The organism is Streptomyces sp. NPDC040589, assembly GCF_055594445.1.
In genome coordinates this window covers 552,338-610,008 of record NZ_JBVIWP010000003.1, presented here as the reverse complement: position 1 = coordinate 610,008, position 57,671 = coordinate 552,338, and the positions used below count along the sequence as shown (strand labels likewise).

At 70.9% G+C, this 57,671-nt stretch carries 46 protein-coding genes and 2 tRNA genes (2 of these 48 running past the window's edge); 10 read left to right on the top strand and 38 right to left on the bottom strand.

The window, feature by feature from the left end; genetic code table 11:
• The 3 genes from ACZ58V_RS15225 to hrcA all read right to left on the bottom strand — a co-directional run.
• Positions 1–194: the start of a nitronate monooxygenase gene (locus ACZ58V_RS15225; protein ID WP_468189610.1), read on the bottom strand. Its footprint begins 883 nt before the window's first position; 194 of the gene's 1,077 nt are visible here — the first part of the coding sequence; it begins with the start codon at positions 192–194; its stop codon lies beyond the left edge, outside the window.
• A 201-nt stretch (positions 195–395) separates the two neighbouring features.
• Positions 396–1,532, bottom strand: coding sequence for a molecular chaperone DnaJ (gene dnaJ / locus ACZ58V_RS15220; RefSeq protein WP_432960140.1), 1,137 nt, complete (start codon positions 1,530–1,532; stop codon positions 396–398).
• Positions 1,532–2,548 (bottom strand): heat-inducible transcriptional repressor HrcA, encoded by a 1,017-nt coding sequence (gene hrcA / locus ACZ58V_RS15215; protein WP_189723489.1) that lies wholly within the window; start codon positions 2,546–2,548, stop codon positions 1,532–1,534. Before hrcA ends, dnaJ begins: the two co-directional genes overlap by 1 nt.
• A 171-nt stretch (positions 2,549–2,719) precedes the next feature.
• On the opposite strand from hrcA, the gene ACZ58V_RS15210 reads away from it, so the two are divergent.
• A complete protein-coding gene (locus tag ACZ58V_RS15210) occupies positions 2,720–3,451 on the top strand; it encodes an MBL fold metallo-hydrolase (RefSeq protein ID WP_471290317.1) in 732 nt (243 codons plus the stop codon).
• Positions 3,452–3,482: 31 nt separating this feature from the next.
• The gene (locus ACZ58V_RS15205) at positions 3,483–4,286 is read left to right on the top strand and encodes a DUF3097 domain-containing protein (RefSeq protein WP_471290316.1); all 804 of its coding nucleotides are present in this window, start codon (positions 3,483–3,485) and stop codon (positions 4,284–4,286) included.
• Positions 4,287–4,488: 202 nt separating this feature from the next.
• Here ACZ58V_RS15205 and hemW read toward each other — a convergent pair whose 3' ends face one another.
• Both hemW and ACZ58V_RS15195 read right to left on the bottom strand, forming a co-directional pair.
• Positions 4,489–5,721, bottom strand: a complete 1,233-nt coding sequence (gene hemW / locus ACZ58V_RS15200; protein WP_471290315.1) for a radical SAM family heme chaperone HemW — start codon at positions 5,719–5,721, stop codon at positions 4,489–4,491.
• A gap of 40 nt (positions 5,722–5,761) precedes the next feature.
• On the bottom strand, positions 5,762–8,167 hold the full coding sequence (locus ACZ58V_RS15195; protein WP_471290314.1) for a SpoIIE family protein phosphatase: 2,406 nt from the start codon (positions 8,165–8,167) through the stop codon (positions 5,762–5,764).
• A 192-nt stretch (positions 8,168–8,359) separates the two neighbouring features.
• On the opposite strand from ACZ58V_RS15195, the gene ACZ58V_RS15190 reads away from it, so the two are divergent.
• Both ACZ58V_RS15190 and ACZ58V_RS15185 read left to right on the top strand, forming a co-directional pair.
• A complete protein-coding gene (locus ACZ58V_RS15190) occupies positions 8,360–12,388 on the top strand; it encodes a HAMP domain-containing protein (protein WP_468189621.1) in 4,029 nt (1,342 codons plus the stop codon).
• Entirely contained in the window at positions 12,385–12,840 is a 456-nt protein-coding gene (locus ACZ58V_RS15185) for a response regulator (RefSeq protein WP_471290312.1), read from the top strand. Before ACZ58V_RS15190 ends, ACZ58V_RS15185 begins: the two co-directional genes overlap by 4 nt.
• Positions 12,841–12,905: 65 nt before the next feature.
• On the opposite strand, the gene ACZ58V_RS15180 is transcribed toward ACZ58V_RS15185, so the two are convergent.
• Both ACZ58V_RS15180 and lepA read right to left on the bottom strand, forming a co-directional pair.
• Positions 12,906–14,789 (bottom strand): AMP-dependent synthetase/ligase, encoded by a 1,884-nt coding sequence (locus tag ACZ58V_RS15180; protein ID WP_468189625.1) that lies wholly within the window; start codon positions 14,787–14,789, stop codon positions 12,906–12,908.
• Positions 14,790–15,038: 249 nt separating this feature from the next.
• Entirely contained in the window at positions 15,039–16,907 is a 1,869-nt protein-coding gene (gene lepA, locus ACZ58V_RS15175) for a translation elongation factor 4 (RefSeq protein WP_261680988.1), read from the bottom strand.
• 230 nt (positions 16,908–17,137) lie between these two features.
• Between lepA and rpsT the strand changes: the two genes are divergently transcribed.
• Positions 17,138–17,404, top strand: coding sequence for a 30S ribosomal protein S20 (rpsT, locus tag ACZ58V_RS15170; RefSeq protein ID WP_468189628.1), 267 nt, complete (start codon positions 17,138–17,140; stop codon positions 17,402–17,404).
• 177 nt (positions 17,405–17,581) lie between these two features.
• On the opposite strand, the gene ACZ58V_RS15165 is transcribed toward rpsT, so the two are convergent.
• Positions 17,582–17,977, bottom strand: a complete 396-nt coding sequence (locus tag ACZ58V_RS15165; RefSeq protein WP_189723505.1) for a nuclear transport factor 2 family protein — start codon at positions 17,975–17,977, stop codon at positions 17,582–17,584.
• 87 nt (positions 17,978–18,064) lie between these two features.
• Between ACZ58V_RS15165 and ACZ58V_RS15160 the strand changes: the two genes are divergently transcribed.
• Positions 18,065–18,490 carry a VOC family protein gene (locus ACZ58V_RS15160; RefSeq protein WP_468189630.1) on the top strand — a complete coding sequence of 142 codons (426 nt, stop codon included), beginning with the start codon at positions 18,065–18,067 and terminating at the stop codon, positions 18,488–18,490.
• 10 nt (positions 18,491–18,500) lie between these two features.
• On the opposite strand, the gene holA is transcribed toward ACZ58V_RS15160, so the two are convergent.
• The 9 genes from holA to leuS form a co-directional block, all read right to left on the bottom strand.
• On the bottom strand, positions 18,501–19,490 hold the full coding sequence (holA, locus tag ACZ58V_RS15155) for a DNA polymerase III subunit delta (RefSeq protein WP_468189632.1): 990 nt from the start codon (positions 19,488–19,490) through the stop codon (positions 18,501–18,503).
• A 134-nt stretch (positions 19,491–19,624) separates the two neighbouring features.
• Positions 19,625–19,870 carry a hypothetical protein gene (locus ACZ58V_RS15150; RefSeq protein ID WP_391097477.1) on the bottom strand — a complete coding sequence of 82 codons (246 nt, stop codon included), beginning with the start codon at positions 19,868–19,870 and terminating at the stop codon, positions 19,625–19,627.
• A 52-nt stretch (positions 19,871–19,922) separates the two neighbouring features.
• Positions 19,923–20,804 carry a YceI family protein gene (locus ACZ58V_RS15145; RefSeq protein ID WP_468189635.1) on the bottom strand — a complete coding sequence of 294 codons (882 nt, stop codon included), beginning with the start codon at positions 20,802–20,804 and terminating at the stop codon, positions 19,923–19,925.
• A 195-nt stretch (positions 20,805–20,999) separates the two neighbouring features.
• Positions 21,000–21,839 carry an arylamine N-acetyltransferase family protein gene (locus ACZ58V_RS15140; protein ID WP_471290310.1) on the bottom strand — a complete coding sequence of 280 codons (840 nt, stop codon included), beginning with the start codon at positions 21,837–21,839 and terminating at the stop codon, positions 21,000–21,002.
• A 4-nt stretch (positions 21,840–21,843) separates the two neighbouring features.
• Entirely contained in the window at positions 21,844–24,483 is a 2,640-nt protein-coding gene (locus ACZ58V_RS15135; RefSeq protein ID WP_471290309.1) for a ComEC/Rec2 family competence protein, read from the bottom strand.
• Positions 24,480–25,655 carry a ComEA family DNA-binding protein gene (locus ACZ58V_RS15130; RefSeq protein ID WP_471290308.1) on the bottom strand — a complete coding sequence of 392 codons (1,176 nt, stop codon included), beginning with the start codon at positions 25,653–25,655 and terminating at the stop codon, positions 24,480–24,482. Before ACZ58V_RS15130 ends, ACZ58V_RS15135 begins: the two co-directional genes overlap by 4 nt.
• Positions 25,656–25,787: 132 nt before the next feature.
• Positions 25,788–26,633, bottom strand: a complete 846-nt coding sequence (locus ACZ58V_RS15125; protein WP_468189655.1) for a DegV family protein — start codon at positions 26,631–26,633, stop codon at positions 25,788–25,790.
• Positions 26,634–26,705: 72 nt separating this feature from the next.
• On the bottom strand, positions 26,706–27,440 hold the full coding sequence (locus ACZ58V_RS15120; protein ID WP_468189657.1) for a hypothetical protein: 735 nt from the start codon (positions 27,438–27,440) through the stop codon (positions 26,706–26,708).
• Between the two features lie 158 nt (positions 27,441–27,598).
• Positions 27,599–30,478 carry a leucine--tRNA ligase gene (gene leuS / locus ACZ58V_RS15115; protein ID WP_468189659.1) on the bottom strand — a complete coding sequence of 960 codons (2,880 nt, stop codon included), beginning with the start codon at positions 30,476–30,478 and terminating at the stop codon, positions 27,599–27,601.
• A gap of 465 nt (positions 30,479–30,943) precedes the next feature.
• Between leuS and ACZ58V_RS15110 the strand changes: the two genes are divergently transcribed.
• A complete protein-coding gene (locus ACZ58V_RS15110) occupies positions 30,944–32,209 on the top strand; it encodes a cytochrome b/b6 domain-containing protein (protein WP_468189661.1) in 1,266 nt (421 codons plus the stop codon).
• Complete coding sequence (locus ACZ58V_RS15105) at positions 32,206–33,822, top strand: NADH-ubiquinone oxidoreductase-F iron-sulfur binding region domain-containing protein (RefSeq protein WP_468189663.1); 1,617 nt, start codon at positions 32,206–32,208, stop codon at positions 33,820–33,822. Before ACZ58V_RS15110 ends, ACZ58V_RS15105 begins: the two co-directional genes overlap by 4 nt.
• Positions 33,823–33,919: 97 nt before the next feature.
• On the opposite strand, the gene ACZ58V_RS15100 is transcribed toward ACZ58V_RS15105, so the two are convergent.
• The 10 genes from ACZ58V_RS15100 to ACZ58V_RS15055 all read right to left on the bottom strand — a co-directional run bounded on the left by ACZ58V_RS15100 (position 33,920) and on the right by ACZ58V_RS15055 (position 39,093).
• Positions 33,920–33,992, bottom strand: a tRNA-Ala gene (locus ACZ58V_RS15100).
• A gap of 103 nt (positions 33,993–34,095) precedes the next feature.
• Positions 34,096–34,329 carry a hypothetical protein gene (locus ACZ58V_RS15095; RefSeq protein ID WP_006136074.1) on the bottom strand — a complete coding sequence of 78 codons (234 nt, stop codon included), beginning with the start codon at positions 34,327–34,329 and terminating at the stop codon, positions 34,096–34,098.
• Positions 34,330–34,332: 3 nt separating this feature from the next.
• Positions 34,333–34,506, bottom strand: a complete 174-nt coding sequence (locus ACZ58V_RS15090) for a hypothetical protein (RefSeq protein WP_468189666.1) — start codon at positions 34,504–34,506, stop codon at positions 34,333–34,335.
• A 200-nt stretch (positions 34,507–34,706) separates the two neighbouring features.
• Positions 34,707–34,779 (bottom strand) — tRNA-Ala (locus tag ACZ58V_RS15085).
• A 75-nt stretch (positions 34,780–34,854) separates the two neighbouring features.
• Entirely contained in the window at positions 34,855–35,526 is a 672-nt protein-coding gene (locus tag ACZ58V_RS15080; protein ID WP_468190487.1) for a histidine phosphatase family protein, read from the bottom strand.
• Positions 35,517–35,963 (bottom strand): ribosome silencing factor, encoded by a 447-nt coding sequence (gene rsfS / locus ACZ58V_RS15075; RefSeq protein WP_382826907.1) that lies wholly within the window; start codon positions 35,961–35,963, stop codon positions 35,517–35,519. Before rsfS ends, ACZ58V_RS15080 begins: the two co-directional genes overlap by 10 nt.
• 112 nt (positions 35,964–36,075) lie before the next feature.
• Positions 36,076–37,785, bottom strand: a complete 1,710-nt coding sequence (locus ACZ58V_RS15070) for a LytR C-terminal domain-containing protein (protein ID WP_468189668.1) — start codon at positions 37,783–37,785, stop codon at positions 36,076–36,078.
• A gap of 16 nt (positions 37,786–37,801) precedes the next feature.
• On the bottom strand, positions 37,802–38,566 hold the full coding sequence (gene nadD, locus ACZ58V_RS15065; RefSeq protein ID WP_468189670.1) for a nicotinate-nucleotide adenylyltransferase: 765 nt from the start codon (positions 38,564–38,566) through the stop codon (positions 37,802–37,804).
• An 85-nt stretch (positions 38,567–38,651) separates the two neighbouring features.
• On the bottom strand, positions 38,652–38,816 hold the full coding sequence (locus ACZ58V_RS15060; protein ID WP_094057638.1) for a hypothetical protein: 165 nt from the start codon (positions 38,814–38,816) through the stop codon (positions 38,652–38,654).
• Positions 38,817–38,934: 118 nt separating this feature from the next.
• The gene (locus ACZ58V_RS15055) at positions 38,935–39,093 is read right to left on the bottom strand and encodes a hypothetical protein (protein ID WP_468189672.1); all 159 of its coding nucleotides are present in this window, start codon (positions 39,091–39,093) and stop codon (positions 38,935–38,937) included.
• Between the two features lie 123 nt (positions 39,094–39,216).
• On the opposite strand from ACZ58V_RS15055, the gene ACZ58V_RS15050 reads away from it, so the two are divergent.
• Positions 39,217–40,356: a M48 family metallopeptidase gene (locus ACZ58V_RS15050; RefSeq protein WP_468190489.1), complete on the top strand. Its 1,140-nt coding sequence runs from the start codon at positions 39,217–39,219 to the stop codon at positions 40,354–40,356.
• A gap of 16 nt (positions 40,357–40,372) precedes the next feature.
• Here the strand turns inward: ACZ58V_RS15050 and ACZ58V_RS15045 are convergent, their stop codons facing one another.
• The 5 genes from ACZ58V_RS15045 to proB form a co-directional block, all read right to left on the bottom strand.
• The gene (locus ACZ58V_RS15045) at positions 40,373–41,443 is read right to left on the bottom strand and encodes an SCO2583 family membrane protein (RefSeq protein ID WP_468189674.1); all 1,071 of its coding nucleotides are present in this window, start codon (positions 41,441–41,443) and stop codon (positions 40,373–40,375) included.
• An 88-nt stretch (positions 41,444–41,531) separates the two neighbouring features.
• Complete coding sequence (locus tag ACZ58V_RS15040) at positions 41,532–42,107, bottom strand: SCO2584 family spore wall biosynthesis protein (RefSeq protein ID WP_468189676.1); 576 nt, start codon at positions 42,105–42,107, stop codon at positions 41,532–41,534.
• A gap of 158 nt (positions 42,108–42,265) precedes the next feature.
• Positions 42,266–43,552 carry a glutamate-5-semialdehyde dehydrogenase gene (locus tag ACZ58V_RS15035; protein ID WP_468189678.1) on the bottom strand — a complete coding sequence of 429 codons (1,287 nt, stop codon included), beginning with the start codon at positions 43,550–43,552 and terminating at the stop codon, positions 42,266–42,268.
• A 93-nt stretch (positions 43,553–43,645) separates the two neighbouring features.
• Positions 43,646–44,104 carry a hypothetical protein gene (locus tag ACZ58V_RS15030; RefSeq protein ID WP_468190491.1) on the bottom strand — a complete coding sequence of 153 codons (459 nt, stop codon included), beginning with the start codon at positions 44,102–44,104 and terminating at the stop codon, positions 43,646–43,648.
• Between the two features lie 134 nt (positions 44,105–44,238).
• Positions 44,239–45,345, bottom strand: coding sequence for a glutamate 5-kinase (gene proB, locus ACZ58V_RS15025; RefSeq protein ID WP_328418128.1), 1,107 nt, complete (start codon positions 45,343–45,345; stop codon positions 44,239–44,241).
• A gap of 316 nt (positions 45,346–45,661) precedes the next feature.
• On the opposite strand from proB, the gene ACZ58V_RS15020 reads away from it, so the two are divergent.
• On the top strand, positions 45,662–47,698 hold the full coding sequence (locus ACZ58V_RS15020; RefSeq protein WP_468190493.1) for a hypothetical protein: 2,037 nt from the start codon (positions 45,662–45,664) through the stop codon (positions 47,696–47,698).
• Between the two features lie 78 nt (positions 47,699–47,776).
• Here ACZ58V_RS15020 and ACZ58V_RS15015 read toward each other — a convergent pair whose 3' ends face one another.
• The 6 genes from ACZ58V_RS15015 to ACZ58V_RS14990 all read right to left on the bottom strand — a co-directional run.
• On the bottom strand, positions 47,777–48,985 hold the full coding sequence (locus ACZ58V_RS15015) for a glycosyltransferase family 2 protein (RefSeq protein ID WP_471290304.1): 1,209 nt from the start codon (positions 48,983–48,985) through the stop codon (positions 47,777–47,779).
• 206 nt (positions 48,986–49,191) lie between these two features.
• Positions 49,192–51,288, bottom strand: a complete 2,097-nt coding sequence (locus ACZ58V_RS15010; RefSeq protein WP_471290688.1) for a hypothetical protein — start codon at positions 51,286–51,288, stop codon at positions 49,192–49,194.
• 202 nt (positions 51,289–51,490) lie between these two features.
• Positions 51,491–52,987 (bottom strand): bifunctional cytidylyltransferase/SDR family oxidoreductase, encoded by a 1,497-nt coding sequence (locus ACZ58V_RS15005; protein WP_189723548.1) that lies wholly within the window; start codon positions 52,985–52,987, stop codon positions 51,491–51,493.
• Positions 52,988–53,555: 568 nt separating this feature from the next.
• On the bottom strand, positions 53,556–55,103 hold the full coding sequence (locus tag ACZ58V_RS15000; protein WP_471290302.1) for an alkaline phosphatase D family protein: 1,548 nt from the start codon (positions 55,101–55,103) through the stop codon (positions 53,556–53,558).
• A gap of 168 nt (positions 55,104–55,271) precedes the next feature.
• Positions 55,272–56,762, bottom strand: a complete 1,491-nt coding sequence (locus ACZ58V_RS14995) for a VCBS repeat-containing protein (RefSeq protein WP_468189684.1) — start codon at positions 56,760–56,762, stop codon at positions 55,272–55,274.
• On the bottom strand, positions 56,759–57,671 hold the 3' portion of the coding sequence (locus ACZ58V_RS14990; protein WP_468190497.1) for a VCBS repeat-containing protein. The gene runs 587 nt beyond the window's last position; only the last 913 of its 1,500 coding nucleotides appear in the window; its start codon lies off the right edge, out of view; its stop codon occupies positions 56,759–56,761. Before ACZ58V_RS14990 ends, ACZ58V_RS14995 begins: the two co-directional genes overlap by 4 nt.

Below are 57,671 nucleotides of genomic sequence, written 5' to 3'. Positions count from 1 at the left end.
AAGGGCCTGCTCGTGAGGCTCCGGAGCTGCTTGATCTCCTGGTACACCCCGTCGGCGGTTTTGTACCCGGCGGCGAGGAATCCGAGCCCGCCCGCCTCGCACACGGCGGCGGCGAGCTGCGGTACGGAGACGCCACCCGCCATGGGGGCCTGCACGATCGGGTGCGGGAAGAGATCGGTCAGCGCGGAGGACATGACCGCATGTTGTCACGTCCTCCGAACAACTCCGAAACCGGCCTGCCGTGTGGCATAGACCAGAGGAAAAGGCGCCCAGAGAGCCGGTCAGCGCCCGTTGAACGCGTCCTTCAACCGCGAGAGCAACCCCTGCTGCCCCGGCTGACTGCGCCTGCCGGGGGGCCGGCCCCCGGACCCCCGGCAGCGGCCGGACCGCCGGCGTCAGCGCCCGTTGAAGGCGTCCTTCAACCGCGAGAACAACCCTTGCTGCCCCGGCTGGAACTGCCCCGTGGGCCGCTCCTCGCCCCGCAGCTTGGCCAGCTCGCGCAGCAGTCGCTCCTGCTCGGGGTCGAGCTTCGTCGGGGTCTGGACCTCGACGTGGACGATGAGGTCGCCGCGTCCGCCGCCCCGCAGGTGCGTGATGCCCCGGCCGTGCAGCGGGATCGACTGGCCGGACTGGGTGCCCGGGCGGATGTCGACCTCCTCCATGCCGTCCAGCGTCTCCAGCGGCACCTTCGTACCGAGGCACGCGGCCGTCATGGGGATCGTCACCGTGCAGTGCAGGTCGTCGCCGCGCCGCTGGAAGGTGGAGTGCGGGAGTTCGTGGATCTCGACGTAGAGGTCACCGGCGGGACCGCCGCCGGGCCCGACCTCGCCCTCGCCGGCGAGCTGGATGCGCGTGCCGTTGTCGACACCGGCGGGGATCTTCACGGTCAGGGTCCGCCGGGAGCGGACGCGGCCGTCACCGGCGCACTCCGGGCACGGCGTCGGCACCACGGTCCCGAAGCCCTGGCACTGCGGGCAGGGCCGGGACGTCATGACCTGGCCGAGGAACGACCGGGTGACCTGCGACACCTCACCGCGACCGCGGCACATGTCACACGTCTGCGCACTCGTCCCCGGCGCGGCACCCTCGCCGCTGCAGGTGTTGCAGACGATGGCCGTGTCGACCTGGATGTCCTTCGTCGTACCGAAGGCGGCCTCGTCGAGCTCGATCTCGATACGGATCATCGCGTCCTGGCCGCGGCGGGTGCGCGAGCGCGGACCGCGCTGCGACGCCGTGCCGAAGAACGCGTCCATGATGTCGGAGAAGTTCCCGAAGCCACCGGCTCCGAAGCCGCCCGCACCGCCGCCGGCGGCCTGCGAGAGCGGGTCGCCGCCGAGGTCGTAGACCTGCTTCTTCTGCGGGTCCGACAACACCTCGTAGGCGGCGTTGATCTCCTTGAACCGCTCCTGGGTCTTCGGATCGGGGTTGACGTCCGGATGCAGCTCGCGTGCGAGCCGCCGGAAGGCCTTCTTGATCTCTTCCTGCGACGCGTCGCGGCGCACGCCGAGTACGGCGTAGTAGTCCGTGGCCACTACGACTCCGCCAGGATCTGTCCGACGTACCGTGCCACTGCGCGTACCGCTCCCATCGTTCCCGGGTAGTCCATGCGGGTCGGTCCGACCACGCCGAGCTTGGCGACTGCCTCGCCGCCCGAACCGTAGCCGACCGACACGACGGACGTGGAGTTGAGTCCTTCGTGGGCGTTCTCATGACCGATACGTACGGTCACGCCCGGATCCTTCGCCTCGCCGAGCAGCTTGAGGAGCACGACCTGCTCCTCCAGCGCCTCCAGCACCGGCCGGATCACCAGGGGAAAGTCATGCCCGAAGCGGGTGAGATTGGCGGTGCCGCCGATCATCAGCCGCTCCTCGTTCTCCTCGACGAGCGTCTCCAGAAGCGTGGAGAGCACCATGGAAACCGTACCCCGGTCCTCGTGCTCGAACGCCTCCGCCAGATCCTCCACCAAACTCGGCACATCCGCGAAACGGCGGTTCGCGACACGGCTGTTGAGCCGTGCGCGCAGATCCGCGAGCGAGGCCTCGCCGAAGGGCGCCGGGCAGTCGACCACCCGCTGCTCGACCCGCCCGGTGTCCGTGATCAGCACGAGCATCAGACGCGCGGGCGCGAGGGAGAGCAACTCCACATGCCGCACGGTCGACCGGGTCAGCGACGGGTACTGCACGACGGCCACCTGGCGCGTGAGCTGCGCCAGCAGCCGAACCGTACGCGCCACGACGTCGTCGAGGTCGACGGCACCCTCGAGGAAGTTCTGGATCGCGCGCCGCTCGGGCGCGGTCATCGGCTTGACGCCGGCCAGCTTGTCCACGAACAGCCGGTAGCCCTTGTCGGTGGGGATGCGCCCGGCACTGGTGTGCGGCTGGGCGATGTATCCCTCGTCCTCGAGGGCCGCCATGTCGTTGCGGACGGTGGCCGGGGAGACGCCGAGGCTGTGCCGCTCGGTGAGGGCCTTGGAGCCGACGGGCTCCTCGGTGCCGACGTAGTCCTGGACGATGGCGCGCAGCACCTGAAGCCTGCGTTCACTGAGCATCGCGCGCACCTCCAGAAGTCGTCCGCCTGCTGCCTGCCTGTCGTGGCCTGGCACTCTGCGCGTGCGAGTGCCAGCATTCCCCGGCCCAGTGTACGGCGGTGGGGTGCACCCCCGGCAAGGCTGGTCGTGCGCTGTCGTGCCCGCGACGGGTGTCACCGCTAGCGTCGCCGTATGACGGTGACTTGGGAAGAGCTCGGGTGGGAGCGGGTGGCCGCCGGGGTCGGGCGGTGCCGGCTTCCGGTGTGGGACTGCACGGCGGGACTGGTCGCCGGTGAGGGCGCGGTACTCATGATCGACGCGGGGTCGAGCCCGGCCGAGGGCGCGCGGTTGCGCACGCAGGCGCAGTCGCTCACCGGTCACCGTGTGACGCATCTCGCTCTGACCCATCCCCACTTCGACCACGTCTTCGGCGCGGCGGCGTTCCCGGAGGCGGAGGTGTTCGGCGCCGTGGGCGTGGACGCGGTCCTCACGCGCGTGCGGGACCGCGAGGAGCTGCGCGCGGACGCGGTACGCAACGGCCTGGCGGCGCCCGTCGCGCAGGAGTCGGCGGAGCGGCTGGTCCCGCCCCGCCATCTGGTCTCCGGAGAGTGGACGCTCGACCTGGGCGGCGGCCGCCAGGTGCTGCTGGCGAACGTGGGCCCGGGGCACACCGGGCACGACCTGGCCGTGCTGGTGCCGGGTGATCCGGAGGTGGTGTTCTGCGGCGACCTGGTCGAGGAGTCCGGCGAGCCCCAGACGGGCCCCGACGCGGTGCCCTCGCACTGGCCGGCCGCCCTCGACCGGCTACTCGACCTGGGCGGTGAGGACGCGCTGTACGTGCCCGGTCACGGAGCGGTGGTGCACGCGGCGTTCGTCCGGGCCCAGCGGGACGCGCTGGCGGCGCGTTTCGGCGTGTCGCGGTGATCGCCGTACGCCTTCTCCTATCGTCATTCGAATGCGCCAGTACTCTCCGGACCTGACCCCGCCGTGGAAGAAGCCGAAGCCGGTGCCCGAGGTTCCGGCGGAGCCGGGCCTGGTGGTCGAGGAGCCCGGGAGCGGCTTCTGCGGCGCGGTGATCCGCTGTGAGGCGGGCACGGTGACGCTGGAGGACCGCTTCGGCAAGCACCGCGTGTTCCCGATGGAGCCGCGCGGTTTCCTGCTGGAGGGCAGGGTGGTGACGCTGGTCCGCCCGTCGTCCGGCCCCGCCCGCCCCACGCACACCGCCTCCGGTTCGGTGGCCGTCCCCGGCGCACGCGCGCGTGTGGCCCGCGCCGGCCGCATCTACGTCGAGGGCCGGCACGACGCCGAGCTGGTCGAGAAGGTGTGGGGCGACGACCTGCGCATCGAGGGCGTGGTCGTGGAGTACCTGGAGGGCGTCGACGACCTGCCCTCGATCGTCTCCGACTTCGCCCCCGGCCCGGACGCCCGCCTCGGCGTCCTGGTGGACCACCTGGTCCCGGGCAGCAAGGAGTGGCGCATCGCCGAGTCGGTGACGAGCGAGCACGCCCTGGTGGTGGGCCACCCGTACATCGACATCTGGGAGGCGGTGAAACCGTCGTCCCTCGGCATCCAGGCATGGCCCCGGGTACCACGCGGCCAGGACTGGAAGACGGGCGTGTGCCGGGCCCTGGGCTGGCCGCCCAACACTGGCGCGGCCTGGCAGCGGATCCTGTCGGGAGTGCGGTCGTACAGGGACCTGGAGCCGGAGCTGCTGGGCAGGGTGGAAGAACTGATCGACTTCGTAACGGCACCGGCGTAGCCGCTGAGCTGCGGGCCGCCGAATCCCGCTGAGCTGCGGGCATGCGTGCCTCCCCCGGTGCCTCAAGGGCCTGGGAGGTGCCCCCAGGGCGGCACGGGTGGGCGATGGGGGTACCCCCGCTCGAGCGAAGCCGAGAGTGGGGGAGGCGCCCCGCTACGCCGGGCTGCGAAACCCCCCGCCCCCAGCACCGTCGCCGAGCACCTCAGTCCACGAGATCCCGAACGACCCCATCCGCCAGCAACCGCCCCCTCAGCGTCAGCACAGCCCGCCCCTGCTCGTACGGCCCGGCCTCCAGAAGCCCGTCCGACACCGCCCTGCGCGAGGCAGCAAGCCCCTCCTCCCGCAGCAACGCCAACGGCACCCCCTCCCGCAACCGCAGCTCGAGCAGAATCCGCTCGACCCGCCGGTCCTCATCGCTCAGCACCTCACGCCCGGCCCCCGGCGACCGCCCCACCGCCAGCGCCCCCGCATAAGCCCCGGGATGCTTCACGTTCCACCACCGCACCCCGCCCACATGGCTGTGCGCCCCCGGCCCGGCCCCCCACCAGTCGGCCCCCCGCCAGTACAGCTCGTTGTGCAGACACCGCCCCGCCTCCGAGGTCGCCCAGTTGGACACCTCGTACCACTCGAAGCCCGCCGAGGACAGCGCCTCCTCGGCGATGAGATAGCGGTCGGCGTGCACATCGTCGTCCGTCATGGGGACCTCGCCCCGGCGGATACGACGGGCGAGCTGCGTGCCCTCCTCGACGATCAGCGCGTACGCGCTGACATGGTCCGGCCCCGCACCCAGCGCGGCGCTCAGCGTGGCCCGCCAGTCGTCGTCGCTCTCCCCCGGCGTGCCGTAGATCAGGTCGAGGTTGACGTGCTCGAAGCCCGCCGCCCGCGCCTCCGCCACGCACGCCTCGGGCCGCCCGGGCGTATGCGTACGGTCCAGCACCTTCAGCACATGCTGCCGCGCGCTCTGCATGCCGAACGAGATCCGGTTGAAGCCGCCCTCCCGCAGCGCGGCCAGATACGCCGGATCCACCGACTCCGGGTTCGCCTCCGTCGTGACCTCGGCGTCCGGCGCCAGCCCGAACTCGTCACGGATCGCGCCCAGCATCCGTACGAGATCACCGGCGGCCAGCAGCGTGGGCGTCCCCCCGCCCACGAACACCGTGCGAACGGGCCGCGGATCATCGCCCAGCACCTTGCGCGCCAGGCGGACCTCCTCGACCAGCGTCTCGGCGTAGTTGTCGCGGGAGGCCAGCACACCGCCCGTGCCGCGCAGCTCGGTCGCCGTGTAGGTGTTGAAGTCGCAGTAGCCGCAGCGGGTCGCGCAGTACGGGACGTGCAGATAGAACCCGAGCGGACGGTCGGCGGCCCCGGCGAGCGCGGACGCGGGCAGCGCGCCGTCGTCGGGGACGGGCTCGCCGTCGGGAAGTACGGAAGGCATGCCTTCCATTGTCCAGCACCGGCGCGGCCGCTCCGCCTGCTCACTCCGCCTGGAGCACCAGCAGCGCGAGATCGTCGGCCGGGGGCCGCGCCCCGAACTCGTGCACCAGCCGTTTGATCCGCTCTGCTATCAGCTCGGCGTCCAGCCCCGCGCACCCGGCCAGCGCCGCCGCGAGCCCGTCCTCGTCGTCGAACTGGCGGGAGCCGGAGCGGCGCTCGGTCACGCCGTCGGTGACGCACAGCAGCGTGTCGCCGGGCCGCAGCTCGAAGGTGTCGCTGGTGTACGTGGCGTCCTCGACGACGCCCAGGAGGGTCTGCGGCTGCGCTGTCGCGTGGACCTCGCCGCCCGCCCCGAGCAGCAGGGGCAGCGGGTGCCCGGCGGAGGCGACGGTGCAGCGGACACCGCCGTCGAAGGGGACCAGTTCGCCGTAGAGCAGGGACAGGAAGCGTGTCTGGGGGCCGTCGCCGGGCGGGGTCGGCCGGGCGCCCGCGGCCACCAGCGCCCGGGCCGCCGCGTCGGACGCCTCCGTGGCGTCGTCGAGCAGGAGCTGGTTGAGGCGGTCGAGGACGTCGGCGACCCGGTAGCCCTCGCGGGCCAGCAGCCGCAGCCAGGGCCGGGCCAGGCCGATCACGACGGCCGCCTCGGGCCCCTTGCCCTGGACGTCGCCCACGGCGAAGCACCAGCGGCCGTCTCCGGCCGGGAACAGGTCGTAGAAGTCGCCGCTGGGCCCGCCCTTGTCGTACGGCTCGTAGACGAGCGCGCTGCGCACCCCGGGGATCTCGGCGACGGCGCCGGGCAGGAGTCCGCGCTGGAGTACGGCGCTGATGGTGGCCTGGCGGGCGTACTGGCGGGCGGCGCCGATGGCGAGGGCGACGCGGCGGCTGAGGTCCTCCACGAGGCCGGTGATCTCGTCGGGGAAGCCGGCGGCCCCGGACCGGCCGATGACCAGGGTGCCCAGCGGGCGTCCCCCGGCGACCAGCCGGTACGCGAGTGCCGACCCCGGCTCGCCCGGCGCGTCACCGAGCGCCTCGCCCGGCCAGGGGTAGTCGACGGGCCAGGACCCGGGCGGGTCGGACGGGTGCGGCGGGTCCTTCTCCAGGGCCCGGCGCAGTTCCTCGATGCGGTTCTCGCTGCCGTGCCAGACCCGGGCCAGGCGCGCCCCGCCCGCTCCGGCCCCGCCGCTCCAGCCCCCGCCGGTGGCCTCGTCCTCCAGCCACACCGCGCACCAGTCGGCCAGCCGCGGCACGATCAGCTGCCCGGCGAGAGCGGCGACCAGATCCTCGTCGAGCTGCCCGGCGAGCAGGTCGGAGGCCTCCGCGAGGAAGGAGAGGGCCCCGCGGCCCAGCCAGGCCCCGTCGCGTCCGTCACCGCCGCCCTCGTGACGGTCCCGCCAGTCCCGTACGTCGTTCCAGTCACGCGAGTCCCGTAGGACGCGGGGGTCATGCGGGTCATGCCGGTCCCGTGGGGCGCGGGGGTCATGCGGGTCCCGTGGGGCGCGGGGGCCCTGTGAGCCCTGCCGGTCCCGTAAACCGCGAGAGTCCTGTGGATCCTGCGGGTCCCGTAGGCCACGAGAGTGCTGAGCGTCCCGCGAGTCCTGCGCGTCCCGCGAGCCCCGCCCGTCACGCCGCCCCCGTCCGGCCTCCCTCGACTCCCCCGCGTCCGCCGCACCCGGCGGACCTTCGGCCTCCCAGCCCTGGCGCGGCTCCGGCGCCAGGATCTCCGCCACCCGCAGCCCGCGCGCCAGCGCCTGCTCCTCGGCGTACGCCTCGATCTGCTCGCCCGCCGCGCACCCCCCGGCGGGCAACCGCGCCCACACGGTCTTCCGGCCCGTGCGGTACGTGATGCCCCAGGCCTCGGAGAGCGCGCCGACGAGCCGCAGGCCGCGCCCGTACTCGGGCATGTCGTGCGGTGTCTCCGGTTCGCCGCCGCGCGGGGCGCGTGAGGGGTGGTGGTCGCAGACCTCGACGACGAGCGCGACCGTCTCCTTGTCGTCGCCGCCGTCATCGCCCTCGCCGCCGTCGGCGCCTTCCAGCCGGCACTCCAGCTCGACATCGGTGCCGGCGTGCACGACGGCGTTGGTGACCAGTTCGCTGACGACGAGCGTGGCGTCGTCGGCGAGGCGGTCGGTGAGGTGCTCGGTGCCGGGCAGGCCGAGCCGGGTCCACTCGGCGAGCGCCGAGCGCACAAGGGCGCGTGCGGTGCCCGGCGCGAGCGAGCTGCCGGACAGGGTCGCGTGCGCCCGCGCGCACTCCCGTGCGGGCGCCTGGGATATGGGTGCGGGCGCCGCGCAGGCCGGGGCGCACACGTCAGGCGTGAGCGTCTCGGCAGTCGGTGCGGGCTCCTCGGAGACGAGCGCGTCCTCAACGGACGCAGGCGTCTCCGAAGCGTGTGCAGGCGCCTGCGAGGCACGGGAGGCAGTCTCCCGTTGCGTCGGAATGGCCCCCATGGACGGCTCCCCGGGCAGTTCGTACGAATACGCCACAGTCGATGCCGACAGAGTGACAGACTGACCCCGCCCATAAGCGCCGAGTTACCGAAGTGGGCCGCCATGAGTGAGAACAGTGCTACTCCTGTGGTCGAAGACCGGTACGAAGACGGTCAGATTCGTACATCCGATCTGCGTCCACTGCTTGCCGCGATGACCGCCGCACGCGACGGCGACTTCACCAAGGTGCCGGAATCCGGCCACGGGATGGTGGCCGAACTCACCGCGGTCTTCAACCAGATCATGGACCGCAGCATCCACTTCACCACCGAGACACGGCGTGTGAGACGGGAACTGGTGCGGCACGGCCGGTTGGACGAGCGCCTCTCGGCCAGCCCGGGCCAGGGCCTGTGGACATCCCGCGTCAACGACGTGAACCAGTTGCTCGACGCCCTGGTCGCCCCGGCGGCGAACGCCACGCGCGTACTGGACGCGGTGGCCGGAGGCGATCTGACCCAGCGGGTCGATCTGCACGACGGGACCCGGCAGTTACGCGGCGACCTGCGTCGTCTCGGCCGGGCCGTGAACACGATGGTGGACCAGCTGTCCCTGTTCACGGGCGAGGTGACACGGGTCGCGCGCGAGGTCGGAACCGAGGGCCGGCTCGGCGGCCGGGCCAATGTGCGAGGCCTGTCGGGCAGTTGGCGGGACGTCACCGAGGCCGTCAACACCATGGCGTCCCGGCTGACGGCCCAGGTGCGGGACATCGCGGCCGTGACGACGGCGGTGGCCCGGGGCGACCTGACCCGCACGGTCACGGTGGAGGCGACCGGCGAGCTGCTGGAGCTGAAGCTGACCGTGAACACGATGGTCGACCAGCTCTCCGCCTTCGCCGACGAGGTCACCCGCGTGGCCCGCGAGGTCGGCACCGAGGGCCAGTTGGGCGGCCGGGCTCAGGTGCGGGGCGTCTCCGGGGTCTGGAAGGACCTCACCGACAACGTCAACTTCATGGCGTCGAACCTGACCTCGCAGGTCCGCAACATCGCCCAGGTGACCACCGCCGTGGCCAACGGCGATCTGTCCCAGAAGATCACGGTCGCCGCGCAGGGCGAGATCCTGGAGCTCAAGTCGACCATCAACACGATGGTGGACCAGCTCTCCGCCTTCGCCGACGAGGTGACCAGGGTCGCCCGCGAGGTCGGCACGGAAGGCAACCTCGGCGGCCGGGCTCAGGTCCGGGGCGTCTCCGGCGTCTGGAAGGACCTCACCGACAACGTCAACTTCATGGCGGACAACCTCACCTCCCAGGTGCGGAACATCGCCCTCGTCTCCACCGCCGTCGCCCAGGGCGACCTCGGCAAGAAGATCACGGTGGAGGCCAAGGGCGAGATCCTGGAGCTCAAGTCCACGATCAACACGATGGTGGACCAGCTCTCCGCCTTCGCCGACGAGGTGACCAGGGTCGCCCGCGAGGTCGGCACGGAAGGCAACCTCGGCGGTCAGGCCCAGGTCCGGGGCGTCTCCGGCGTCTGGAAGGACCTCACCGACAACGTCAACTTCATGGCGCTGAACCTGACCTCCCAGGTCCGCAACATCGCCCAGGTCACCACCGCCGTCGCCAACGGCGACCTGTCGAAGAAGATCACGGTCGACGCCCGCGGCGAGATCCTGGAGCTGAAGGACACCGTCAACACGATGGTGGAGCAGCTGCGCGCCTTCGCCGACGAGGTGACCCGCGTGGCCCGCGAGGTCGGCACCGACGGCCGGCTCGGCGGCCGTGCCCAGGTGCTGGGCGTCTCCGGGGTGTGGCGGGACCTGACGGACAACGTCAACTACATGGCCGACAACCTCACCTCCCAGGTGCGCAACATCGCCCAGGTGGCGACGGCCGTGGCCCAGGGCGACCTGTCCCGGAAGATCGACGTGGACGCGCGCGGCGAGATCCTGGAGCTGAAGACCACGATCAACACGATGGTCGACACCCTGTCCTCCTTCGCCTCCGAGGTCACCCGCGTGGCCCGCGAGGTCGGCAGCGAGGGTCAACTGGGCGGCCAGGCCCGGGTCGAGGGCGTCTACGGCACCTGGAAGCGCCTGACGACGAACGTCAACGAGCTCGCGCTCAACCTCACCACCCAGGTCCGCGCGATCGCCGAGGTCGCCTCCGCGGTGGCCCAGGGCGACATGTCCCGCTCGATCACGGTCGAGACGCGCGGCGAGGTCGCCGAGCTGAAGGACAACATCAACCTGATGGTGGCCAACCTCCGCGAGACGACCCGCGCGAAGGACTGGCTGGAGTCCAATCTGGCCCGCCTCGCCGCCCTGATGCAGGGCCACCGCGACCTGATGGAGGTCGCCGACCTGATACTCCGCGAGCTGACCCCGCTGGTGAACGCCCAGTACGGCGCGTTCTACCTGGCCGACCCGGACGAGGACGGCGCGGCCCTGCGCACCACCGTGCCGATCAAGGGCCTGGCCTTCATCGCCGGCTACGGCGCCGCCCAGGACGCGACCGTCGAGACCGGCGGCCTGCCCGTGCACGGCCTGGTCGCGCAGGCGGCCCGGGAGAAGAAGCGGATCCTGGTGGAGGGTGCCCCGCCCGACTACATCAAGATCAACAGTGGCCTGGGCGAGGCGGCCCCCACCACGATCGTCATCATCCCGATCCTCTTCGAGGACAAGCTCCTCGGTGTCATCGAGCTCGCCTCGTTCTCCCGCTTCTCCGATGTGCACCTGGCGTTCTTCGACCAGTTCGTCAACACCATCGGCGTCGCCATCAACACGATCATCGCCAACTCCCGCACGGAGTCCCTGCTCGGCGAGTCCCAGCGCCTCGCCATGCAGCTCCAGGAACGCTCGGACGAACTCCAGAAGCAGCAGGGCGAACTGCAGCGCTCCAACGCCGCACTGGAGGAGAAGGCCGCCCTGCTTGCCACGTCCTCCCAGTACAAGTCGGAGTTCCTGGCGAACATGTCGCACGAGCTGCGCACCCCGCTGAACTCCCTGCTGATCCTGGCCCGGCTGCTCTCCGACAATCCGGACGGCCGCCTCTCCGACCAGGAGGTGCAGTTCGCGACGACGATCCACCGCTCGGGCTCGGACCTGCTCCAGCTGATCAACGACATCCTCGACCTGTCGAAGATCGAGGCGGGCCGGATGGACGTACGCCCCAAGCGGCTCCCGCTGATCAAGCTGCTCGACTACGTCCACGCCACGTTCCGCCCCCTCACGATCGACCGGGGGCTCGCCTTCGAGGTGGCGGTCGGCGAGGACGTACCGCGCGAGATGTACTCGGACGAACAGCGGCTCCAGCAGATCCTGCGCAATCTCCTGTCCAACGCGATCAAGTTCACCGCGTCGGGCAAGGTCGAGCTGCGGGTGGACCGTGTGCAGGACACCGAGCACCGCTCCGTACGGGACACCGACGACGTGATCGCGTTCTCGGTGTCCGACACGGGCATCGGTATCGCACCGGAGAAACTCCCGGTGATCTTCGAGGCATTCCAGCAGGCCGACGGCACCACCAACCGCAAGTACGGCGGCACCGGCCTCGGCCTGTCGATCAGCCGGGAGATCGCGGGCCTGCTCGGCGGCCGGATCATCGCCGAGAGCGAGCCCGGCAAGGGCTCCAGGTTCACCCTGTACGTCCCGGTTGTCAGCCCCGGCCACACGGCGCCGGTTCCCGTCCCGGAGGAGCTCACGGCGCTGCCCCTGCCCCTCCAGCCGACGGTGGGGCCGTACCCGGCCGCGCACGACACGGACGACGCCTGGCCGGCGCCGACGAAGCTGGAGGCGTGGACGTCCGGCAGGCCGGGCCGGATCCTGGCCGGGCGCCGGGTGCTGATCGTCGACGACGACATCCGCAACGTGTTCGCCCTCACCCATGTCCTGGGCCGGGTCGGCATGACCGTGCTGTACGCGGAGAACGGCCGCGAGGGCATCGAGACCCTGGAGCGCAGCGCGGACGTCGAACTGGTCCTGATGGACATCATGATGCCGGAGATGGACGGCTACGAGACCATCTCCGCCATCCGCCGCGCACCCCGCTGGACGGGCCTGCCGATCGTGGCGCTGACCGCCAAGGCGATGCCGGGCGACCGGGAGAAGTCCATCGCCCGCGGCGCCAACGACTACGTGCCCAAGCCGGTGGACATCGACCGGCTGCTGACGGTCGTGTGCGAACTGCTGGACCCGGAGAACGCAGAGGACGCGGAGGACCCGGCGGAGGAGACCCGACCGTCATGAGTACCGACCGCGCCGGAATCCTCCTCGTCGACGACATGGAGGACAACCTGACCGCCCTGGAGGCCGTCCTCGCCTCCCTCAACGAACCGCTGGTACGGGCCCGTTCGGGCGAGGAGGCGATGAAGGCCCTGCTGCGGCAGCCGATCGCCCTGGTCCTGCTCGACATCCGCATGCCCGGCATGGACGGCTTCGAGACAGCCGCCCACATCAAACGCCTCGACCAGACCCGCGACGTCCCGATCATCTTCCTGACAGGGGCCGACGACGACTCGGGCTACGCCTTCAGAGGCTATGCGACAGGCGCGGCGGACTACCTGACCAAGCCCTTCGACCCGTGGGTCCTGAGGGCGAAGGTCAGCGTCTTCCTGGACCTCTACCGCAAGGGCAGAGAGGTGGAACGCCTGCGAAAGGAGATCCAGGACCTCAAACGCCGAGTGGGTTCGGGTACTTAGGGGCGCGGGGAACTGCGCGAGCAACCGCGACCAGCCCGCAGCCGCCCGCGCTCCTTCACCACTCCCTACGCCTCGCGAGACCCCTCGTACATCTCCTCGATCAGATGCTTGTACTCCCGCTCCACAACCGGCCGCTTCAACTTGAGACTCGGCGTGATCTCACCATGCTCCACATCGAGATCCCGCGGCAGCAGCCGGAACTTCTTGATGGTCTGCCACCTCTGAAGCCCCTCGTTGAGCTGCTTCACATACCCGTCGACCATCGCCACCGTCGCGGGCGCGGCCACGATCTCGGCGTACGACTTCCCCCCGAGCCCGTTCTCCTTCGCCCACTCGACGATGGCCGGCTCGTCGAGAGCGATCAGCGCCGTGCAGAAGTTCCGGTCGGCCCCGTGCACCAGGATGTTGGACACGTACGGGCACACCGCCTTGAACTGTCCCTCGACCTCCGCCGGCGCGATGTACTTGCCGCCCGAGGTCTTGATGAGGTCCTTCTTGCGGTCGGTGATCCGCAGGTACCCGTCGGCCGACAGCTCCCCGATGTCCCCGGTGTGGAACCAGCCGTCCGACTCCAGCACCTCGGCGGTCTTCTCGGGCAGCCCGTGGTAGCCCTCCATGATGCCGGGGCCGCGCAGCAGGATCTCCCCGTCGTCCGCGATCCGCACCTCCGTACCGGGCAGCGGCTTGCCGACCGTACCGGTGCGGTAGGCCTCGCCCGGGTTCACGAACGAAGCCGCCGAGGACTCGGTCAGGCCGTAGCCCTCGAGGATGTGGATGCCGGCGCCGGAGAAGAAGTACCCGATCTCCGGCGCGAGGGCGGCCGACCCGGAGACACAGGCCCGCAGGTTGCCGCCGAAGGCCTCACGGATCTTGGCGAACACCAGCGCGTCGGCGACCTTGTGCTTGGCGCCGAGGCCGAAGGGCACGGACAGCGTGCCGGTGCGCCGGAAGTTGTCCTGGGAGACCTTGGCGTACTCGCGGGCGACCTCGGCCGCCCACTGGAAGATCTTGTACTTGGCCCCGCCGCCCGCACGGGCCTTGGCGGCGACGCCGTTGTAGACCTTCTCGAAGATGCGCGGCACGGCAGCCATGTACGTGGGCTGCACGATCGGCAGATTCTCGATGATCTTGTCGACGCGGCCGTCCACGGCGGTGACGTGCCCGACCTCGATCTGGCCGGAGGTGAGCACCTTGCCGAAGACATGCGCGAGGGGCAGCCACAGGTACTGCACGTCCTCGCCGCTGACCAGGCCGGTCGCGGCGATCGCCTTCGCCATGTACGACCAGTTGTCGTGCGGGAGGCGCACGCCCTTGGGGCGGCCGGTGGTGCCGGAGGTGTAGATGAGGGTGGCGAGCTGGTCCTTGGTGATCGCGCCGACCCGCTCCTTGATCAGGTCCGGGTCCTTCTCCAGACGGGCCGCGCCGCGCTTCTCCAGCTCGTCGAGGGTGAGGATCCAGTCGGCGCTCTCCTCGTTCGCCAGACCCGCCGGGTCGACGACCACGACATGGGTCAGCTCGGGCAGCTCGGCGCGCTTCTCCTTCGCCTTGGCCAGCTGGTCGACGTTCTCCGCGATGAGCACCCGGCTCTCGGAGTCCGACAGGATGTAGGCGGACTCCTCGGCGTTGGTCTGCGGGTACACCGTGGTGGTCGCGGCGCCGGCGCACATGATGCCGAGGTCGGCGAGGATCCACTCAATCCGGGTGCTGGAGGCGAGCGCGACGCGCTGCTCGGCCCGCACGCCCAGCTCGATGAGTCCCGCCGCGATGGCGTAGACCCGCTCGGCGGCCTGCGCCCAGCTCAGCGACTTCCACTCGTCCGGCCCCTGACCGGAGGACGAGGGGACCGGATACCGGTAGGCCTCGGCGTCCGGCGTGGCCGCCACGCGCTCCAGGAACAGGCCCGCCACCGACGGCGGACGGTTCTCGATCAGGGTCTGTGTGTCGCTCACGACATCCTCCGGGGCCCGCGTCAGGCGGCTGGCTCAGGTGCGGCTGGTTTTACTCGCGAGCCGTTGTTTAACTCGCGAGTAACTATCGAGCAGGGATCAGAGTAAAGGCCGACCGGTCCCCGCGTAAGGGCCCGCGGCCTGTCTCTTCGTACAGACAGCTACCCCACGTGCGCACAGGGGCCCGCCGTGCTCTCGCACGGCGGGCCCCTGTTCTACCCGGTTTGGGGTGTAACCCACGGTAATCCGTGACTACTTCTTGCCCTTGCCCGACCCCGCGCTGTCATCGCTGGACAGGACCGCGATGAAGGCCTCCTGCGGAACCTCTACGGAACCCACCATCTTCATCCGCTTCTTGCCCTCCTTCTGCTTCTCCAGCAGCTTCCGCTTACGGGAGATGTCACCGCCGTAGCACTTGGCGAGGACGTCCTTGCGGATGGCGCGGATGGTCTCGCGGGCGATCACCCGGGAGCCGATGGCGGCCTGGATGGGCACCTCGAAGGCCTGGCGCGGGATGAGCTCGCGCAGCTTGGCGACGAGCCGTACGCCGTACGCGTACGCCTGGTCCTTGTGGGTGATCGCCGAGAAAGCGTCCACCTTGTCGCCGTGCAGCAGGATGTCGACCTTGACCAGGCTGGAGGTCTGCTCCCCGGTGGGCTCGTAGTCGAGCGAGGCGTACCCGCGGGTCTTGGACTTCAGCTGGTCGAAGAAGTCGAAGACGATCTCCGCGAGCGGGAGGGTGTAGCGGATCTCGACCCGGTCCTCGGACAGGTAGTCCATGCCGAGCAGGGTGCCGCGCCGGGTCTGGCACAGCTCCATGATCGCGCCGATGAACTCGGTCGGCGCGAGGATCGTGGCGCGTACGACCGGCTCGTACACCTCGTTGATCTTGCCCTCGGGGAACTCGCTCGGGTTGGTGACGGTGTGCTCGACGCCGTCCTCCATGATCACGCGATACACCACGTTGGGCGCGGTGGCGATCAGGTCGAGGCCGAACTCGCGCTCCAGCCGCTCGCGGATCACGTCGAGGTGCAGCAGGCCCAGGAAACCGACGCGGAAGCCGAAACCGAGGGCCGCGGAGGTCTCCGGCTCGTAGACCAGGGCGGCGTCGTTGAGCAGAAGCTTGTCCAGCGCGTCGCGCAGCAGGGGGTAGTCCGAGCCGTCCAGCGGATACAGACCGGAGAAGACCATGGGCCTCGGGTCCTTGTAGCCACCGAGCGCCTCCTCGGCGCCCTTGTGCATGCTGGTGACGGTGTCACCGACCTTGGACTGGCGGACGTCCTTCACGCCGGTGATCAGGTAGCCCACCTCGCCGACGCCGATACCGTCGGCCGCCTTCATCTCCGGCGAGTTGGTGCCGATCTCCAGCAGCTCGTGCGTGGCGCCGGTGGACATCATCCGGATCCGCTCGCGCTTGTTGAGCTGGCCGTCGATGACACGGACGTACGTCACGACACCGCGGTAGGAGTCGTAGACGGAGTCGAAGATCATGGCGCGCGCGGGCGCGTCCTTGACCCCGACGGGCGCCGGGACCTCCCTGACGACCCTGTCGAGCAGCGCCTCGACGCCCATGCCCGTCTTGGCGGACACCTTGAGCACGTCGTCCGGGTCACAGCCGATGAGGTTGGCCAGTTCCTCGGAGAACTTCTCGGGCTGCGCGGCCGGCAGGTCGATCTTGTTGAGGACGGGGATGATCTTGAGGTCGTTCTCCATCGCCAGGTAGAGGTTGGCGAGAGTCTGGGCCTCGATGCCCTGGGCCGCGTCGACCAGGAGGATGGTGCCCTCGCAGGCGGCGAGCGACCGCGAGACCTCGTAGGTGAAGTCGACGTGGCCCGGGGTGTCGATCATGTTGAGGATGTGCGTGTTGCCTGGCTCCTCAGTGGGAGCCCACGGCAGACGCACCGCCTGGGACTTGATCGTGATGCCGCGCTCACGCTCGATGTCCATGCGGTCGAGGTACTGAGCGCGCATCTGCCGCTGCTCGACCACTCCGGTCAGCTGAAGCATCCGGTCGGCGAGCGTGGACTTGCCGTGGTCGATGTGCGCGATGATGCAGAAGTTGCGGATCAGAGCCGGGTCGGTACGGCTCGGTTCGGGCACATGGCTAGGGATCGCGGGCACGCAGGGTCCTGATTCTTGAGGCGTCCGCAGTGTCTGCGGTCTCGGGTCGGATCGATACGTAGCCTCCATGGTCCCACGGGTGGGGAGCATGGACGGGTTTGGGCCGTGGATGGGCCCGCTGGTACCGTGGGGGGCTGTGCCTCATGCCCTCTCAGCAGGAGGCACTACCTCAAGAAATCATCGGTGCGGGTCCCGCGCGGTCCCGTGCCAGAACCTGAAAAGGCTCATTCGTGGCGAACATCAAGTCCCAGATCAAGCGGATCAAGACCAACGAGAAGGCTCGGCTGCGCAACAAGGCCGTCAAGTCCTCCCTCAAGACCGCGATCCGCAAGGCCCGTGAGGCTGCTGCCGCGGGTGACGCCGAGAAGGCCAACGAGTACCAGCGCGTTGCCGCGCGTCAGCTCGACAAGGCCGTCTCCAAGGGCGTCATCCACAAGAACCAGGCTGCCAACAAGAAGTCGGCGCTGGCTCAGAAGGTCGCCGCGCTCAAGGGCTGACATCTGATGTGACGCCGGGGGGAATCGAGCGGGCCCTCTCTCATCCGCTCCCTTCCGGCACCCCTGAGGATCCGCGCGCGGCCTGCGTTCGCCACGCGGGCGCGGATCCAGCAGCTTGTACCGAAGGCCGGGTGCCTCTCCTGTTCCCCATGGGAGGGCACCCGGCCTTCGGCCTGTTCAGGACCAGAACGCGTTGTTCTTGTCGATGTCCTCGACGCATTCGTCGAGGTCGGTGACCTTGTCGCCGACGATCCGGAAGATGATGCAGCCGGTGTCGTCGAGGTGCTTGCCGTTGCGCTCGGCCGTGAAGCGGGTCATCCCGACCGCATGGCCCCGGCCGTCGACACAGATGCCGATCAGCTCGGCGTTCATCGTCCCCTTGGTCTCCATGCCGAGCCGCTCGTACATCTCGATGATCGCGTTCACTCCCTTGAAGTCACCCGACAACGGGTGATCTCCGGGTACGTGGTGTGTGGCGTCCGACGCGATCAGTCCGCGCAAGGTGTCCATGTCACCTCGCGAGAAGGCCTCGAATCCCTTGCGGACGAGCGCTGCGTGCGGGTGTTCAGCCATGACCTTCGCCACCTCTCCGTCTCTTGGCGACGTACGGCTGATACACCCGATTCTCCCTCCGGCCGTCGCTCGCGGCACAGTGGAGAGATGAACGGTGACGAAGGGGACGTGCTGGCCCGGGCCCGTGTGGCGACCAGGCTGCCCGCCCAGGACCTGGACCGGGCGCGGCGCTTCTACGCCGAGAAACTCGGCCTGGAACCCGACGACGAACGGCCCGGCGGGCTGCTCTACCGCTGCGGCGGCGGGGAGTTCGTGCTGTTCCGCTCGACGGGCGCCTCGCCCGGCACCTTCACCCAGATGGCGCTGGAGGTCGACGACATCGACGCCGCGGTGGCGGAGCTGAAGCGGCGCGGTGTGGTGTTCGAGGAGGTCGATCTGCCCGGGTTCCGCACGCGGGACGGGATCGCCGAGATCGAGGGGAACTACCCGAGCAAGGGCGCCCGTGGTGAACGCGGCGCCTGGTTCCGCGACAGCGAGGGGAACATGCTGGGCATCGGCGAGCCGGTCGGCTGAGGAGCGGCCCCTACCCTCGTCCCCTGGAGCGGGCCGCCCGCGCGATGGCGACCACCGCCTTCTCCAGGGCGTATCCCGGGTCGTCCCCGCCGCCCTTCACCCCCGCGTCCGCCTCGGCGACCGCCCGCAGCGCCACCGACACGCCGTCCGGGGTCCAGCCGCGCATCTGCTGCCGGACCCGGTCGATCTTCCACGGCGGCATCCCCAGCTCACGGGCGAGATCGGCGGGCCGGCCTCCGCGCGCCGAGGACAGCTTCCCGATCGCCCGGACGCCCTGCGCCAGCGCGCTGGTGATCAGCACCGGCGCCACCCCGGTCGCCAGCGACCAGCGCAACGCCTCCAGCGCCTCCGCCGCCCGCCCCTCGACCGCCCGGTCGGCGACCGTGAAGCTCGATGCCTCGGCCCGGCCGGTGTAGTACCGCCCGACGACCGCCTCGTCGATCGTCCCCTCGACATCCGCGACCAGCTGCGAGACCGCCGACGCCAGCTCCCGCAGATCGCTCCCGATCGCGTCGACGAGCGCCTGGCACGCCTCCGGCGTGGCGGACCTTCCCGTCCCCCGGAACTCGCCCCGCACGAACGCCAGCCGGTCCGCCGGCTTCGTCATCTTCGGACAGGCCACCTCGCGCGCCCCGGCCTTGCGCGCCGCGTCGAGCAGCCCCTTGCCCTTGGCCCCTCCGGCGTGCAGCAGCACGAGGGTGATCTCCTCGGCGGGCGCACCGAGATAGGCCTTGACGTCCTTGACGGTGTCGGCCGAGAGATCCTGCGCGTTGCGTACGACCACGACCTTGCGCTCCGCGAAGAGCGACGGACTCGTCAGCTCGGCGAGTGTGCCGGGCTGCAACTGGTCCGAAGTCAGGTCCCGTACGTCCGTGTCGGCGTCGGTGACCTTCGCCGCGGCCACCACCTCCTGCACGGCGCGGTCGAGCAGCAGGTCCTCTTGGCCCACGGCGAGCGTCACCGGGGCGAGAGGGTCGTCATTCGCAGTCTTCCTGGCCATCGCGACAAGCATCCCACGCGGCACTGACAACGGGGCCGGACGGACTGTGGCGGGCCGGACGGAGGGGTGCGTGCGCGGATGCAGAGGCGCGTGCGCGATGGGAGAGGTGCGTGCGCGGTCAGCGGCCCGGCGCCCTACGGCTCTTCCCGCCAGCCGTCCCACTCCCCGGCGAACCGGTCCAGCTCCCCGGCGTCCAGCCGCCCGTCCTCATCCCTCAGGACGACCAGCCACTGCGCGTCCTCGGCATCGTCCTCACCGGCCAGCGCGTCCCGCACCAGTTGCGGCTCCTCGACGACCCCGAACCGCTCCCCGAGCGCCTCGACCACCTCTTCCGCGGCATCACGGTCGGGCAGCACCAGCACATGTCGCACATCACTCACGCCGGACATTGTCCGACACCGTGTCGCGGCCCGATCCGCCGGATCCGCCGGCTCAGCCCTTGCGGACGACCTGCACATCGAGGTCGATCTTGATGCTCGGCCCGACCACCGCGATGCCCCGCGCCAGCATCGTCTGCCAGCTCACGGTGAAGTCGTCCCGGTGCAGCTCGGTCGTGGCCCGGCAGGCCGCCCGCACCTCGCCCTCCATGCCGTTGCCCAGCCCCAGGTACTCCGTGTCCAGCGTGACCGTCCGTGTGACGCCGTGCAGCGACAGCGCCCCCGTCACGGCCCAACGGTTGGCGCCCTTGTGCACGAACCGGTCGCTGTAGAACTCGAGCGTCGGGAACTTCGCGACGTCCAGGAAGTCCGCCGACCGCAGATGGTCGTCACGCATCTTCACGTTGGTGTCGATGGACGCCGCGTCGATCACCACATGCATCGCCGACCGCTCCAGCGGGTCGGCGACCCGTATGACACCCGCGAACGACTTGAACTGCCCGTGGATCCGGGCCAGTCCGATGTGCCGCGCGGTGAAGCCGAGCGAGGAGTGCGCCGACTCGATCTCCCAGTCGCCGGGCTCGGGCAGCTCCGGCGGCCGGGCCACCTGCAGCGTCACGTCCCCGAGCGACGCGAGCGTGTTCTCGGCGACCTGCGTGGTCGCCCGGTACGGCGTGTACCCCTCCGCCGACACCGCGAGCCGGTACTCCCCCGCGGGCACCGTCGTCACGAACGACCCGAACGGATCCGCTCCCCCGCTGACCACCGCACGCCCCATGGCGTCGGTGACCGCGAACTCGGCGTGTCTGACCGGCTCGTTGACCGGGTCGAGCACCCGGCAGCTCAGCACCCCCGCGCTCGGCGGCGTCGGCACCGCCGCCAGGGGGCTCGTCCGGTGTACCCGGTTGGTTCGGCTTCCCAGCCAGCGGCCGATCATCTGGACACCTCGTGCGACTCGAAGTCAGCGGTTTGATCACTGTTCACCGAGGACGCATTCGACCACCGATGAGGCTTTCGAGGCAACACGCGACCACATCACGGGAATCCAGCACGTCTGATGGGACTACTCCCGAGTAGAACCGACTAGAACCATGTGGAGCATGTGTGGACGGTGTGCCCCTTCTGGTCCGGATCAGCCTTCCTCGGCGCCGCCCCGGACCACAGGCACCGCATCGAGCTCGATCCCGAACCGCTCCCGGTACACCCCGAGCACCTCGTCGTCCGTCCCCAGCTCCCTCACATCCCGCGTCCCGTCGGCCGCCGTCACCGTGAACTTGCGTCCGCTGAGCGTGATCCTCCCCCCGTCCTCCGTGACCCGCGAACAGACCAGCGACCGCGTGAAGTGCGACACCGACGACGTGCTGTGCCACCACGCCCCGGCCACGAAGTCACCGAGCACCCGGGGCCGCATCTCCAGGCGGTACTGCGGTCTGCCGTCACGGATCACATGCAGGTCCGCCGCCTCCACCGTGTCGTGCCCACCGCGCACCCCGGCTGCGTCCGGCCCCGCTTCCACGATCCGGAACGCACCCCCCGGGTCCTCCTGTTCTCCCCTCTCCCCGAACGCCAGCGGAAGGTGACTGTGCGCCCCGAACCCGACGTCGGCCAGCCAGTCGCCCCCGTCCACCGTCCGCACCCGCAGCGCGAGATGGTCGTACGGGATCCCGAGCCGCTCCTCGTCCCCGTACACCCGCCCCGCGAGCAGCGCCACCTCGTAGCCCAGCGCGGCGAGCAACGCCCCGAAGGCTCCGTTGAGTTCGTAGCAGAACCCGCCCCGCCGTGCGCCCACCACCTTGTCCAGCAGCCGCTTCTCCTCCAGCACGATCTCCTCGCCGAGATGGATCGAGAGGTTCTCGAACGGCACGGTCCGCAGATGCCGCAGGTGCAGCTCGCGCAGCGCGTCGACGGTGGGCCACGCCGGGGGCTCGACCCCGAGGCGGTGGAGATAGGCATCAACCTGTGCTGAGTTCATGCCCTCAGTCTCGCGCCACCCTCAGCTCCCCGCCCCCTCCTACGACCGCCAGTGCGCCGTCCCTGTCCGTCCGCAGCACCGCCGCACCCCCGGCGCGCAGCCCCGCCACCGTGCCGGGCGCTGGATGCCCATAGGTGTTGTTCGCACCGCAGCTGATCAGGGCCAGCCGCGGGGCGGCCCGGCGTATGAGGCCGGGGTCCTGGAAAGCCGAGCCGTGATGGGCGACTTTCAGCACGTCCACGCCCTCCAGCACCTCGGCCGCCGGCGACCTGGCCAGTGCCCGCTGGGCCGGGGGTTCGAGGTCCCCGAGGAGCAGCAGCCGCAGCCCCGCCGACCGGACCAGCATGGCCACACTGGCGTCGTTCGGCCCCTCCGGCACGGGATGAGCCGGGAGCACCTGCGGATACGAGCCCGGCGGCGAACTCGCTGACGGCGGTGGCGGGCTCGGGGGCGGCCACACCACCTGCCAGGACAACCCGCCCGCGCGGCGCCGTTCCCCGGCGGCGGCGGTCGTCACGGGCACCCGCCGGGCCGCCGCCTGTCTCCGTACGAACGCCGCCTGGTCCGCGGGTTCCTCGAAGCCCGTCGTCTCGATCGCGCCCACGGCCCGTCCGCGCAGCACACCGGGCAGCCCCGCCACGTGATCTGCGTGGAAGTGGGTGAGCACGACCAGCGGGATCCTGGTGATGCCGAGTGCGCGCAGACAGTGGTCGACGAGCCGCGGATCGGGCCCGGCGTCCACCACCACGCCGGCGCCCTCACCCGCCGCGAGCACCATGGCGTCGCCCTGCCCCACGTCACACATCACCAGCCGCCAGCCCGGCGGCGGCCAGCCCGTGATCACCCGGGTCAGCGGCGGCGGCTGCACCACCGCCAGCGCGAGCAGCAGCCCGCAGACCCCGCACCACCACGGATGCCCGAGCAGCCGCCGCCCCACGAGCAGCACCACCAGGGTCACGGCCGCGAGCAGTCCTGCGCCCGCCCAACTGCCCGGCCAGTCCACCCCCGCCCCCGGCAGCGCCGCTCCGGTCCGGGCGATCTCCGCGATCCATTCGGCGGGCCACCGCGCACACCACGCCAGGGCCTTGGCCACCGGCATCCCCACCGGTGCCGTGGCCAGTGCCGCGAAACCCAGCACGGTGGCGGGCGCGATCGCGAACTCCGCGAGCAGATTGCACGGCACCGCGACCAGGCTCACCCGCGCCGACAGCACGGTGACCACGGGCGCGCACAGCGCCTGCGCGGCGGCAGCGGCGGCCAGGGCCTCGGCCAGCCTGGGCGGCACCCCGCGCCGCCGCAGCCCGGCGCTCCACCGCGGCGCGAGCGTGAGCAGCGCCCCGGTGGCCACGACGGACAGCAGGAACCCGTAACTCCGCGCCAGCCACGGGTCGTACAGCACCAGCAGCAGGACCGCCGTCGCCAGCGCCGGGATCAGCGACCTCCGCCGGCCGGTCGCGAGGGCGAGCAGCGCGACCGCCCCGCAGGCCGCCGCACGCAGCACGCTCGGATCCGGTCTGCAGACCACGACGAACCCGAGGGAGAGCGCACCCCCGAGCACCGCCGTCCCCCGCAGGGAGATACCGAGACGCGGCGCGATCCCCCGCCGTTCGGCATGCTGCGCCAGGCCCGGCGGCCCGAGCAGCAGGGCGAGGAGGATCGTGAAGTTGGCCCCGGACACAGCGAGTGTGTGCGTGAGGTCCGTCTCCTTGAAGGCCTCCTCCAGCTCCGGGGTGATCCGCGAGGTGTCCCCGACCACCAGCCCCGGCAACAGGGCCCGGGCATCCGCCGACAGCCCACTGGTCGCCTCCCGCAGCCCGGCACGCAACCGCCCGGCGAGCCGCTGAGCCCCCGAGGGCTCTCCCACCACCTCTGGTACGCCCTGATCGCGGACCCGCAGCACGGCCGCGACCCGGTCACCGCCCGTCATGGCGGGCGCCAGCCGCGCGCTGACCCGCAGGCGCGTCGACGGCAGCAGCCCGAGCCACGGCGACCGCACCCTCTGACCGGTTGACGGCCGCGGCTGCCCATCCCCGGCGCCCCCGGCAACGCGGTGGGCCGACCTCAAGTCGACGATCATCAGTACCGGCGCCCGCGTCACCGCTGCCCTGCCACCCGCCTCGTGGATCCGCCGCACCTCGGCATCGACCAGTACGGCGGTGGGAGCCACGTGATCGCCCCGGACCTTGGGACGGGTCAGGCGGGGATCGGAGGTGAGCTCGACCTCGGCGGTCACCGTCGCGTAATCCCGGGCCAGGCCGGGCACGGGCCCCCGGCGCAGATCCGCCCCGTGCAGCCCGGCCGAGGCGGCGGCAGCGGCGACGCAGAGCAGCACGGCGGTGGCCGACGCTCGCGGCCAGGACGCCGTTCCGGATCTCCGAGCCAGCGGCAGCAGGCCGACGGCCAGCAGACAGCCGGTCACGATGCCCGTGGTCCACCCCGGCGATGTGCCCAGCGTCAGCGCCGCCGTGCCCCAGGCCGCGAGGGCGGGTGGCACGAGCCGTAGGTCGGTGGGCCCTTCCTGCCGCGGGCGGGCGCTGCCGAGCCGCTGCCCGGACGAGGCGTGCACGGACGACCGGGCCGGATCGGGCGCGGCCCCGGGAGCGGCCTCGTCCCGCCGCACCGGCGGGTCAGGGACCGACCTCATGGCCGTACGAGATTCCGCAGGTCGGCGAAGCGGCGGTCGCCGATGCCGTTCACCTCGCGCAGTTCGTCCACGGAACGGAAGCCGCCGTGCCGCGTGCGGTAGTCGATGATGTGCTGCGCCAGCACCGGGCCCACGCCCGGCAGGGTGTCGAGCTGGTCGGCGGTGGCCGTGTTGAGGGAGACCGGAGCCGCCGGCATCGCGCCGCCCGCCGCCCCACCGGCCGGGCCTCCGGCAGCCGTACCGCCCGCCCCCGTTCCTGCCCCGGTTCCCGCGACGGTGGCCGGTCCCCCGACGACCACCTGTTCGCCGTCCACGAGGAAGCGGGCGCGGTTGAGACCGTCCGTGTTCGTCCCGGGCTTCACACCGCCCGCGGCGCGCAGGGCGTCCGCGACGCGCGAACCGCTCGGCAGCCGATGGATTCCGGGATCACGGACCTTGCCGCCGACGTCCACGACGATCTCGGGCGGCCCCGCGGCACCTGTGGTCTTCGCCGCCCCCACGGGCACGCCCGGTCCTCGCTCCTCCTCGGCCTGCCCGCCCTGCCCCTGCTCCCCGTACGGCGCCGCCGCTCGCACCACCTCGGGCGGCCGCACGGACTGGGTCCGGCCGGTCCAGAAGTGCTGCACGGCAAACGCCGCGGCCACGACGAGCACCACACTCAGAGCGAGGACACTCCGCAGCTCCAGCCCACACCTGGCCTGCAACCACAGCGGCATGCGCTCCCGCAGCGCGAACCCGGCCCGCTCCCGCCAGTCCCCTTCCGCGACGCGGCCCGCCGCCCCGCTGTCCGACTCGACGGGGACGACGTCGGGTTCCAGACCGGGCTCCACAACGGCTCCGTGCCGATCCCGCTCCTGTGGAGCACGATCCCCGCCAGCCGGCTCCACAACAGCCCAGGAAGGCCTCCCCCGAACCGGCGGCCCCTGCCCCGACTCCCGGCGCTCCTCGACCCGTTCAGCCGGCCCGGCCCGCTCGGCAGGCCCAGCCCGTCCGCCGTGTTCTGCGAACAGCACCCCCGCCCGCCGACGCAGTTCCTCCGCCGAAGCGTGACGGTGCCGAGCCCGGCCGCGTGCGACAGGCGGGCGGCGGCGATGGTGCCGGACGCGCCCGTCGGACGTGGGTCCACGGCCCGGGCCGCTGGTCGCAGTCGCTGTACGTGATCGAAGTGCCATGCGACGAGGATCGGCCACCTCGGCCCACCCGCGATGATCATGGTCATTTCCCGGGGACAACCCCCCGGCTGTGGACAACTCCGCCACTCACACGGGTGATCGGAGCCGAGGCCCGCAGCCCCGCAGCAACGTTCACCGCGGCGAAACCACAACTCCCAGCAGCCCGGGCCCCGTATGCGCCCCGATCACCGCCCCGACCTCGCTGACATGCAGATCGGCCAGCCCGGTCAACCGTGTCCGCAGCCGGTCGGCGAGGGCCGACGCCCGGTCCGGGGCGGCGAGATGGTGGACGGCGACATCGACCTGCGCGCTGCCCGCCCGGTCGGCCGCGATCTCCTCGAGGCGGGCGATCGCCTTGGACGCGGTCCGCACCTTCTCCAGCGGTTCGATACGGCCGTCGGCCAGTTGCAGCAGCGGCTTCACCGCGAGCGCCGAACCCAGCAGGGCCTGCGCCGCCCCGATACGGCCGCCGCGGCGCAGGTAGTCGAGGGTGTCGACGTAGAAGTAGGCGGACGTGCCGGCGGCCCTCTTCTCCGCGGCCGTGACGGCCTCGTCCACCGTGCCGCCGGACTCCGCGGTCTCCGCCGCGGCGAGCGCGCAGAACCCGAGCGCCATCGCGATCATGCCGGTGTCCACCACCCGCACGGGCACCGGCGCCTGGCTCGCGGCCACGACGGCCGCGTCGTAGGTGCCGGAGAGTTCGGCGGAGAGGTGGAGGGAGACGATGCCGGTGGCGCCGGACTCGGCGACCTTGCGGTACGTCTCCTCGAAGACGGCGGGGCTGGGCCGCGAGGTCGTCACGGGGCGCCGCTTCTGCAAAGCCTGGGCGAGAGCACGAGTCGAGATCTCGGTGCCCTCTTCGAGCGCCCGGTCACCGAGGACCACCGTCAGGGGTACCGCTGTGATGCCGTGGCGCTCCATCGTCCGGGCCGGCAGGTAGGCCGTTGAATCGGTGACGATCGCGACATGGCGGGACATGAGCTGGAGGTTACCTGCCGTAGTGCCCGGGTGGCAGCCCGGCCCCTGTGCCCCGCGGCGCGCGTGGCCGGATCAAGTGGTGCTCTCGGGGCGGGCCTTCTTCTGCCAGGAGTAGGTGGGGCGCGGTCCCGGCGGCGTGATGGCGGGCCGTGCCGGCTCCTGCTCAGGGCTCGGCTGCGGCGCTTCCGGCCAGGTCTGCCCGGCTGTGGCGGCATCGGCGGCGGGCGCTTCGGGCCACGGCCGGGAGGCGGGCTCGGGCTCCGGCGTCGTCCAGTGCCGCAACGCCCCGGCCTCCACGTCGATCTGGGCGCTGAGCGTGTCCAGGTCGTCCTCGGCGAAGCGGCGGGCCCGGTCGCGGGCCGCCCAGCGCAGTGCGTCCGCGGACTGCGTGATGCGTTCGGTGCGCTCGCGCAGCCCGGGCAGCCGCTGGGTCAGCGCGCCGCGGTCCGGCTCGGTCTCCAGGCGCTTCAGCTCGTCGTCCAGCTCGTGGCCGTGCGCGCTGAGCCGTTGGAAGAGGCCGATGGACTCCTTCAGGGACTCGTCCTCGGCGACGGCCGCGTTCAGCGCGTCCTGGGTGGCGCGCATCGAGGTGCGCAGTTTCAGCCGCAGCTGGGCGATCTCTCCCGCGGCGCCGGGCTGGGCGAAGGACTTGGCCCGCAAGGTGTGGTCCTCGACGGTGCGGCGGGCCTGGGTGAGGCCGCGGTCCACACCACGCTTGGCTGCACCGACCACCTTCACGGTCGCGTAGACGCCGAGCCCGAGAAAGAGCACGAAAAGCAGGGCGAATACTGCGATCACTGCTTCCACCGGCTCCTCCTCAGGACATCGCGGCACACCACACGTCGCTCTTCAACGGTAAACGCAACAGGCAGGTCCGGAGTTCCGGAAGAACCCCGAACCTGCCCGTAGAGGACACCAGAGGACCACTAGGGGGTCACCCCGAAAGCGGTCCCCAGACCCCGCGCCTACGCCGGGACGATGTTCACCAGCTTCGGCGCCCGGACGATCACCTTCCTGATCCCGGCCCCGCCCAGCGCGGCGACGACCTTCTCGTCCGCCAGCGCGACCTTCTCCAGCTCGTCGTCGGAGATGGCAGGCGAGACCTCCAGCCGCGCCTTGACCTTGCCCTTGATCTGCACGACGCACGTCACGGTCTCGTCGACCACGTACTGCGGGTCGGCCACCGGGAAGTCGTGGTGCACCACCGAGTCCGTGTGCCCCAGCCGGCGCCACAGCTCCTCGGCGACGTGCGGGGCCAGCGGGGCGACCATCAGCACCAGGGCCTCGGCGACCGGACGCGAGACGGCGCCGCCCGCCTTGGTCAGGTGGTTGTTCAGCTCGGTGACCTTGGCGATGGCGGTGTTGAACCGCATGCCCTCCAGGTCACCGCGCACCCCGTCGATCGCCTTGTGCAGGGCGCGCAGCGTCTCCACGTCCGGCTCGGCGTCGACGACGGTCACCTCGCCGGTCGCCTCGTCGACGATGTTGCGCCACAGCCGCTGCAGCAGCCGGAACTGGCCCACCACCGCGCGCGTGTCCCACGGCCGGGAGACGTCCAGCGGGCCCATCGCCATCTCGTACAGGCGCAGCGTGTCGGCTCCGTACTCGGCGCAGATCTCGTCCGGAGTGACCGCGTTCTTCAGCGACTTGCCCATCTTGCCCAGCAGACGGGTGACCTTCTCGTCCTGGTAGTAGTACGCGCCGTCGCGCTCCTCCACCTCGGCGGCCGGCACCGCGATGCCGCGGCTGTCGCGGTAGACGTAGGCCTGGATCATGCCCTGGTTGTACAGCTTGTGGAACGGCTCGGCGGACGAGACGTGCCCCAGGTCGTACAGCACCTTGGACCAGAAGCGCGCGTACAGCAGGTGCAGTACGGCGTGCTCGGCGCCGCCGACGTACAGGTCGACACCGCCGTGCGGCTGGCCCTCGCGCGGGCCCATCCAGTACTGCTCGATCTCGGGGTCGACCAGCCGCTCGCTGTTGTGCGGGTCCAGGTAGCGCAGCTCGTACCAGCAGGAACCGGCCCAGTTGGGCATGGTGTTGGTCTCGCGGCGGAACCTGCGCGGGCCGCGGCCGTCGCCCAGGTCCAGCGTGACGTTGACCCAGTCCTCGTTGCGGGACAGCGGCGTCTCGGGCTGGGTGTCGGCGTCGTCCGGGTCGAACGTGCGGGGCGAGTAGTCCTCGACCTCGGGCAGTTCCAGCGGCAGCATCGACTCGGGCAGCGCGTGGGCGATGCCGTCCTCGTCGTAGGCGATCGGGAAGGGCTCGCCCCAGTAGCGCTGGCGGCTGAACAGCCAGTCGCGCAGCCGGAAGTTGACGGTGCCCTCGCCGACGCCCGACCGCTCCAGCCACTCGGTGATGCGCGCCTTGGCCTCGGCGACGCCCAGGCCGTCCAGGCTGACGTCGTCGTTCGACGAGTTGATGATCTTCGCGTCGTACGACCCGAAGGCGTTCTCCCAGGTCGAGGTGTCCGTGCCACGGCCGTCGGTGGGCTCGACGATGCAGTGGATCGGCAGCTCGAAGGCGCGCGCGAACTCGAAGTCGCGCTGGTCTCCGGCCGGGACGGCCATGATCGCGCCGGTGCCGTAGCCCATCAGCACGTAGTCGGCGATGAAGACCGGGACCTGCTCGCCGTTGACCGGGTTGGTGGCGTACGCGCCGATGAAGACGCCGGTCTTGTCCTTGGCCTCGGCCTGCCGCTCCACGTCGGACTTCGAGGCGGCCTGCGCGCGGTAGGCGCTGACGGCCTCACCGGGGGTCGCGTGGCCGCCGGTCCACACCTCGTGGGTGCCCTCCGGCCAGGCGGCCGGGGTGAACTTCTCGACCAGCGGGTGCTCGGGGGCCAGCACCATGTAGGTGGCGCCGAACAGGGTGTCCGGGCGGGTGGTGAAGACCGTGATGCGCTCGCCGTCGACGGGGAAGTCGACGCGGGCGCCCTCGGAGCGGCCGATCCAGTTGCGCTGCTGCAGCTTGATGGCCTCGGGCCAGTCCAGCGCGTCCAGGTCGTCCAGCAGCCGGTCGGCATAGGCCGTGATGCGCATGTTCCACTGGCGCAGCTTGGCCTTGAAGACCGGGAAGTTGCCGCGCTCGGAGCGGCCCTCGGAGGTGACCTCCTCGTTGGCCAGCACGGTGCCCAGCCCGGGGCACCAGTTGACCGGCGCGTCGGAGGCGTAGGCCAGCCGGAACTCACCCAGGACGTCGGCCTGCTCGGCGGCGCTCAGCTCGCTCCACGCGCGCGTGTGTCCCGGAACGGGCCGCTCACCGGAGGCGAACAGCTCGATCAGCTCGGCGATGGGGCGGGCCCGCCCGGCCTCGTGGTCGTACCAGGAGTTGAAGATCTGCAGGAAGATCCACTGGGTCCACTTGTAGTAGTCCGGGTCGATCGTGGCGAACGACCGGCGCTTGTCGTGGCCCAGGCCCAGCCGGCGCAGCTGGGACTTCATGTTCTCCATGTTGGCCTCGGTGGACACGCGCGGGTGCGTGCCGGTCTGCACCGCGTACTGCTCGGCGGGCAGGCCGAAGGCGTCGAAGCCCAGGGTGTGCAGGACGTTGTGGCCGGTCATCCGCTGGAAGCGGGCGAACACGTCCGTGGCGATGTAGCCCAGGGGGTGACCGACATGCAGGCCCGCGCCGGAGGGGTACGGGAACATGTCCATGATGAACTTCTTGGGCTTGGCGACGGTCTCCCGGTCGCCCGCCAGGTCACCCTTCGGGTTGGGCGCGCCGTAGGTGTTGTCGACGTCCCAGATGTCCTGCCAGCGTGCCTCGATCTCGGCTGCCATGGCGGCCGTGTAGCGGTGCGGCGCCGCCACCTCGGCGGCGGCAGCGGGGTTCGTCTCGCTCATGATCCTCAAAGCTCCATCGATCGTCTCTGCCTGCGGCTGTGGGTTCGAGAAACGAAAAATCCCCTCGCACAGGAGGGGACGCCGCGCCGATTCCGGCCACTCGACTCGTCCGGTGGCCGGGACTGATCAGCGCGGCCCGCTAAGCAGAAGGCGTACGGCACGCATGGCGTTAGGGTACCGCAGGCCCCCAGCGCGCCGCGACGCGCTTCTGGACGGCCGTTCGGTACCCGAAAAGCTGAACCAGGGTCAAAGGTTACTTCGCGTAATAGTCACTAAGGGACATCACAACATCCATATTGTCCTTTGATAACAACGCAATAACTCAAACCTCGTACCCATCGGTATGGCTCCGCTTAGAGTGCGGCAGCGGGACCGCTTTCCCGAACCGCTCGGAGTTGCCCCCATGAACCCTCATCGCAGTAACACCTCGCTACCCCCGGCCGCCGGGATGTGGGGAGGCCGGCCGTGAACCCCTACGACTCCACGGCGGACGACTCGTTCGCCGAGTTCCTCAACTTCGGCGCCGGCGTGCTGTCCCTCGTGTGTCTGTCCTGCTCGGTGATCTGGGGACTCGTCGCCCAGGACCGGGTCCTGCTCGACACGCGCAGGCGCATCCTGGCGCAGGCCGTGCACCGGACCACGGCGGTCGCCTCGATCGTCTTCCTCCTGGTCCACATCGGGGTGAAGCTGGCGCTGTCCCACACCTCGTGGGTCGCCGCTGTGGTCCCCTTCGGGCTGCTCCTGACCGAGGACGAGACCGTCACGGGCAGGTCGTTCCTCATCGGCCTCGGCACCGTGGCCAGCATGCTCATGATCTTCGTGGGCGTCACCGGCGTACTGCGCAACCGCTTCGCCTCCCCCGCACCCGTCGCCGCCCGCTGGCGGGCCATGCACATGCTGGCCTACCCGGCCTGGTGCGCCGCCCTGGTCCACGGGCTCTACGCGGGTCGCGCGGCCAAGCCGATCTTCGTCATCCTGTACGGCCTGTCCCTGGTCGGGGTGGCCGCCGCCCTCGCCCTGCGCGCCGCTCCGCGCCCGGTCAAGCGCAAGATCGCCGACAAGTTCGCCAGCCTCATAGGCCCCGGGGAGTCCTCGGCCCGCAGGGACCTGGAGGAGAGCCGCGCCCGGGCGGCCGGCGGCTCCACGCTGCCCGGCTACGAGAGCCGGGACGCGCCCCGGAGGCCCGCGGCGTCCCCGTCGGGGCCGCTGTACGAGAAGGCGGAACGCCCCGCGGCCAAGGAGCCCGCCAACGGATTCGCGGCTGCCTACCGGGCCGTCTCCGGCCCTCCCACGGGCCAGCAGGCCTTCGCGCCGGGGCCGAGCACCCGCACGGAGCTGCCGCTGGACATGCAGCCCACCCAGAACATGCCGCTCGTCGACGGCCCCTCCAGCACCTCGGGCAACTGGCCGATCCCGTCCCCGCCCCCGGTCGGCGAGGCCCCGCCGTCGGCCTACGACCCCCTCCAGGACACGGGCTTCAACATCCCGCCCTACGACCCCCTGCAGGACACCGGACAAAGCATCCCAGCCTATGGCAATCCAGGCGCCGCCGGTTATGGATCGAGTGACGTGTACGACACGGGTGAGTCGAATGCCGCCTTCGACACGTACTACCCGAACGACACGTACAACAGCGGTCCCGCCACTGAAACACTGCCCGGTGCGTCCTACGACTTCGACGCACCGGGATCGGGCGAACCTTGGAACACGCCTTCCGGAGGCTTTAAGTGAACGAGGCTCTGCCCGACGTACCCGAAGTCCGCGTGGTCGGACTTCCTCAGCTCACGTCGGGCTTCGACCTTGTCGATCGGCTCGATCTGCCCATGCACCTGAAGGTGCACGGGCCGCTCGAGCCGATGGGCGGCGAGCAGCTCGCGCAACTCGCCGAACGCATCAACCTGAAGGGCCGCGGCGGCGCGGGCTTCCCCTTCCACAAGAAGCTGCGCTCGGTCGCCGAATCGGCGATCAAGCGCGGCATCCGGCCGGTCGTCGTCGTCAACGGCAGCGAGGACGAGCCGGCCTGCCGCAAGGACACGGTGCTGATCAACCGTGCCCCGCATCTGATCCTGGACGGCGCACTGCTCTGCGCCGAAGCTCTGGGTGCCCGCACGCTCGTGGTGGGGGTCACCCGTGAGTCGACACAGCGCTCCATGGAGGCCGCGCTCGCCGAACGCGGTCTCAACAACGGCCGCCGGTCGGCACTCCGCGCGCGTGTGCAGCGCAATCCGGTCCGTATGGTCACCGGCGCCGCCGCGTCGCTGATCCGTTCGATCGACGGCGGCCCGGCCGTCCCTCCGGGCCGCAAGGTCAGCGCCTCGCAGAACGGCGTCGGCGGCGCCCCCACGCTGCTCTCCAACGCCGAGACCTTCGCCCAGCTGGCCATCGCCGCCCGCATCGGCCCTGAGCGCTACGGCAACACCGGCCTGTACGACGAGCCGGGCACGGTCATGCTCACGGTCTCCGGGGCGGTGGCCCGCCCCATGGTGATCGAGGTCCCGACGGGCGTGCCGCTGCGCTACGTCCTGCAGCTCGCCGGCGCACCGCCGGTGCCGCAGGGCGTGCTCACCGGCGGCTACCACGGCAAGTGGATCGACGCGGCGACGGTCAACGAGGCGATCGTCTCCCGCAACTCCCTGGACGCGGTGGGCGGCGCGCTCGGCGCCGGAGCGATCCTGCCGATCACTCAGGACACCTGCCCGCTGGGCGAGTCGCTGCGGGTCGCCCAGTGGCTGGCCGAGGAGAGCGCGGGCCAGTGCGGCCCCTGCTACCTCGGCCTGCCGGCCGCCGCACGCGGCCTGGAGGACATCCTCAACGGCGGCGGCCCTGCCGCCCTGGAGGCGGTCAAGCAGGTCGCCAAGAACGTGAAGCGGCGCGGCGCGTGCTCGCACCCGGACGGCTCCGCGATGTTCCTCGAGTCGACCATCAAGGCGTTCACGGACGACCTGGCCGCCCATGTCCTCGGCAACGGCTGCGGCAGGCCCGTGGAGGGCGTTCTGCCGCTCTTCGAGGGCGGCAGGGCCCCCACGGGCATCCCGGGCGGCGGCGAGTCCGAGGAGGACGGCCCCAGCCGCCAGAAGATCTACGTCGACTGGACGCTGTGCCGGGGCCACGGTCTGTGCGCGGACATCCTCCCCGAGGTCTTCCAGCTCGGCGCCGACGGCTTCCCCACCGTGGCGCAGGCCCAGGTGCCGCGGTACGCCGAGGCCAAGGCGCTGCGCGCGGTGCGCCGCTGCCCGGCGCTGGCCCTGCGCCTGGAGGAGGACACGCGCTCCCAGGGCGCGCCGTCGTCCCGCAACCTCCCGGTCCTCTCCCAGGGCCGCGGACGGCGCGCTCTCGGCCGCTGAGCAGACGCACGGCGGGCTCCCTCCGGGGAAGCCCGCCGTACTCATACACACAAGAAGGCGGGCCATCCGATCGGATGGCCCGCCTTCTCATCTTCTGTGGAGCTAAGGAGAATTGAACTCCTGACCTCCTGCATGCCATGCAGGCGCTCTACCAACTGAGCTATAGCCCCTCGCGTCTCCGGGTTTCCCCGGCGGCGACGCCAACATTACTGGCCCATCGGGCCCAACACCAAATCGGTTTCACCTTGCCTGAAATGACCGTTTTGACGGATCTCAGGCCGTGACGAACGAATAGAACCGCTTGAGCGTGCAGTGCTCCTCCAGAAGCCGGCCGTAGATCGGCTCGCCCTCCAGCTCGCGGTACGTCTCGATCGGGTCGCCTTTTATGATCAGCGCCCGCGCGCACTCCTCGCACCAGTACTGGTAGTCGGGATTGATCGGTTCCATGTCACGGACGATCGGAGTCCCGCTGCCACACCAGTCGCACTTTCGCCTGTGTGCACCCATCGATCAGCTCCAGCTGTGGCCGCAGGCCGTGCACACGTAGGAGACCCCGCCGTTGTCGCCGAGCATCTGGGCCACGTGCCCGGAACCGCAGGAAGGGCAGCTGAGGCGGGTGGACATCTGCCGTATCAACGCTGCTCCGAGGAGGTGGTCGACCTCCTCGAGGATGCTCGCAGGCATCGCTACTCCTCCCGTCGGGCCGCGCTCCCTTCCGGCCGTTTGATTCTGCCACGGCCGGACCAATACGGTCAGCGACGCCTCAGCACCAGTCCGGACACGGCACGCGTCGTGGCCGTAGAGGTATACGCCTCAGCAGGCCCGAGTGACTCAACCCCGGGCACGAAAAATCCCGCCCCCAGGACGGGAACGGGATCTTGACGTGGAGCTAAGGAGAATTGAACTCCTGACCTCCTGCATGCCATGCAGGCGCTCTACCAACTGAGCTATAGCCCCTCATGTTCCTTCCCCGCTGGCGGGGCGAACAAGAAGAACTTTAGCCTGCGACCTGCCGGAAAGTGAAATCCGAGGTCAGTCGTCGTCACCGAGCACCGGTTCGGGCAGGGTGCCGGCGTTGTGCTCCAGCAGACGCCAGCCGCGGGCGCCTTCGCCGAGGACGGACCAGCAGCAGTTGGAGAGCCCGCCGAGGCTCTCCCAGTCGCGGGGGTCGAGGCCGAGGAGGCGGCCGATGGTGGTGCGGATCGTGCCGCCGTGGCTGACCACGACGAGCGTGCCGCCCTCGGGGAGCTTCTCGGCGTTCCGGAGCACCACGGGAGCGGCGCGGTCGGCGACCTCGGTCTCCAGTTCGCCTCCGCCGCGGCGCACCGGCTCACCGCGCTTCCACGCGGCGTACTCGTCGCCGTGCCGGCTGATGATCTCCTCGTGCGTCAGGCCCTGCCAGACGCCCGCGTAGGTCTCGCGCAGGGCCTCGTCGTGGGTCACGTCGAGGCCGGTGAGCGCGGCGAGTTCGGCGGCCGTGTTCGCGGCCCGCTTCAGGTCGGAGGCGACGATCGTGTCCGGCTTCAGGGAGACCAGCAGCCGGGCGGCGCGGCGGGCCTGGGCGACGCCGGTCTCGGTGAGCTCGACGTCCGTGGTGCCCTGGAAGCGGCGCTCCACGTTCCACGAGGTCTGGCCGTGCCGCCAGAGGATGACGCGGCGGCCCCGGCCCGGCCTGCCGGCCTCGCTGAAGGAACTCACCGCCAGTCTCCGTCCAGCTCCGCCGCCTCCTCGGCCGCCTGCAGCTTGGCGTGCTCCTCGGCCTTGCCGCGGGTGGCCTTGGCGTCCTCGGGCAGGTCGAGCTCGGGGCAGTCCTTCCAGAGCCGCTCCAGGGCGTAGAAGACGCGCTCCTCGCTGTGCTGGACGTGGACGACGATGTCGACGTAGTCGAGCAGGACCCAGCGGGCCTCGCGGTCGCCCTCGCGGCGCACCGGCTTGACGCCGAGTTCCTTCTGGAGCCGCTCCTCGATCTCGTCGACGATCGACTTGACCTGGCGGTCGTTGGGTGCCGAGGCCAGCAGGAAGGCGTCCGTGATGGACAGCACGTCACTGACGTCGTAGGCGACGATGTCGTGCGCCAGCTTGTCGGCGGCCGCCTGGGCGGCGGTGATGATGAGCTCGTGAGAGCGGTCGGTCGCGGTCACTACAAGGCTTTCGATCGGCGGACACTTGCCACCAAGGGTCTCACGGACCGCCGTGGGCCCCCCACGTGATTACGGGGATCACGTGGGGGCAGAGCCCTGCCTGCCGGTCGGACTACGGCTTGTAGTCCTGGCCGAGGACCACGGCGACGTCGGCGTTCGCGGAGATCTTGCCCTTGCCGACCGAGCCCGCGGGCAGGCCGAGGGTCTTGGCGACCTCGGCGGCGTTCGCCTTGTCGCCGGCGTCGGCGTAGACGACCTCGGACGTGGCCTGGGCGGCGCCGGCCGTGCCGCCCTCCAGGAAGGTGAAGCCGCCGTTGAGGAGCACGACGCGGGCCTTCTCCGTGTTGTCCTTCACACCGGTGGCGTTCTGGACGGAGACGCTGACGGCGGCGTCCTTGTCCGGGCTCTTGGCGGTGCCGCCGAGGACGTTCCTGACCACGCCCGCGCTCGCCTGGGCGCTGAGCGTGCCGTCGGCCTGGACGGGCAGCAGGTCCGTCTTGAAGTCGCCGCCCTTGGCGAGGTCGGACAGCCCGGCGAGGAAGGAGCCGAGGTCCTTGTCGGTCAGGGACGGGTCCAGGATCTGCGCCAGGGTCTGGATCGTGGTCGTGGCCGCCTGCGGATCGGAGGACACCTTGCGCAGGACACCCTGCATGACCTGCCCGAAGCGCTCCAGCTGGGCGTTCTGGGCCTCGCCGGGGGCGCGGTAGGTGGCGTAGGCGACGGCCATCTTGCCGCTGAGGGTCTGGTCCTTGCCCTTGTTGACCAGGGGGGCCGTGCCCTTCTTCTTGGCGGCGGGGTCGGGGACGTCGGTGTCCGTGTCGACATCGACGTTGCCGACGAGGTCGACGAGGTTCTGCAGGTAGGGGGTGTCCAGGCGCCAGGTGCCCTGGATGTCGGTGCCGAGGGCCGAGTCGAGCGCGTCGCGGGTGCCGTCGGAGCCGTCGTCCTCGACCGACTTGGCGAGTGTCGTCGTGGTGCCGTCGTCGCTGGTCAGAGCCAGGGAGTTGGGCACGAGGACGGTGGTGCCCCGCTTGGTGGTGGTGTTGTCGACAAGGAGGGCCGTGGAGGTGGGGGCGCCGTTGGTGTCGTGCAGGTGGACGACGATCACGTCGCGCTTCTGGGCGCCCGCCGCCGTCGCGGTGCCCGTCGTGGAGTCGTCGGAGGACAGGCCGGGCAGCTTCCCCGCGTACCCGAGGTAGCCGATGCCGCCGGCCGCGGCGAGCGCGAGGACGACGACCAGGGCGACGATCCGGCTGCGGGCACGGCGCCGGGCCTCCTCACGGCGCTCGGTGCGGTTCTCGGTGAACTTCAGCCAGTCGATGACGTCTTCGGAGTTGGCGTCGGGCTCCTCGACGAAGGCGAACTGCTCGGTGTGGTACTCCGGTTCCGGCCGGCCGGGGGCTTCCTCGTCGGCCGGGCCCGCCTGCTGCGGGATGTGCGCGGTCTGTTCGGCGACGCGGGGCTGCCGGTCCGTACCGGCGCCGGCCGCGTTCTGGCCGTAGGAGTCGTGGGACGCGGGGCCGCCCTGGTGGGTGCCGGCGGCGTACGGGTCGTAGGAGCCGTAGGAGGAGCCAGGCTGCTGTGGGCCGGTCCCGTAGTCGTACGACGGAGGCTGCTGCCCGGACGTCGCGTACGGGTCGTAGCCGTAGCCCTGCTGCTGGCCCTGCTGCCCTTGCTGTCCCGGCTGGGCGTACGGGTCGTAGGTCTGGGTCTGCTGTGCCGGGACCGGGCGGTAGACAGGCCGGCCGTACTCGTCGTAGCCGACGAGCTCGTACTGGTCGGCGCCATATCCCGCGGCCCCCGCGTCGTATCGGTCGTTCACCGGTGCCCCTCTCGGCTCACTCGCCGCGGTACAGCTCGCGCTTGTCGATATAGCGCACGACTCCGTCCGGCACCAGATACCAGATCGGGTCGCCCTTGGCGACTCTCGCACGGCAGTCGGTGGAGGAGATGGCGAGGGCGGGGACCTCGACGAGGGAGACGCCGCCCTCCGGGAGTCCGGGGTCGTTCAGGTGGTGGCCCGGCCGGGTGACCCCGATGAAGTGCGCGAGGGAGATCAGCTCCTCGCTGTCCCGCCAGGTGAGGATCTGGGCGAGCGCGTCGGCGCCGGTGATGAAGAAGAGGTCCGTGTCCGGGTTGAGCGCACGCAGGTCGCGCAGGGTGTCCACGGTGTAGGTGGCACCGCCGCGGTCGATGTCGATGCGGCTCACGGAGAACTGCGGGTTCTCGGCGGTCGCGATGACCGTCATCAGATAGCGGTCCTCGGCCGGGGAGACGCTTCGGTGGCTCTTCTGCCAGGGCTGGCCGGTCGGGACGAAGACCACCTCGTCGAGGTGGAACGCCGCGGCGACCTCGCTGGCCGCGACCAGGTGCCCGTGGTGGATCGGGTCGAAGGTGCCGCCCATGACGCCGAGACGGCGCTTGCCGGGCCGCGACGGGCCGGATCCGGGGCCGTCGGCGCCGCGGGGCTCCGAAGCGGCCTGGCGGGGCTCCGTGGCGGCACGGCGGGGCTCCGAGTGTCGCTCGGTGCCGCTCGCCGTGTCCTGTGCCGGGTCGTGCGGCGTCTCGTTCGCCGGACCGGTAGGCATGTCCTGCTCTCCCATGCGTGCAGACCCTACCGGCCCTGCCTGAGGGGTCCGGTCGCCCCCGTGATCCCCGGGATGCCCTGCGCGGGGCACCCTGCCGGGCTCAGCGGTCGCGGTTGAAGCGGGTGGTGATCCACAGCAGGAGCAGCAGGATGAAGAGGGCGGCGCCACCGGTGAGGTAGGGGCTGAGGCTCTCGTGGTTTCCGCCGTGCTCCTCGCCCTCGGCGGCGAGGGTGACCAACTGGGCAGCGGTGCTGTGGAAGCTCATCTTCGGCAGGACCTATCGCGTGTGGGCGGCATAAAAGACGTCGGCTCATCGTAAGCGGGCGCCCCGAACGCGATCACCCCGACTCCGCATGTCGGTGACGGGGAACCTTCCCGGTGCCTCAGTCGTCCTTCCGTCTGTAGCCACGCAGCAGGAACCACGCGGTCAGCACACAACCCAGGATCATCACGATGAGGACGATCCGGAGCATCCCCGGTCCTTGCCGCTCGGCGGCGCTCGCGGCCTCGGCGAGCCAGGCGGATGCGGGGTGGTGCTCCATGACGGTGGTTCCCTTCGCTGTACTGCCCGACCACCGTAACTCCGCCTAGGCTGGGCTCTGCCTCCGGGAAGCAAAAGGCCGCACAAGGGGCCGCAAAGGTCACACAGACGCATGGGGGAAGACATGTCCGACGGCCACGAGCACAGCGGGCACGAGCATGTGCCCAGCAGGCAGCGCAGGCGCTTCCCCGGAATCTCCTCGCGTACGTACGAGCATCCGGCCGACCGCTCCGCCCTGGTGGCGCTGCGCAAGCTGAGCGGTTTCGACACGGTGTTCAAGGCGCTCAGCGGTCTGCTGCCCGAGCGCAGTCTCCGGCTGCTGTTCCTGTCCGACTCGGTACGGGTCTCGGACCAGCAGTTCGCCCATCTGAACGTGATGCTGCGGGACGCCTGCTACATCCTGGACCTGGAGAAGGTCCCGCCGATGTACGTGAACCAGGACCCGCAGCCGAACGCGATGTGCATCGGCCTGGACGAGCCGATCATCGTCGTGACGACCGGGCTCGTCGAGCTGCTCGACGAGGAGGAGATGCGGGCGGTCGTCGGGCACGAGGTGGGGCACGCGCTGTCCGGCCACTCGGTCTACCGCACGATCCTGCTGTTCCTGACCAGCCTCGCCGTCCGGGTCGCCTGGATCCCGCTGGGCAACCTCGCGATCATGGCGATCGTGACCGGGCTGCGGGAGTGGTTCCGCAAGTCGGAGCTGTCGGCGGACCGGGCGGGGCTGCTGGTCGGGCAGGACCTGACGGCCTCCATGCGGGGCCTGATGAAGATCGCGGGCGGCAACCACCTGCACGAGATGAACGTGGACGCGTTCCTCGCACAGGCCGAGGAGTACGAGGCCGGGGGCGACCTGCGGGACTCCGTGCTGAAGATCCTGAACGTGCTGCCCCGCTCCCATCCGTTCACCACCGTGCGCGCGGCCGAGCTGAAGAAGTGGGCCGAGTCGCGGGACTACCAGCGGATCATGGACGGCCACTACCCGCGGCGCGACGAGGACAAGGACAGCTCGGTCAGGGACTCCTGGCGGGACTCGGCGAACCACTACACGACCCATGTGAAGAGCTCCAAGGACCCGCTGATGAAGCTGGTCACGGACCTCGCCGGCGGCGCCGGTGACCTGGGCGACCGGGTCCGCCGAGGCTTCGGCGGCTTCACGAACTCGGCCCCCGAGCGGCCCCAGGGCCCGGAGACACCGGGCACGTCGGACGCCCCGGGGTCGGACTCCCCTGGGGACGACCGGCCGCCGCGCGACAACAGCTGAGGGCCTGAGCCCCCTCTCACACCTTCGGCTGCGCGCTCGTCGCCAAGGAACCGCACAGGGCCGTCGCACTGCCCGTGGCATAGGGGTCCGTGCCGGCGGGGCCGCCTTCCTTGGCCGTCTGGCCGGCCAGAAGGGGGCGGAGGTGGTTCGTGGAGTCCTCGGCGCAGGAGAGCGGTCCGGCCTGGACGTAGGAGACGACGAGCCGGCCCTGGTGCAGGCGCAGGTCGTCGCGGTCGAAGCGGAAGTGCAGCTCGCGCCGGACGGTGAACAGGGACACCTCGTCCTTGCCGTCGGCCCCGGTCGGCCGCAGCGCGTACACGAACGTGTGGTCCGCGGTGACCTCGAGCGTGGACGAGTCGGCCTCGGCCGCCTGCAGCGTGCCCTGGACCCGCACCTTGCGGTCGGCCAGCTCCGCGCGCGAGGGGTCGAAGCGGACGAGCCAGCCGGTGGGCGCGTGGCGTCCGTCCGCGGTGGGGCGGGAGAAGCTCTGGTCGAACTGACCCAGTTGATCGGGGTCGAGCAGGACACGGACCGCGCGGACCTCACGGCCCGTGAGCACGTCCGGGTCGAGGGCGGACCGGACGATGTAGTCCTTGGCAGTGGACAGGGCGGACACGACCTGGCTGTCCGAGAAGTGCGCGGTGCGCCGCGAGGCGGGCAGCGGCACGCCCTCCGCGCCGCTCTTGAACTGTGCGGCGGGGCTGTGCTCGTACAGATACGCCGTGTCGGCCGTTCCGGGCACCTTGCCCTCGGGAGCGAGCGGGATGACGGTCATCCGCAGGGGCTCGGCGGGCTCCTGGGCCGCGGGGGTCTGGTAGGGGTGCCGTACACCCATGTAGATCGCGGTGCCGAAGGCGAGGGCGATCAGCAGGACCAGGATCAGTGCCTGCCGGGACAGGCCCCGGCGCAGGGGCGGGCGGCGGCGCACGGCGGGCGCGTGGTCGGCGATGCGCTCCTGGGCGGAGAATTCCTGGAGGCGGGCAGCACGAATGAACGATTCGTCGAAGACGACGGATCGATACTCGTCCTCTCCACCTCCGGGAGCGCCCTCGGGGGGCCCCTCAGGTGGGTCGCCAGGCCCGCCCATATCTTCAGGGTAGGTCGCCGGAAGGTCAGGTAAACGCCCCGCTCCATGACAGTTCTGACAGGTTCTCACCAGGACAGGCGGGTTCCGGTCAGGGGGTGCGCGGGATCACCGAGACGGCGGGCCCGGTGTAGTCGGCGGACGCGGAGGGGGTCGGGCCACCGCTCTGTTCCAGCCCGGTCGAGGTGGGCGCCGGCACGGGCTCCTGGCGGTTCGAGGACGCGCCCCGGTAGACCGCCGTGAAGGCCAGCGCGACCATGCCGATGCCCATCACGAGGGCGAGCAGCCAGGCCACCGGGCGGTGCCAGCGGACCTGCTTGCCGTACGGACCCGTGCCGCCGTACTCGTCCTCGAGGATGTCGGGGTCGTCCAGCTCGTCGAGGTCGGGATCATGGCCGAAATCGCCGTGCCCCTCGGAGCCGTACCCGTCGTCGTAGCGCTCGCCTCTGGAGTGGGCGCGGCGCGCCTCCGCTTCGGAGGCCTCGGCTCTCGCCTGTGCGGCGGCAAGGAGGCGCTCCACGGCGGTCGGCTCGTGCACCACGGCCGCGCTGACGAAGGCCTCGTCGAAGACCACGGAGGCGAACTCTTCGTCCGACACCCCGCGGTCGTGGTCGTCGTCGGGCTCCCAGCCGTCCGGAAACGGCGTGCCCCCCACGTCCTCCGGCACGGATCCAGAGTAGACCTGGGGGGTCAATTTGGGCAGACGGTATGGAAATTCATCCGCCGGTTGAGACGGCGTTCACGGGGCTCCGCACGGCGCGCGCCAGGCCGGTCCGCCCCTGCCGCACGCATATGCGCCGCTTCCCATACTCACGCGGCATGCACTCAGCGGCGCACGTGCCCGTCCCCGGTCACGATGTACTTCGTGCTGGTCAGCTCCGGCAGGCCCATCGGGCCGCGGGCGTGCAGCTTCTGCGTGGAGATGCCGATCTCCGCGCCGAAGCCGAACTGGCCGCCGTCGGTGAAGCGGGTGGAGGTGTTCACGGCGACGGTGGTCGAGTCGACCAGCTGGGTGAAGCGGCGGGCGGCCTGCTGGGAGGTCGTGACGATGGCCTCGGTGTGGCCGGAGGTCCACAGCCGGATGTGCTCGACGGCCTTGTCCAGGGAGTCCACCACGGCCGCGGCGATGTCGTACGACAGGTACTCCCTCTCCCAGTCCTCGGCCGTCGCCTCGACGACGGTCGCCTTGGAGTCCTTGGCGAAGGCCTGCACGCGCTCGTCGGCGTGCACGGTCACCCCGGCTCCGGCGAGGGCCTCCAGGGCGCGGGGCAGGAACTCGGCGGCGATGTCCTGGTGGACCAGGAGGGTCTCGGCGGCGTTGCAGACGCCGACCCGCTGGGCCTTGGAGTTGATCAGGATGTCGACGGCCATGTCGAGGTCGGCGGCGGCGTCGACGTAGACGTGGCAGTTTCCGGTGCCGGTCTCGATGACCGGGACGGTCGACTCCTGCACGACCGTGTTGATCAGCGAGGCGCCGCCGCGCGGGATGAGCACGTCGACCAGGCCGCGGGCGCGCATCAGCTCGCGCACGCTGTCGCGGCTCTCGCCGGGGACGAGCTGGATGGCGTCGGCGGGCAGCCCGGCCCCGCCCACGGCGTCGCGCAGGACGCGCACGAGGGCGCTGTTCGACTGGTAGGCCGAGGAGGAGCCGCGCAGCAGGACCGCGTTGCCGGACTTCAGGCAGAGGGCGGCGGCGTCGACCGTGACGTTCGGCCGGCCCTCGTAGATGATCCCGACGACGCCGAGCGGCACGCGGACCTGGCGCAGGTCGATGCCGTTGGGCAGCGTGGAGCCGCGGACCACCTCGCCGACGGGGTCGGGCAGCGCGGCGACGTCGCGCACGTCGGAGGCGATGGCGCGGACCCGCTCGGGGGTGAGGGTGAGCCGGTCGATCATGCCCTCGCTGATGCCGGCCTCGCGGGCCTTGGCGACGTCCTTGGCGTTGGCCTCGACGATCTCGCTCGTACGGACCTCCAGCGCGTCCGCGATGGCGAGCAGCGCGTCGTCCTTGTCGGCCCGTGGCAGCGGGGCGAGGCTCGCGGCGGCGGCCTTGGCGCGGTAGGCGGCCTCGGTGACCGGGGACATCGAGTCGTACGGCGAAAGCGTGGTCATGAAAGAAGGGTAGTGCGCCGGGCCGGTCCGTTCATCGTTCGTTTCACACCCCGAGACACCCCCGGAACACCCCGGGACACCCCCTGGACCAGGTCAGAACGGGTGAACTCCGACCGGGGACGCCGGTGGCGGTCCGTACCCCTCGGCGACGCGCTGGTGGTAGGTCGCGCGGTCGATGACCTCCAGGCCGACGATCTCCCAGGGCGGCAGCCCGGCGGTCTGCCGGTGCTCGCCCCACAGGCGCAGGGCGACGGCGGCAGCGTCGTGCAGGTCGCGGGCCTCCTCCCAGTAGCGGATCTCCGCGTGGTCGACCGCGTAACGGCTGGTCAGGAGGAAGGGGTGGTCGTGGGCGAGCTGTTCCAGGGCGCGCCGGACCTCGGTGAGCGGGGCCTCCCGGCCGGAGACGCTGAGGGTGACGTGCCACAGGCGCGGGATGTCCCCGGGGTCCTCGCCCTGGAACCGGTCCCCGGCCGCCACACTGGTCAGGGCGCGCTCGTCACCGGCCGCGCGGGAGCCGGCACCACCACGGGACGCCGTGGCCCCAGGGCGCACTCGTCTCACGACGGCCTCCTTTGCACAGTGGTGCTCCTGCGGAATATTGCCCTGAGACAAAGTTCAGCAGGCCGCAAGGGATCGCGTGGCGGTTTTGCGGAACGTCCACCACCGGGGGCGGATGTTTCGGCCCATTACGGGTGGAGGACCACCAGGTCGTCCCTGTGTACGACCTCGCGTTCGTAGGCGGGGCCGAGTTCGCGGGCCAGTTCGCGGGTGGAGCGGCCGATCAGCCGGGGGATCTCCTTGGCGTCGAAATTGACGAGCCCGCGGGCCACCGCCCGGCCTGTGCCGTCCCGCAGCTCGACCGGGTCGCCGGCGCTGAACTCGCCCTCGACGGCGGCGATCCCGGCCGGCAGCAGCGACTTGCGGCGGTCCACGACGGCCTGGACGGCACCGTCGTCCAGAGTCAGCGCGCCCTGCGGGGTGGAGGCGTGCTGGAGCCACAGCAGCCGGTCGGCGGAGCGCTTTCCGGTGGGGTGGAAGTGGGTGCCGGTGTCCTGGCCGGTCAGGGCGTCGGCCGCGTGGATGGCGCTGGTGAGCACGACGGGGACACCGGCGGCGGCCGCGATCCGGGCGGCCTCGACCTTGGTGACCATGCCGCCGGTGCCGACGCCGGCCTTGCCCGCACTGCCGATCTCGACGTGCGCGAGGTCGGACGGCTCGCGCACCTCGGCGATACGGGAGGTGCCGGGCCTCGCGGGGTCGCCGTCGTAGACGCCGTCCACGTCGGACAGCAGGACCAGCAGGTCGGCGTGGACGAGGTGGGCGACCAGGGCGGCGAGGCGGTCGTTGTCGCCGAAGCGGATCTCGTCCGTGGCGACGGTGTCGTTCTCGTTGACGATCGGGAAGGCGCCCATCGCGAGGAGCTTGTCGAGGGTGCGTGAGGCGTTGCGGTGGTGGGCGCGGCGGCTCATGTCGTCGGAGGTCAGCAACACCTGGCCGACGCGGACGCCGTAGCGGGCGAAGGAAGCGGTGTAGCGGGCGACGAGCAGGCCCTGGCCGACGCTGGCGGCGGCCTGCTGCCGGGCGAGGTCCTTGGGACGGCGGCGCAGGCCCAGCGGGGCGAGGCCGGCGGCGATGGCGCCGGAGGAGACGAGGACGATCTCTCGCTCGCCCCCGCTGCGGACCTTGGCGAGGACGTCGACCAGCGCGTCCACACGGTCCGCGTCCAGGCCGCCCGAGGCGGTGGTCAGCGAGGAGGAACCGACCTTGACGACGATTCTGCGGGCCTCGCCCACGGCCTGCCTTGCCCCTGCCACGTCCCCGTCCGCCCCTCGCGTCGATTCGGTCCCTCACCAGGAAATCTACGGGACGGCGAGGCGAGGCGCGGCGCCGGTCCACGCTACGGACGGTGCCGCCCGCGTCACGGACGACGGCCGTACGCAGATCCCCCCACCCCAAGACAGGAACGTGATCTTCCGCTACGGTCCGACGACACAGCGGGCCGACAGGCCCCCTACGCTCCGGCGACACGCGCGTGTCGTCAGGAGGTCGCCACGCGTTAACCCGGACGGCCGACCTGCGCCGACACCCGACGCTCCTGGAGTGACCGCAGTGCCCGTACCTCTTCCCCGTCCACCGGCCCTGCTGAAGGGGCTGGTCACCGTCGTCCTGGCCGCCGCGTTCGTCGCTCAGGCGGTCGCGGCGCTGTTGCCCCACGTACCGCTGCTGCTCGCCGCGACCGCCGTCTCCCTGGCCGCCGAGGGCGCCCTGTACCGGTGGCAGCGCGAGGTGCTGTCGCTGTTCGCCAAGTCGCACGCGGACATCACCGTGCGGCACGTCCTGCGCGATCTGCTGCTGGTCGTGGGCCTGCTGCGGCTCGGCGAGCAGGACCGGGAGACGGTGTACGCCCCGCTGGTGGCCGGGCTGCTCGCCTTCTACGTACTGCACTGCGCGATCCAGGCGGTCTCCGTCCTGGTGCGCCGTACCCGCACCCTGCCGGTGGTGACCCGGAACATCGACGCCTCGGTGCTGCGGCTGTCCCCGGCCCCGGCCGTGCTGCTGCGCCGCCCCGGCCACCGGCTGCTGGCGTTCGGCCTGCCCGCGACGGCCGGGCTGCTGGCCGCCGCGCCGGGCGACGAACCGGTGTACGCGGCGGCGGGCATCGCGCTCTCCCTCGCCCTCGCGCTGACCGGCCTCGGCGCACTGCTGCTCCGGTTGCTGCCGGGCCGCCGCCCGGCCGGTGAGCAGGAGGTGCTCGAGTGGTTCGACGCGTGGCTGGCCGCGTACCGGCCGACCGTCGGTCTGTACTTCTCCGGCGGCGCCGCCTCGGCCTACCAGGCGAACATGTGGCTGGAGCCGCTCGCGCAGGTGGACGGCAGGCCGGTCATCGTGCTGCGCGAGCGGTTCATGGTGCAGAAGATCGCGGCGACGGACATCCCGATCGTCTGCCTGCCGAAGGTGTCGACGCTGATGCGGCTGGAGCACTCCACGCTGCAGGTCCTCGTCCACCCGTCGAACTCCGGCAAGACCTCCCAGGTGCTGCGCATCCCCACGATCAAGCACACCTTCGTCAACCACGGCGAGAGCGACAAGCTGTCCTCGTGCAACCCGTACGCGAAGGCCTACGACGAGGTGTGGGTGGCCGGGCCCGCCGCGCGCGAGCGGTACGCGCTGGCCGAGGTGGGCGTCGAGGACAAGGACGTGGTGGAGACCGGCCGCCCGCAGCTGGACGCCGTACGGCCGTACGCGGGTCCGCCGGCCGGTGCGTGGACGACCGTCCTGTACGCGCCGACCTGGGAGGGCTGGGACGGCAACCCCGGCAACACCTCGGTGATCGCGGCCGGCGAGAACCTGGTGCGGGCGCTGCTCGCCGACCCGGGCGTGCGGCTGCTGTACAAGCCGCATCCGCTGACGGGGTCGGTGGACCCACGCGCGGGCGCGGCCGATCTGCGGATCCGGGAGCTGATCCGGGCGGCGAACCGGGAGCGGACGGGGGCGCGCCCCTCGGGCGCCGCCGGACTCGACCGTCTCACACGGGAGTTGGACCGCCTCACCACCGCCGATTTCCGCGCCGGGGCCGACACGGTGGAACGCATGCGGGTGCAGTCGGCGCCGGAGCCGGGCCGGGCCGAGGCGGTGGCGCGGGCGACGGCGGCCTGGGAGGAGGCGTACTGGGCGTCGCTGCCGGAGGGTGAGCACCAGATCATCACGGACGTCCGGCCCGCGCTGTACTCCTGCTTCGATGTGGCCGACCTGCTGGTCAGTGATGTGTCGAGCGTGATCAGCGACTTCCTGGCGAGCGAGAAGCCGCACGCGGTGGCGAACACCAGCGGGCTGAGCGAGGACGCGTTCCGTACGGCGTTCCCGACGGTGGCGGCGGCGACGGTGCTGTCGCCGGACGCCGACGGGGTGCCTGCCCTGCTGGAGGCGGTCCGGCACCCGGAGAAGGACGAACTGGCCGAAGCGCGCGCCGCGTTGAAGCTGCGTCTGCTGGGCCCGGCCGAGCCGTCGTCGCAGGAGCGTTTCAACACGGCCGTACGGGAGCTGTGCGAGACGGCCCGGGACCACCGGGCACGGGTGGCGGAACGACTGACGGCGGAACTGCCCGGCCAGCGCACGGAGACGACGCTCCCGACCGCACCGCGCTGAGCGACCGCACCGCGCCGAGCGGCGGTACGGGCGGGACGAACGCGGGGGCCGTGCGAGAGCCGGCCCCCGCTTCCGCGTTCACGCCGCCGACCGCACCTCACGCGACGTCAGCACCCGCCGTGCCTTGCGTACCGCCCGGCGTACGAACGTGTGGGCGCCGCCCTCGCGGTAGCCCGGGAAGGCCCGGGCCTCGCGCGGCTCGGCGAGGTACACCGAGTCGGGGATGCCGGCGGCGCGGTCGCGGAAGTGCGGGTAGGCCAGGTAGACGCGGCGGCCCTTCCGCTCCAGGAGCGCCGCCGCCTGCTTCTTGGCCTTGACGAACTTCACGACCTCGATGAGGAGTTCGGGCCGCTGCTCGGCTACCAGGTGCAGCCGCAGCCGCTCGTGGACCCTGAGGCGCTGGGCGGCGCCCTCGGTCCAGTGGGCGTCCAGCAGGGGCTTGGCCAGCTCGAACTTGTGCCGGCGGATCTCCTCGCTGTCCGTGAGGTACTTGGGCCCGAACTGCGGCAGCAGCGTGACCAATAAGGGCCGGAGCATCAGCTGGTCGCGCCGGTCGCCCGCGGGGACGTGCTCGGCGATGAGGTTCATCAGGGCCCGCGCGGAGTCGAACCGCAGCGTGTAACTGCCGCTCTTGGTCACGTGCTTGCCGTCGTCGCGGCCGACCAGGTAGTAGCAGGTGTGGTCGGCGACCACGGAGACGCCGTTCGCCCGGAGGTAGGCCTCCATGGTGAACAGCGCGTCCTCTCCGGTGAACAGCGACTCGTCGAACCGCATGCCGTGCCGGTCCAGCAGCTCGCGGCGGAACAGCTTCTGCGCGCTGAGCGTGAACTTGATGTTGGAGGAGAAGACGTCGGTCCGCTCCACCGTCTTGCCCCACATGGACTTCGGCGCGGAGCGGTTGACGCCCTCGACCTTGCCGAGGACGACGTCCGTGCCCGCGCGGTCGGCCATGCCGACCATCCGCTCCAGGGCCTCGGGGCCCAGCCGGTCGTCGGCGTCGAGGAAGAAGACGTAACGCCCGGTCGCCTTGGACAGGCCGACGTTGCGCGGGCCGCTCGGGCCGCCGGAGTTCTCCTGCCGGATCACCAGGACGTGCATGGGAGCGCGCTCGGCGAACTCCTCCAGGTACTCCCCCGTGCCGTCCGTCGATCCGTCGTCCACCGCGATGACCTCGACGCGCTCTGGATCGATGGTCTGTGCCTCGACGGACGAGAGGCACTCGATCAGATACGGCATCGCTTCGTACGCCCCGATGATCACACTCACATCAGGCTGCGCAACGGTCACGTTTCCCCCTAGTCAATGAGATATTCCCCCCGTATCGCCTCATTCGCTACTTGGTAGACGGGTGATCGAGGCAAGCGGTTGCCTCGCACGCACGTGTTAGTGGGATACGTCACACAATGAATTGACAGGCAGCGGGCACACGAAAGGGCTCGGCCCCCGAGGAAGACGTTCCTCGGGGGCCGAGCCCTGAATCAGGCTGGGGCGGGTCAGCCCGCGCCGACACCGTCCGTGTCACCGGCCGCGGTCGCCCGCTGCCCGGGCACGGCGTTCGCCAGCTCGGCATCGGCCTCGGCATCCACCTCGGCCAGGGCGGCCGCCACCCGTGACTCCTGGCCGACGTTGCGCGTCTCGGCCTTGAGCGCGAGGTCCGCGACCGCGGTGTTGAACTGGACGAGGGAGGTCGGCTCGTCCGGGCCCAGCAGGTACTGCTTGAGCTCCTTGCGGTCCTCGGCCAGCGGATCGGCGGCCCGGTCGCGGACGGCGCCGAGCAGCTCGCCCAGCTCGGCCGCGCTGTTGGACAGGATCACCGCGGCGCGCACCGCCGTGTTGTTCCGCTTGAACTCCTCGACGCCCACCTCGGCGGAGTCCGTGACCGCGTACGGCTTGCCGCTGGCGATGAAGTCGGAGACCACGCTGGAGATGTCGGAGACCATCGCGTCAGAGACGTTGAAGCAGTCGTACAGCCGCGGGTCGGCGCCGGTGATGACGCGGTGCTCCCAGGCGGGGAAGGAACGCCAGTAGGCGTCGTTCCACTCGGCGCGCAGCCGGGCGACCTCCTCGTGCCGGGCGACGTCGACCAGCCCGTCACGGGTGGCCTCGGCCTCGTCGCGCCGCTCGCCGCCGGAGCCGGACAGCTGCGCGAGCCGGGCCTCGATACGGGCCAGCTCGGTCTTGGCGTCGGCCTGTACGGCCGTGTCGGCGACGAAGCGCGTGTCGATGGCGCGCTCGGCGGCGGCCTTCTGCACCAGGGCGACGATCCGCCGGTGCGCGGCGCCGGCCTCCTTGCTGACGTTGCCGGTGAACGGGTGCGGCTTGTACAGGACGCGGACCGGCGGGTCGGCCTGCACGAGCTGCTTCACGATGTTCTCGCCGGCCAGCACGACCGAGGTGTTGCCCGGGTTGCCGTCCCAGCCCTCCCAGGTGGGGGCGTACAGGACGGTCGGGATCCGGCCGTCGGGCACGCCCTGCCAGGTCTGGATCGGGGCGAGCTGCGGGCGGCCGACCTCGACGATGTCGTCGTCGCGGACACCGACGTCGGCGATGGCGTAGCGGTCGCGGCCCGCGCGGCCCGCCGTCCACACCTCGTCGTAGACCTTGCTGTACGGGTTGACGCTGGCGAGCTTGTCGCTGTCGCCGTGGCCGATGAAGACGTGCTTGATCGTGGGCACGCGCAGCATGTGGATGTTCTTGCCGACGTTCGCCGCGTAGAGCGCGACGCGCACCGTGGACAGGTCCATGTTCATCAGGTGCACCCCTCCGGGCACGCAGATGACGGGGACCGTGGTGGGCGCCAGGTTGTTCAGGATGGCCCGCTCACGCAGGATGATCAGCGGCTTGGAATCCAGGTTCTCCATGGTGTCCAGCCACATGTTGACCTGGTAGGCCGAGTCCTTCGAACCGGAGAAGTACAGGACCGTCTCCGGCTGGTACTCGCCCAGCCAGTCGTCCACGGCGGCCAGGACCGTCTCGGCCTTCGGCGGGATCTTCCGGCCGCGCACGAGCGGCACGAGCGCCAGCACGTAGAGCGTGCCGAGTGCGACCGTGATGCCGATGCCGACGAAGCCGACGAGGGCGGACTTCACCTGCGCGGCGAGCAGGACGCCGGCGACCGCGAAGAGGTCGATGTGCAGCATCTTCTCGGCGGAGCGGTGCAGCAGCTTGCGCGGCGGGGCGTCCGGGATGCGGATCCGCGACTTCAGGTCGACGTTGCGGGTGGCGACCGGCATGCGCCGGCGGTTGCGGATCAGCTGGACCAGGGCGCCGTGCGGGGCCTGAAGACCGTAGAAGGCGATGAAGCAGGCGATCGCCCCGTAGTAGATCAGGTTGTCCGCGAGGGACAGCCGGGCCAGCAGCAGGACGAGGAGCAGCTGCCTGATCAGGAAGCGGATCGAGAGGCCGGCCCGCACCTTGCTGAGGCGGTTGATCAGATAGCTGCCCTTGCGGTGCAGATAGTGGTCCGCCAGGTACGTCACGGCGGCCGCTGCCGCGAAGGCGGGAACGCTCGGGACGAGCGCGGCCAGCATGAGGGCGGGGTAGCCCGCCATCATGAGGACCGCCGCGGCCAGCTGGGCCGCACTGCCCACCCGGGCGACGCGAATAGCGGTGGATATCACGGAGAAACCTGCTCTTGGGAGGGGTGTGCCGGTCTGGTTCGGAATTGCGGCTGGTCTGTGAATATTCGCGGGACGGTATGGATTCAGGCCCCTGCGAACACTCCTGTCGACGAACTTCGTGAACAGGAGAGCGCAGAGGCCTGAATTACCGGGGTCTATTTGGCGCCAATTATTACACGCCGTCCTGCCGGTCCAGAACCGTGGCGAGCGCCTGCTCGAAGCCGGACGCCCGGGCCGCGCCGGCCGTCGGGTCCTGCTGGCGGACGTCGATGACGTGGCCGGTCAGCTCGGACAGCAGCACGTCGAGCGAGGTGCGGGCCACGGCCTCGGAGGACAGCAGGGAACCCGAGGGCTCCTGGCCGAAAGCCTTGGTGCGCATGGGGGTGGCGGTGCGCTCGGGGTTGATGCAGTTGACGCGGACGCCGTCACCGGCCCACTCGTCGGAGAGGGCCTGGGTGAGGTTCACCATGGCCGCCTTGGTCGAGGAGTACAGGCTGTACTCGGCGCGACCGCGGGTGTAGCTGCTGGAGGTGTACAGCAGCAGCTGGCCCTTGGTCTCGGAGAGGTACTTGTACGACGACCGGGCGATCTGCACCGGGGCCAGGTAGTTGACCTTCAGCGCCTCCTCGATGGTGGCGTTGTCGGTCTCGGCGAGCTTGCCTATGCGCAGCACGCCCGCGGTGTTGACCACGTAGTCGATCCGGCCGGTCTCGGCGTACGCCTTGGACAGGGCGTCGTCGACCTCCTCCGGGTTCTCCACGTGGGTGCCGGTGGTGGAGCGGCCCAGCGCGTAGACCTTGGCGCCGTAGGACTCGGCGAGCTCGCCGATGTCCTTGCCGATGCCGTAGGAGCCGCCGAAGACGACCATGGTCTTGCCGGTGAGGAGCTCGCGGTAGGCCTCCTCGGAGACCTGCTCGGGCGCGGCGGTCGAGGCGAGCTGGAAGAGCTTGTCGGCGATGAAGACGTCGACGGGCTGCGTGACCTTCATGTTGTACTCGTCACCCGCGACGACGTGGATCGGCACGTCCGGCAGGTACTTGAGCACGACGGAGCAGTCGTCGGTGGCCTGGAAGTTGGGGTCGTTCGAGGCGACCTCGTAGGCACGCTTGATCGTGGACAGCTTGAAGGCCTGCGGGGTCTGGCCTCGGCGCAGCCGGGAGCGGTCCGGGATCTCGGTGATGAACTCGCCGTCCTCGCCGTGCGTGCGCGTGACGATGATGGTGTCCGCGGACGGGATGGCCACGTCGACGGCCTGGAAGCGCTCCAGGGCGACGACGCAGTCGTCGATGACGCGCTGCGACAGCAGGGGGCGCACGGCGTCGTGGAAGAGGACGTTGGCGTCCTCGCCCTCGGCCAGGCCCTCGCCCAGCGCGGCGATGGCGCGCTCGGTGGTCTCGTTCCGCGTGGAGCCGCCCTCGATGACCTTCGAGACCTTCTTGAATCCGGCCTTCGCCACGATCTTCTCGATGTCGGGCACGTAGCCCTGCGCCATCAGCACGATGACGTCGTCGATCGAGTCGGCGTTCTCGAAGGTGGTCAGCGTGTGCTCGATGACTGCCTTGCCGGCGATCTTCAGCAGCTGCTTGGGGATCGACAGACCCACGCGCTGACCGGTACCACCAGCCAGGATCACTGCGGTGGTACGGGGCTTGGCTATGTGCTGGGACACAGGTGACCTACCTCGGGGCAACAGGGAACTTGGAAATGGTCCCACTTGTGGTTACCGCAGTGCAAGGTGAGCGACCTTCGCCACATATGTGCGCGCAACCTGTCATTCACCTGGGAGTGCCGGTGATTGGTGAGACGACTCCGTGAACGCCCTCGAAATGCGCTGTGAGTAACTCCACAGGAGCACAGCGACGTCGGAGCCGCGTGGGACAGCGGCGGCCGGGGGCCTTCACCAGTTCCTCGGACGATGTCTGGGACGATGTCTGGTGCACGGTACGCGCCTTGGCGGTGCCGCGTGGCGCCCGATCGCCGTGTCAGTCGTCACGGACCGGTGACCGCGGGCCGGTCTTCACCTTCCCGGGCACGGGACGGCACGCGTTCTTCATAAGCGTCGTCGCGGACAAGTCCCGAATACCGCCCGTCCGGCCGCCCATTGCCGCGGAATTCACGGTAAAGATTGCGCAGCATTTCGGTCTCGGTCGGAGCAAGAGAGCCATTCGCCGGGTGCGGAACGCACGCGATTCGGCCCGGGACTCGTCGAGTCCCGGGCCGAATCGCACGGAAAGGGGTCAGACCACCTCGACGCCCGGCCGGCCCGCCTCGACCCGCAGCGTCGCCACCGTGCTCGGTGTCGAGGTCGGCTGCCGTACGGTGTCGACCACCCTCACCTGCGCGTCGATGCCGTCACGGCGGACGTCGAAGAGGTGGTAGCCGCGGTGCGCGTCGAGCAGCTTCCAGTGCGGGTTGTCCGGGCGCCGCGGGTCCCACTCCTTGCGGAACGCCTCCTGGTCCTGGTCGCCGTTGCTGGAGATGGAGGTACCGACGAACTCGGCGCCGACGACCGCGGAGTCCGGGTCGGCGTAGTCCTCCCTGAGGTCGCTGATCATCGTCAGGTGCCGGTCGCCGGAGAGCACCACCGGGTTGCGGACCTGCTTGAACTCCTGGAGGAACGCGTTGCGTTCGGCCTGGTAGCCGTCCCAGGCGTCGTAGAACCAGAGCTTGCCCTCGCCGACCTTGAGGTCCGTCTCGGCCATCATGATCTGGGAGGCGATCAGGTTCCAGCGCGCGGGCGAGTCCTTGAGCCCGTCCAGCAGCCACCGCTTCTGCTGCGCGCCCAGCATGGTCAGCGACGGGTCCTGCGCCCCGGCCTGGCTGGTGGCCTGGTCGCTGCGGTACTGCCGGGTGTCCAGGACGTTGAGCCGGGCCAGGCGGCCGAACTCCAGGCGGCGGTGCATCCGTATGTGCGGGCCGTCCGGGACGGCGGTGGCGCGGACCGGCATGTGCTCGTAGAACGCCTGGTAGGCCGCGGTCAGCCGGGCCACGAACGCGTCGTGCGGCTGCTTGTCGGGGTCCTGCGGGATCTCGCCCGCGAAGTCGTTGTCCACCTCGTGGTCGTCGAAGCTCACCACGAAGGGCGCGTTCGCGTGCATCGCCGCGAGGTCCGGGTCGGTGCGGTACTGGGCGTACCGGTTGCGGTACTGGACGAGGCTGAAGGGCTCACCGGTGCCCTCGTGCCGTCGTACGCCCGTCGCCGAGGGCGTGGACTCGTAGATGTAGTCGCCGACGAAGACCACGACGTCGGGGTCCTGATCAAGCATGTCCGCGTATGGCGTGAAATAGCCGTGCTGCCAGTTCTGGCAGGACGCGAGAGCCATGCGCAGGGAGCCACCGGAGCTGTGGGGGTGGGGCGCGGTGCGGGTGCGGCCGGTGGGCGAGAGCTGCCCGCTGGTGCGGAAGCGGTAGTAGTACGCACGGTCCGCGCGGAGCCCGCGTACGTCCACGTGAACGCTGTGCCCGTACTCGGGCCGTGCCTGGGCGGTGCCGCGTCGGACGAGCTTTCTGAACCGGTGGTCCTCCGCGAGCTGCCACTCCACCGGCACCACCCGGTCGGGCATGCCCCCGCCGTTCAGCGGGTCGGGGGCGAGCCTGGTCCACAGCACTATGCCGTCCGGCAGCGGGTCGCCGGAGGAGACGCCGAGGCTGAACACACCGTCGGGGAGCGGCGTCTCGGCCGCGCGGGCGGCGGCCGGGAGCCACAGTTGGGCGGAGGCGGCGGCGCCGAGCACCGCGGCGCCGGCGGTCAGAAAGCGGCGTCGGTCGGGCGATCCTGCTGTCATCGGCTGACTCCCTTACCTCGCTGGCCACATGGACTCTGGGAAGCTTCACGCTCGCGGGCGACCCGCCCGCTGAACGCCGGGGTTCACGTACATGACAACTAAGCAGACAAAAAGAGACTCGCCGCCAGCATCGGAACAAGCCGTTGCTGGGGCGAGTCTGACAGGTGATCAGCCGGAGAAGCCGGTGCCGAGCCGGGCGTCTGTGGCGGTGGTGCCGAGGAGGGTGTTTCCGAAGGTCGTGGTGCCGTTCGGGCTCACGACGGTCGTCGCTCCGGACCGGAAGTACCAGACGGACCCGGCGTTGCCGTTCTCCCCCGGCGCGCCGGCGGCCAGGTCGGCCAGGCCATCGCCGTTCGCGTCGGCGAGGTGGACGGCCTTGCCGAAGGTGTCGCCCTTCTCTGCGGCACCCGGCACGTTGGGCGTGTTCTGCGTGACCACCTGGGCGCCGGTGCCGGTGAGCCCCTTCGCGGTGCCGCGCAGCACGACGACCGCTCCCGCGTCGGCCACACTGCCCAGGTTCTCCCCGGGCAGCCCGGTCGCCACGTCCGGATAGCCGTCGCCGTTGACGTCGGCGACTCGGACATCGGTCCCGAAGCCGTCGCCCGCCTCGGCGCTGCCGGGCACCCCGGGGCTGTCCTGGTTGAGGTGCGTGGCCCTGGTGCCGTCCGGTCCGTTCGAGGTGCCCGGGATCCAGGTGACCCGGCCGCCCTTGGCGGCGGGGGTGTCGAGGTCACTGTCGTACCCGGTGACGGCCCTGCCGACCACGATGTCGTCGACGCCGTCCTGGTCGACGTCCCCGATGTCGAGGTTCTCGCCGCCCTGGATCCGGTAGCCGTCGGCGCCTTCCACGGTGACGTACGGCTTCAGTCCCTGCCGGGAGCCCGGCCAGTACACGACCCGGCGGGCGTCCCACTCGTCGCCGTCGTTCTGGGTGGCGGCGACGTCCGTGACACCGTCGCCGTCGACGTCGCCGGTGGCCAGGTCGAGGATCCGGCTGTCGAACTCGTCCTTCAGGACCTGCTCGCCGTGGGCCGTGGAGCCGTCCCGGGAGAACGGGCCCTTCAGCACCCGAAGATCGTGCTGGTCCTGCACGGTCACCAGGTCCTCGGCACCGTCGCCGTCGACGTCCCCGAGGACCAGACCCGCCTGATTGTTGATCCCGTCGTACTCCTTGCCCGTGGCCAGTACCGCACCACCGGACAGGCCCTTGGGACCGCCCCACAGGACCTCGACCAGCCCGGATTCGGCACCGCCGTCGGTCGTGTCCTCGCCGCCGACGCCCACGACCAGGTCCGCGTATCCGTCGCGGTCGAGGTCGGCGGTGTCGAGCGCGCCGCCGAACTCGTCGTTTGTCTCGGCGCTGCCGGGCACACCGGCCGTGTTCTGGCTGAACACCTGCCGCTTCGTCGTGTTCAGCCCGTTCGCCGTGCCGTAGATGACGGCGACGTAGCCGGCGCCCTTCTTGCCGCCGACGGTCGCGGTCGGGGCGGCCACGGCGAGATCCGCGTAGCCGTCGCCGTTGAAGTCGTCGCGCGGACGCTCGGCGGCAGCGGGTGCGGCGCTCACCGGCGCGGCGGGGACGGCCAGTGCGCCCGCCAGGAGGGCGACGCCGGTGGCGAGGGCGAGTCGGCCGCGGTGGGACCGGAGCCGGGCGGTCATCGGGCGAAGCCCGAGCCGAGGGCGGAGCCGCCCGCGACCGTGCCGAGGGTGCCCGCGCCGAAGCTGACCGAGCCCGTGGCGGTGGGCGCGTTGACGGGGTTCGGGAACGCCCAGACTCCTCCGTCCCGGTTCTCGCCGGTCGCACCGGCGAACAACTCGGCCCGGCCGTCGCCGTTGACGTCGAGCAGCTTGGTGTCGGCGCCGAAGAAGTCGTTCTGCTCCACGTCGCCCGGGACGTTCTTGGTGTTCTGGCTGATGCTGTAGGAGCCGTCACCCGTCAGCCCGGACCTGCCGCCCTTCAGAACGGTGATCTGGCCGGCCGCGTACACCTCGCCGATACTCTCGATCGGGCTGCCGGTGGAGACGTCCGCGTATCCGTCGTTGTTGACGTCGGCGACCGAGATGCCCCGGCCGAAGCCGTCGCCCCACTCCGAAGCGCCGGGCACGTACGGGGTGTCCTGCGTGAGGATCGTCGTACGGGAGGTGTCGGGTCCGTCGGCCGAGCCGTACACGACTCCGATCTGACCACCCTTGAGCTGCGGTTCGACCTCGACCTCACCGGAGCCGTCGACGGGCCGGCCGATGACGAGGTCGCCGTACCCGTCCTTGTTCACATCGCCGATGCCGAGGCTCTCGCCGCCGCGCATCCGCGTGCCGTCGGCGTTCTTCAGCGGGGCCGGGGCGCTCAGGCCGTCCGGGGTGCCCTTCAGGTAGACGGCACGGCGGTGCCTGTAGTCGGGGTCGTGCATGTCGTCGTTGTTGCGGTCGTGGATGAGGGCGACCAGGTCCGTGATGCCGTCGTGGTCGACGTCGCCGGCGGCCACGTCGTCCGTGAAGTACTCGGCCTCGAAGGCGAGGGTCCGGCTCTTCGCGGCGCCGGTGGTGCGGTCGAACGGCCCGGACAGCAGG

Bases quoted from the DNA above. Each gene is read 5' to 3' on its own strand.
- hrcA (WP_189723489.1), bottom strand. From the start codon at position 2,548: ATGCTCAGTGAACGCAGGCTTCAGGTGCTGCGCGCCATCGTCCAGGAC.
- ACZ58V_RS15210 (WP_471290317.1), top strand. From the start codon at position 2,720: ATGACGGTGACTTGGGAAGAGCTCGGGTGGGAGCGGGTGGCCGCCGGG.
- ACZ58V_RS15205 (WP_471290316.1), top strand. From the start codon at position 3,483: ATGCGCCAGTACTCTCCGGACCTGACCCCGCCGTGGAAGAAGCCGAAG.
- hemW (WP_471290315.1), bottom strand. From the start codon at position 5,721: ATGCCTTCCGTACTTCCCGACGGCGAGCCCGTCCCCGACGACGGCGCG.
- ACZ58V_RS15195 (WP_471290314.1), bottom strand. From the start codon at position 8,167: ATGGGGGCCATTCCGACGCAACGGGAGACTGCCTCCCGTGCCTCGCAG.
- ACZ58V_RS15190 (WP_468189621.1), top strand. From the start codon at position 8,360: ATGACCGCCGCACGCGACGGCGACTTCACCAAGGTGCCGGAATCCGGC.
- ACZ58V_RS15185 (WP_471290312.1), top strand. From the start codon at position 12,385: ATGAGTACCGACCGCGCCGGAATCCTCCTCGTCGACGACATGGAGGAC.
- ACZ58V_RS15165 (WP_189723505.1), bottom strand. From the start codon at position 17,977: ATGGCTGAACACCCGCACGCAGCGCTCGTCCGCAAGGGATTCGAGGCC.
- ACZ58V_RS15160 (WP_468189630.1), top strand. From the start codon at position 18,065: ATGAACGGTGACGAAGGGGACGTGCTGGCCCGGGCCCGTGTGGCGACC.
- holA (WP_468189632.1), bottom strand. From the start codon at position 19,490: ATGGCCAGGAAGACTGCGAATGACGACCCTCTCGCCCCGGTGACGCTC.
- ACZ58V_RS15145 (WP_468189635.1), bottom strand. From the start codon at position 20,804: ATGATCGGCCGCTGGCTGGGAAGCCGAACCAACCGGGTACACCGGACG.
- ACZ58V_RS15140 (WP_471290310.1), bottom strand. From the start codon at position 21,839: ATGAACTCAGCACAGGTTGATGCCTATCTCCACCGCCTCGGGGTCGAG.
- ACZ58V_RS15135 (WP_471290309.1), bottom strand. From the start codon at position 24,483: ATGAGGTCGGTCCCTGACCCGCCGGTGCGGCGGGACGAGGCCGCTCCC.
- ACZ58V_RS15130 (WP_471290308.1), bottom strand. From the start codon at position 25,655: ATGGCACTTCGATCACGTACAGCGACTGCGACCAGCGGCCCGGGCCGT.
- ACZ58V_RS15125 (WP_468189655.1), bottom strand. From the start codon at position 26,633: ATGTCCCGCCATGTCGCGATCGTCACCGATTCAACGGCCTACCTGCCG.
- leuS (WP_468189659.1), bottom strand. From the start codon at position 30,478: ATGAGCGAGACGAACCCCGCTGCCGCCGCCGAGGTGGCGGCGCCGCAC.
- ACZ58V_RS15095 (WP_006136074.1), bottom strand. From the start codon at position 34,329: ATGGGTGCACACAGGCGAAAGTGCGACTGGTGTGGCAGCGGGACTCCG.
- ACZ58V_RS15090 (WP_468189666.1), bottom strand. From the start codon at position 34,506: ATGCCTGCGAGCATCCTCGAGGAGGTCGACCACCTCCTCGGAGCAGCG.
- nadD (WP_468189670.1), bottom strand. From the start codon at position 38,566: ATGGGAGAGCAGGACATGCCTACCGGTCCGGCGAACGAGACGCCGCAC.
- ACZ58V_RS15060 (WP_094057638.1), bottom strand. From the start codon at position 38,816: ATGAGCTTCCACAGCACCGCTGCCCAGTTGGTCACCCTCGCCGCCGAG.
- ACZ58V_RS15055 (WP_468189672.1), bottom strand. From the start codon at position 39,093: ATGGAGCACCACCCCGCATCCGCCTGGCTCGCCGAGGCCGCGAGCGCC.
- ACZ58V_RS15050 (WP_468190489.1), top strand. From the start codon at position 39,217: ATGTCCGACGGCCACGAGCACAGCGGGCACGAGCATGTGCCCAGCAGG.
- ACZ58V_RS15045 (WP_468189674.1), bottom strand. From the start codon at position 41,443: ATGGGCGGGCCTGGCGACCCACCTGAGGGGCCCCCCGAGGGCGCTCCC.
- ACZ58V_RS15035 (WP_468189678.1), bottom strand. From the start codon at position 43,552: ATGACCACGCTTTCGCCGTACGACTCGATGTCCCCGGTCACCGAGGCC.
- ACZ58V_RS15000 (WP_471290302.1), bottom strand. From the start codon at position 55,103: ATGACAGCAGGATCGCCCGACCGACGCCGCTTTCTGACCGCCGGCGCC.
- ACZ58V_RS14995 (WP_468189684.1), bottom strand. From the start codon at position 56,762: ATGACCGCCCGGCTCCGGTCCCACCGCGGCCGACTCGCCCTCGCCACC.